Here is a 57,671-nt window from a genome sequence, read left to right as displayed (position 1 = left end):
TGGCGCCAGCGTGAGCGGAACCGGCGGCCGGGCCGGGGACGGCGGCGTCGGCGGTGCGGGCGGCGCCGGGGGCGCCGACACCGGCGGCGGCGGGACGGTTGCCCCCGGTGGCGGTGGGGGCGGCACCGGCGGCGACGCAGGATCACCGGGTAGCGGCGTGGTGGCGGGCAGCGGCGGGGTCGGCGGAATGGGTGGCGGCGGCGGCGCCGGCAGCGAAGGCGTGGCCGGCGACGTCGGCGGCACGGGCGGCACGGGCGGTCGCGGCGGCAACGCCACCGGTGCCGCCAGTGTCGGCGGCCATGGCGGCAGCGGCGGCAGGGGCGGCGTCGGCGGTCACGGCGGCACCGGCGGCACCGGCGGTGTCGCGGAGAACTACGGAACCGGAAATGTCACCGGCGGAGACGGCGGTGCTGGCGGGGACGCGGCTGACGGCACCGGCGGCGCCGGTGGCGACGCCGGTTACGCGAACATCTATAACGGCGCCTCTAACAGCACTGCTGCCGGTGGCAACGGTGGGGACGGCGGCGACGGCGGCACCGGCGGGCGCGGCGGCAACGGTGCTAATGCGTTCACGCGAGGATTTGGACACCTCACCGCCGGCACCGGCGGAGACGGCGGCACCGGCACCGTCGGCTACGGCGGCAGTGGTGGTGGCGGCGGCGGCGCGGAAATCCAGAACAACGCCTCTACGGTCACCCTCGTCGGCGGTTCCGGTGGGCACGGCGGCGATGCCACCGGCCCCACCGGAACCGGCGGGTACGGCGGGGCCGGCGGCTTCGCGGACACCTCCGGAACCGGTGACGCCATCGGCGGCACCCCCGGTGCCGGCGGCACCGGTTTCAACGGCGGCGGCGGCGGCCGTGGCGGTGAAGCGGTTGTCGCGGGAACCGGACACGCGTACGGCGCCAACGGCGCGAACGGCAGCAACGGCAACGGCGGGGTTGGCGGGGCCGGCGGCCCCGGCGGCGACAGCGTCAGCGTCTCGGCGGGTTCAGCCACTGGCGGAAATGGCGGGGCCGGCGGCGACGGCACCACCGGCGGCGACGGCGGGTGGGGCGGAGAGGCGTACTCACCGGGAACCGGACATGTCACCCCCGGCGCCGGCGGGGCGGGCGGTGACGGGACGACCGGTAACGGCGGTACCGGCGGTGACGGCGGTCGCGCGTACATCGAGAGCACCACCTCTACGGCTGACGCCGTAGGCGGGCTCGGCGGCGCCGGCGGCAGCGCCACAAGCGGCACTGGCGGTTCGGGCGGGTGGGGCGGTCACGCGGTCAACTACGGCACCGGAGACGCCATCGGCGGCACCCCCGGAGCCGGCGGCACCGGCCATAACGGCGGCGCCGGTGGCCGCGGCGGTAACGCCTTCAACTACGGAACCGGAGACGCCATCGGTGGCGACGGCGTGCACGGCACGGACGGCGCCGGCGGAACCGGTGGCATTGGCGGCAGCGGTGGCGCCGGGTGGGTCCGGAACAGCACCTCTGCGGCCACCGCCGCCGGCGGCGATGCCGGGACCGGCGGTGGCGGCACCAACGGCGGGGAAGGCGGCAGCGGTGGCTATGCGTTCACCGCTGGAACCGGAAACGCCATCGCCGGAACCGGAGGAGCCGGCGGCGACGGCACCACCGGTTACGGCGGCGACGGCGGGTGGGGCGGTACCGCGGAGATCGAGAACACCGCATCGACGGCGGGCGCCACCGGGGGCTTCGGCGGCCGGGGCGGCAACGCCACCGGCACCGGCACCGGCGGAAATGGCGGGCTCGGCGGCACGGCCTACAACTACGGGACCGGAGCCTCAATCGGCGGCGACGGCGGCGACGGCGGCACCGACGGCGCAGCCGGCGGCTTCGGCGGCAATGGCGGTGACGCGCTCGCAGCTGTTCTGGCCCATGCCGTCGCCGGGGGCGGCGGGATACCCGGAGGGCTGCCCGGCACCACCGGACAGCTGTGACCGGCCAGATCGACCTCACTGAGGTGACGAGCCAGTCCATGCGGTAGCAAGCCGGTAGCCTCAGCCCAGTGGCACACCTGCTCGGAGCCGAGGCCGTACACCTGGCATACCCGACCCAGGTGGTCTTCGAATCGGTCACCCTGGGCGTCAACGACGGCGCGCGCATCGGAATCGTCGGCCGAAACGGCGACGGCAAGTCCAGCCTGCTGGGCCTGCTCACCGGCCAGCTCACGCCGGACTCGGGACGGGTCACCCAGCGCAGCGGGCTGCGGGTGAGCGCACTGGCCCAGGCGGACACCCTGGATCCCGAACACACCGTCGGCTGGTCGCTGGTCGGTGACCAACCCGAGCATCAGTGGGCCGGCGACGGCCGGGTGCGTGACGTGGTGGCCGGACTGGTCTCCGATATCCCCTGGGATGCAATGGTTTCCACGCTCAGCGGAGGCCAGCGCCGGCGGGTGCAGCTGGCCCAGTTGCTGATCGGCGAGTGGGACGTGATCGCCCTCGACGAACCCACCAACCACCTCGACATCGAGGGGATCACCTGGCTGGCGGGTCATCTCAAGCAGCGCTGGGCCCGCAGCAGCGGCGGTCTGCTGGTGGTCACCCACGACCGCTGGTTCCTGGACGAGGTGGCGACCACGACGTGGGAAGTGCATGACGGCGTCGTCGAACCCTTCGAAGGCGGCTATGCCGCGTATGTGCTGCAGCGGGTGGAGCGGGACCGCCAGGCCGCGGCGTCGGAGGCCAAGCGGCAGAACCTGATGCGCAAGGAGCTGGCCTGGTTACGCCGCGGCGCCCCGGCGCGAACCTCCAAACCCAAGTTCCGCATCGAGGCCGCCAACCAATTGATCGCCGACGTCCCGCCGCTGCGCAACACCGTCGAGCTGGCCAAGCTCGCGACCGCCCGGCTGGGCAAGGACGTGATCGACCTGTTGGACGTCTCGGTCTGTTACGACGGGCGCCCGGTGCTCCGCGATGTCGAGTGGCGCATCGCCCCGGGCGAACGCACCGGGATCGTCGGAGCCAACGGCGCCGGCAAATCCACCCTGCTGGGGTTGCTGGCCGGCACCGTGCAACCCGACAGCGGGCGCGTCAAGCGCGGCAAGACCGTCCGCCTTGCGGTGCTGGATCAGCAGGGTGACGAGCTGACCTCGATGGCCGGCGAGCGCATCGCCGACGTGCTCGGTAGGTTGCAGAGCGGCTATGAGGTCGAGGGCCGCGAGATGACCCCGACGCAGTTGCTGGAGCGGCTGGGCTTCGGCTCCGGGCAGCTCTCGGCGCGCGTCGGGGAGCTGTCCGGCGGTCAGCGCCGACGCCTGCAGTTGATGCTCACGCTGCTCTCGCAACCGAACGTGCTGCTGCTCGACGAGCCCACCAACGATGTCGACACCGACATGCTGACGGCCACCGAGGACCTGCTGGATTCCTGGGCGGGCACCCTGATCGTCGTCTCGCACGACCGCTACCTGCTCGAACGCGTCACCGATCAGCAGTACGCGATCGTGGACGGCCGGTTGCGGCACCTCCCGGGCGGCATCGACGAGTACCTGGCCCTGGCTCGTCAGTCGCCCGCCAAGCCTCCCCGGCCGTCACCGCAGCCGTCCGGGGCGGCACCGGTCGCGCACCAGTCGATGTCGGGGGGACAACGCCGGGCCGCCGAGAAGGAACTGGCCTCCGTCGACCGCCAATTGGCCCGCCTCGCCGCCCGGATCGAAGCCAAGCACATCGAGCTGGCCGAACACGATCAATCCGATCATGTCGGAATCACGCTCCTGACAAGGGAATTGCGCGGTCTGGAGGACGAAGTCGGCACCCTCGAGGCGCAGTGGCTGGAATTGTCGGAGGCGCTGGAATGAAGCCGGTGTCCTACCCACCCGGTGAGGCGCTGTTGGCGGCGTACCGACGCCGTGGCCCGGTCATCAATGCCGGGATCGGAAGCCGCGGATTCGTCTATCTGCTTGGGCCGGAGGCGAACAAGTTCGTCTTCGCCAACGCCGATGCGTTCAGCTGGCGGGAGACCTTCGAGACGCTGGCGCCGGTGGACGGCCCGACCGCACTGATCGTCAGCGACGGCGACGACCACCGCCGCCGGCGCAGCGTGGTGGCACCGGGACTGCGCCACCGCCAGGTTCAGGAGTACGTGCAGACCATGGTGCGCTCCGTCGACACGATGATCGACGACTGGCGCCCCGGCCAGCGGGTGGATATCTATCAGGGTTTTCGTTCGGCTATTCGGCGCAGTACCGCGGAAAGCCTGTTCGGTTCCCGGATGGCCGCGCATTCGGATTTCCTTGGCGCACAGCTGCAGCCGCTGCTGGACCTGACCCACCACCTACCCCAGGTGATGGCGATGCAACGGAGGCTCAACTCCCCCGGCTGGCGGCGCGCGATGACCGCCCGGGCGCGCATCGACGAATTGATGGACACCGAGATCGCCGATGCCCGGGCCCGGCCCAGACCCGACGACCATATGCTGACAACGCTGCTCAACGGGCGATCCGACGAAGGACAGACCCTGAGTGACAACGAGATTCGCGACCAGATCGTCTCGATGATCACCGCGGGGTTCGAAACCACCAGCGGCGCGCTCGCCTGGGCCGCCCACCTGCTTTTGACGATGCCCGGCGCCTGGGATACCGCGGCTGCCGAGGTAGGGCGGGTATTGGGCGGCGCGCCACCCGCCGCCGCGGATCTGCCCGCCCTGACTTACCTCAACGGCGTTGTGCACGAGACACTTCGGCTTTACCCGCCGGGTGTGATCTCGGCCCGGCGGGTGATGCGGGACCTGCGCTTCGAGGGCCGTCACATCCCGGCGGGCCGGATGATCGTGTTCAGCGCCTACGTCACCCACCGGCTGCCCGAGATATGGCCGGAGCCAACGCAATTCCGCCCGCAGCGCTGGGACCCCGACGCCCCGGACTACCGCAAACCCGCTCCATACGAGTTCATTCCGTTCAGCGGCGGCTTGCACCGGTGCATCGGTTCGGTGATGGCCATCACCGAGATGACGGTGATGCTGGCCCGGCTGGTCGCGCGGACCACCCTGGACCTACCGGCTCAGCGCCTCCGGGCGGCGAACTTCGCGTCGCTCAGTCCCAAGCCGGGTCTGACAGTGCACGTGCGCGAGTCAGTGCCAGCGCAGTAGCACCAGTTCGGCGCAGAACCCGGGACCCATCGCAAGCATCAAACCGGGACTCCCGCTGGGCGGCCGTTTCTCGATGGTGTCGCGCAGGATATGCAGCACCGAGGACGAGGACAGGTTGCCGATCTCGCCGAGGGAGCGCCAGGTCAGCTCGAGCGCCTCGGGCGCGAGCTCCAGGCAACTGGTGATCGCGTCGATCACCTTCGGCCCACCGGGGTGGCTCACCCAGGTGCCGATGTCGTCGCGGTTCAGGTCATGCAGGGCGAGGAACCCGTCGACGTCGGCCGGCAGGTGCGCTTCGATCAGGCCGGTCAGGTCCGGGGACAGCCGCAGCTGCAGGCCGTGCGATCCGACGTCCCAGCCCATGATGTCCAGCGACTCCGGGTACAGGCGGCTGCGGGAATCGACGATGGTGGGTCCGGTGGCCCGGATCTGCTCGGCGCGGCGGTCACCGACGGCGACGACGGCGGCCGCGCCATCGCCGAACAGAGCCGTTCCGATCAGACCCGAGACCGTCGGTTTGACCGCCGGGTAGGTCAGCGAGCACAGCTCGACGGAGATCAGCACCGCGACGCCGTCGGGAGCCCCACGCAGGTAGTCGTGCAGCCGCGCCACGCCCGCCGCGCCGGCCACGCATCCCAGGCCGAACAGCGGCATCCGGCGGACGTCGGGTCGCAGTCCGAGCCGTCCGGCGATCCGCGCGTCCAGCGACGGAACCGCGACGCCGGTGACGGTGGTGGTGACGATCAGGTCGATGTCCTGCGGCTGCAGGCCCGCCTCGTCGAGAGCGCCCATCAGGGCCTCGATGCCGAGGTCGACCGCCTTGTCGATAAAGATCTCGTTGGCATCGCCGAAGTCGTTCAGGGACGGGTAGCGCTCCAGCGGCAGCACGAAGTGGCGATTGTTCACCTTGGCGGACTTGTGCAGCCGCCGAACGATCTCTTCGTGCTCCTTCAGCCCCGGGAACTCGACGAACAGATCGGTGATCTCACTCTGGCTGTATCGGTGTGGTGGCAATGCACCGAAGACTCCGGCGATGACGCTCATTGACCCTGCCTCATTCAGTTACTCGTCGGACAGCCCACCCCGAAAAGACTTGTTAAAAACCAGAGTTTAGTTCGCATTTCGCAACCTGGCAAAGACGGTGATATTCAACACCTGTCTTATTGTGTGAGAAATATTTGTCAGTGATACCTGGCGTCAGCCATTATCATCCTCGCCGTCGAGCGTCATCGCGATTAGCGCGTCCGGGCTCAGGGAGTCGATTACATCTTCGCGGTTTACCGCGTCTGACATGGCCTTTTCCGGTCTACCCGCCAGCAGCAGCAGTTTGTCGAGTAAACCGGTCCGCCGCAGCTCGCTGATTGGAATCGTGTGTAGTAACGACCAAATCCCGACGTCACCGGATTCGCTGCCGGGATCACCCGACAGTAGCTGTGCGAGATGTTCGGCCAGGACGATTGGCGTGGGATAGTCGAAAATCAGGGTGCGCGATAGTGGCAATCCCGACAAAGCGCTCTCCGTTTTCAGGCGATTACGCAGTTCAACCCCGCTCATCGAGGTGAAGCCGAGATCCTGGAAGGCCCGTTCGGCTTCGATGTCGCCGCCACCGGGGTGCCCAAGCACGACGGCGGCGTGGTGGCATACCAACTCGGCGAGCCGGCGGCGTTGCTCACCGGGATCGAGGTCTTGCAGCGATTCCGCGGGTGGGGTGGCAACCGGGGTGTCGTCACCGGTTCCCACCCAGAAGCGTCGCCGCGCGAAGCCGTACGTCGGTAATTCCACCCGCCGTGGCGCCAGTCCGTCGAACGTGGCGGCCCAGTCGACGTCCACTCCCCTGGTGAACATCGTCCCCGCAGCGGTCAGCACGGCATCGACCTCGGCGCGGCCGTCCGTCATCGTCAGGACCGAGACGTGCCGGTCCGCGGTCAAACCGGCGGCCGGGCCCATTTCGACGAACACCCCGCCGCCCAGGCCGGCTGCCGCCGTGATCCCATCGGCGAACCGCACCGGTTTGCGCACATGATCGAGCCAGTACTGCGCCGACCCATATCCGGCGCCGGCCGGCTCACCAGTGACGTTGGAAATCAGGCTGATTCGCGGCGTCGAGGCGTTGAGGCCGGCGAGGGCCGTCCGGAACTCCTCGAGCATCGGCTCCATCAACGCGGAATGGAACGCATGCGACACCGCGAGCCGCTGCACTCGACGGCCCTGAGCCGCCAGACTCTCGGCCAGAGCGCCGACGGCGACCTCCGGTCCGGACAGCACCACCGCATCCGGCGCGTTGACGGCCGCCAGGCTGACGCCGTGCGCCAGCAGCGGCGCCACCTCCGCTTCGCCGACGGCGGCCGCGATCATCGCACCGCCCGTGGGTAATTCGGCCATCAACCGACCGCGCACCGCCACCAGGCGCGCGGCATCCGGCAGCGTCAGCACCCCGGCCAGCTGGGCGGCGGCGATCTCGCCCACCGAGTGGCCCAGCACCACGTCGGGTGTCACCCCCCAGGACCGCAGCAGCGCGGACATGGCTATCTGTACCGCGAACAACCCCGCTTGAGCGAATTCGGTGCTTTGCAGCAGAGCCCGGTCGTGACCCCAGATCACTTGTCGCAGGGGCGATGTCAGATGTGAGTCGAGCGCGGCGAGGACCTCGTCGAATACGGCCGCGAAGGCCGGGAACCGGTCGTATAGCTGCCGGCCCATACCCAGGTACTGCGAGCCCTGTCCGGGAAACACGAAGACCGTGCTGCCGGGCGTCCCGGCCCGGCCGACCACCGCGCCCGACCCCGGTTCACCCACACCCGTCAGCGCGGACGCCAGCTGCTCGCGGTCCGAGCCGACCAGGACCGCCCGATGCTGGAACTGCGAGCGCGTGGTCACCAACGACCAACCCACATCGGCAATGCCGCTCCCGCCGACCCGGCGGGCGAGGCGACCCGCCTGATTGGCCAGCGCTTCGGCCGACCGCGCGCTGAGCACCCAGGGCACGGTCACGTCGTCAGGGGGTGCCGTCCCGCCCGGTTCCGCGACGGGAGCCTGCTCGACGATCACATGGGCGTTGGTGCCGCCCATGCCGAACGACGAGACGCCGGCCCGGCGGGGCGCGGCATCCCACTGTGTCAGCGCGGCGTTGACGCGCAGACCCAGCGCTGCCAGGTCGATACTCGCGGTGGCGAAGTTGAGACTTGCTGGAATGAAGCCGTTTTGGATGGACAACACCGTCTTGATCAGGCCGGCCACTCCTGCGGCGGCGCCGGTGTGACCGATGTTCGTCTTGACGGACCCGATGGCCACCGGGCGGCCCCCGCCGAAAACAGCGCCGAGCGCCTGGGCCTCGGCCGGGTCGCCGACCTGGGTCCCGGTTCCGTGGGCTTCGACGTAGCCGATGTCGTCGCGGCCCAGGCCGGCGCTGCTCAGCGCCCGCTGTATGACGTCGGCCTGCGCAGTGACCGAGGGCACGGTCAGGCCGGCACCGCCGTGGCCGGCATTGCCGACCGCGCTGCCGGAAATTACGGCGTGGATGCGGTTGCCGTCCCGCACGGCGGCGTCGAGCGGTTTCAGCAGGACCAGGCCGGCGCCCTCGCCGCGCACGTATCCGTCAGCCCGCTGGTCGAAGGCGTACGTGCGTCCGGATGGTGACAAGGCACCGAATTCCCGCTCCAGTGAAGCGGATTCGGGTGCCAGGTTGAGATGGATCCCGCCGGCGACCGCCATGGTGAAATCGCCGGCCCGCAGGCCGGCACCGGCTTCGTGCACCGCGACCAGAGACGACGATTGCCCGGAGTCGACGGTCATGCTCGGCCCGCGCAGGCCGAAGACATAGGAGACCCGGTTGGCGATCATCGCCCGGCTCAGGCCGGCGAACGCATGGTGGTCCACCTGATCTGCGCCCTCGCGCATGGTGAGCAGCGTGTAGTCGTCACTCATTGCCCCGAGGTACACGGCGATCTGTTCACCGCGCAGCGTGCCGGGCAGGAGGAACGCGTCTTCGAACAGCTCCCAGGTCAGCTCCAGGGCCAGCCGTTGCCGCGGGTCCATCGCACTGGCCTCACGGGGCGACAGGTTGAAGAAGTCGGCATCGAAATTGGCTGCGTCCGAGAGGGGTTCGAGAACCTCACGGCCTTCGCGTATTAGGTTCCAGAATTCCAGAGGGCCGGCGGCGCCCGGGAATCTGCACGCAACACCGATGATGGCGATGTCAGTCGGTTGCACGGCCGGCCTATGGGGTGAAGTCGTCGTCGAGGAGGGCCTGAAGCTCACTCTTGTCGATGGTGGTGTCGTCGTCGGGAGTGGCGGTCAGATCGGCGATCAGGGCGCGGAGTTTGGCGGTGATCTGGGTCTTCTCGTCGGCGGTCAAGCCGGGTTGGTGAACCAGTGCGTCGAGTTCACCGCTGATGTCGCCGAAACGGGTCAACGGGTTCGGTTGTTCGGTGGGTGCCGGCGCCGTGTTCGCCAGTTGGTCCGCGAGGTAGTCGGCCAGGGCGGCGGGGGTCGGGTAGTCGAAAATCAGGGTGGGCGACAGCGTGAGCCCGGTCGCGGCTTTGAGGCGGTTTCGCAGCTCGACAGCGGTCAGCGAGTCGAACCCGAGTTCTTGGAAAGCCTTGTGGCCGTCGATTTCGATAGCGCTGCTGTGGCCCAAAACCGTTGCGGCGCTTGTTGAAATCAACTCAGTCAGGGCACGCTGACGCTGGTCGGGGGCCAGCGCATGCAGCCGTTCCACCATGCCGGTGACCGCCGCGGAGCTGTCGGCGGCGTCGATGACGCGCCGGCTCGGGCGGGTGACCAGCTCATGCCATAGCGGCGGCAGGTCGGCCTCGCTGGTCAAAGCAGTCGTATTCAGCCGAGCGGCAACGGCCACCGGATGATCGGCAAGCAGGGCGGTATCGAGCAGCGCGAGCGCCTGCTCGGTGGGCAGGGGCGACAGTCCGACCTGCTTCATCCGGGCGAGGTCGCGCTCGCCCAGGTGGCGGGTCAGCGTACTGACCTCCTCCCACAGGCCCCAGGCGATCGAGTTGGCCGGCAGACCTTGGTCGCGGCGATATCTCGCCAGCCCGTCCAGGAAGGCGTTGGCCGCCGCGTAGTTGCCCTGGCCCGGACTGCCGACGATCCCGGCGAGCGACGAAAACGTCACAAAGGCAGCCAGATTCGCCCCGCGCGTGAGCTCATGAAGATTCCACGCACCGTCCACCTTGACCCGGAGCACCGCGTCGAGCCGCTCGGCTGTCAACGAGGTGATGACCGTGTCGTCGGTGACGCCGGCGGCGTGGAACACGCCCTTCAGGGGGAACTCCGCGGGGATCTGCTCGAGCATCGCGGCGGTGGCGGCGCGGTCGGTGACATCGCAGTCCGCGACCGTCACCCGTGCCCCGGCCTGTTCCAGGCCGGCCACCAGTTCGTCCGCTCCTTCGGCCCGTCGACCGGATCGGCTGACCAGCACCACATGCGCTACTCCGTAGTGGTCCACCAGGTGTCGGGCCACGGCCGCACCGGCCATCCCGGTCCCGCCGGTGATCACCACGGAGGCGCCGGTCAACGGCGACTGCGCACCGGCCGGCCCGTTCGGCACCGTGAGTACCACCTTGCCGATGTGGCGGGCCTGGCTGACGAAGCGGTACGCCTGCTGCACGCGCCGCATATCGAAAACGGTGATCGGCAGCGGTTTCACCGCTCCGTCGCGCATCAGTCCCAGTATCTCGCCGTACATGCGCGCCATCAGGTCGGGCCCGGCCTCGAACAGGTCGAACGCCTGGTAGCGAACCCCGCGATGCTGCTCGGCGACGGCTTGCGCGTCGCGGACATCGGTCTTGCCCATCTCGAGGAAACGCCCGCCCGGGGCCGTCAGCCGCAATGACGCGTCCAGGAACTCGCCGGCCAACGAGTTGAGTACGACGTCCATTCCTTCGCCGTCGGTGACCGCCCGGAACTTCTCCTCGAATTCCAGTGTCCGGGAATCGCCGAGGTGGTCGTCGTCGAAACCCATGGCCCGCAACGTATCCCACTTGCCCCGGCTGGCCGTGGCGAAGACCTCACAGCCCCAGTGCCGTGCCAGCTGGATCGCGGCCATGCCCACCCCGCCGGCACCGGCATGGATCAGCACCCGCTCGCCGGCCCGCAGTCCACCCAGCACCGACAAGCCGTAGAGCGCGGTTAAGAACACCACCGGCACGCTGGCGGCGGTGGCCAACGACCAGCCCGCCGGTACCGCCGTCACGATGCGCTGATCCACGACCGCTTCGGAGGCCGCTGCGCCCAGTTGGCCCATCACCGCGTCGCCGACCGACAACTCGGTCACACCGGCACCCACCTCCACGACAACCCCGGCACCTTCGACGCCCAGATCCCCGGAGCCGGGATACATACCCAGCGCCAGCATCACATCGCGGAAATTGACCCCTACCGCCCCAACGGCGACGCGAACCTGTCCCGGGCCCAATTCCGCACGCTCGCAACGCCGGGCGGTCAGCTCCTCCAGCGTCCCCCCGGCACCGGCGGTCAGCCGCCACATCCCCTCCGGCAGTTCCAGCAGCGACGACGATGCGCGCACCAGTCGAGCCCCGTAGACCGTGCCCGACCGCACGAGCAGCTGCGGCTCCCCATGCCGTAGCGCCTCCTCGACCGGTATCGAGCCGTCGGAATCGATCAGCACGATCCGGCCCGGATGCTCGGCCTGCGCGGAACGCACCAGGCCCCACACCGCCGCGCCCGCCAGGTCCGACACGGCTTCGCTGCCCAGCGCCACCGAACCACGCGTCACCACGGCCAGCACTCCGTCCGAGCTCAGATGCTCCTGCAACACCCGCAGTGCCCGGTCGGCGGCATCCGATACCGCCCCCGGCAGCTGCCCATCCGACTGCAACGCCCAGACCGACTGCACCCCGACGGCTCCAGCACCGTTGTGCTGCAACGGTGTCCACACCACCTCGAGTAACCCGCCGCCCGGTTTCGCCCCCGCCGGCGCTCCCGCCAGCAGTGCCTGCTCGGAGACCGCGCGCACCACCAGCTCTCGCACCGACAACACCGGCAGTCCCGCGGAATCGGCCAGCTCCACCGACACCGAACCGGCGCCGGTGGGCGCCAACCGGACTCGCAGCCGTGACGAGCCCGCGGCGTGCAGCGTCACCCCCTGCCAGGAGAACGGCAACGCCAACTGCTCGCCGCCCTCCACGAAACCCCAGGCATGCAGCGCGGCGTCCAGCACCGCGGGGTGAATTCCGAAGCGCCGCACGTTAACCCCTTCGGGCGCGGCGACCTCGGCGAAAACCTCACGCCCGCGCCGCCACACCGCCCGCATACCCTGGAACGCCCGCCCATAGCCGTAACCGCGCGCAGCCAGTTGCTCGTACACGCCCGAAACGTCAACCGCCTTGGCGCCGACCGGAGGCCAGGCCGACAAATCCGCTCCACCCCGGATGCTGTCGGGTCCGAGCATTCCCTCGGCGTGCAATACCCACGAATCACCGCCCCTGGCGGCCGAATACACCCAGACGCCGTGGCGTCCGCTGTCATCTCCGGCAGCGACGACCACCTGCACCGGCACCGCGCCACCGGGCGGCAATACGAGCGGGGCCAACAGCGTCAGCTCCTCGATGACCGGGGCGCCGGCCTCGTCGCCGGCCCGCAACACCAGTTCCACGAATCCGGCGCCCGGGAAGAGCACCACCCCGCCGACGACGTGGTCGGCCAACCACCCTTGTACCGCCGGTGAGAGTGAACCGCTCAACACCACACCACCGACGTCCGGCCGCTCCACCACCACGCCCAGCAGCGGATGGCCACCAGCGGCCAGGCCGACGGTGGCCAACTGGGTCGGCCCGACCCCCAGCTCCGCCAACCAGAAGTGCTGGCGGGCAAAGCCGTACGTCGGCAGTGCCACCCGCTGAGCCCCGAGGCCGGCGAACACCTCGCGCCACTGCACGCCGACGCCGGCGGTGAACAACCGGCCGAGCGCGATCAGCAGCGATTCGACTTCGGGACGGTCCTTGGTCAGCAAGGTGGCCGCTACCGGCTCCGTCGCAAGGGACTGCTCGGCCAACGGCATCAGCCCGCCGCTGGGTCCCACCTCTACGAAGACCTTGGCTCCCAACGATTCCGCTTGCCGCACGCTGTCGGCGAATCGCACCGGGCGGCGCACATGCTCAACCCAGTAGTCGGCGGATCCGTACCCGGGCCCGGCCAGTCGACCGGTGACATTCGACAGCAGGCTGATTCGCGGTTCGGACACGGTCAGTCCGGCCAGCGCCGCCACGAAGTCACCGACGATGGGCTCCATCAACGCCGAATGGAACGCGTGGGAGACGGCCAGTCGGTGCACCCGTCGACCGCGCGCGGCCAGGGTCTGCACGGCCGCGTCCACCGCGGCCGCCTCCCCCGAAATCACCACCGCGTCAGGCGCGTTCACGGCCGCGATGCCGGCACCGGGTCCCAGTTCGGCGACCGCCTCGGCTTCGGTGGCCGCCACCGCCACCATCACACCGCCGGCCGGCAACGCCGCCATCAGGCGGCCGCGGGCCGCGACCAGCCGTGCCGCATCCTCGAGTGAGAACACCCCCGCCACGTGTGCGGCCGCGATCTCCCCGACCGAGTGTCCGAGCACCAGGTCCGGGACCACGCCCCAGGATTGCAGCAGCGCCGCCAACGCCACCTCGACGGCGAACAGCGCCGGCTGCGCAAACTCCGTGCTCTCCAGCACGGCCGCGTCAGTACCCCAGATCACCTGCTGCAGCGGCAGCCTGAGGTGACCGTTCAACGCGTCGGCCGCCGCGTCGAAGGCCTTGGCGAATACCGGGAACCGCTCATGCAGCGCACGACCCATGTCCAGGTATTGCGCGCCCTGGCCGGGGAACACGAACACCGTCTGACCTAACGGGCGGGTGCGGCCCACTGCGACATCCCGGGACGGCGTGCCGGCGGCCAGACCCGCCAGAGCCTCCTGGAACTGCGCACCTTCGGTGCCCACCACCACGGCACGGTGTTCGAACAGTGACCGGGTGCTCACCAGCGACCAGCCCACGTCCACCGGCCGGTCATCGGAGCGCGCTTTCCCCGACAGCCGCCGGGCCTGATTGGCCAGGGCGGCGGGCGAACGTGCCGACAGCACCCAGGGCACGGGACCGGTAAACGGTTCCGGGACAACGGCTTCAGGCTCCGGAGCCTGTTCCAGGATGACGTGAGCGTTGGTGCCGCTGATCCCGAAGGACGACACACCCGCGCGCCGCGGCCGGCCCGGCGCCGGCCACGGGCGCGCCTCGGTCAGCAATGACACCGCGCCCGCCGACCAATCCACGTGCGGGGTAGGCGCGTCCACGTGCAGCGTTTTCGGCATCATGCCGTGCTGCATGGCCAACACCATCTTGATCACCCCGGCCACCCCGGCCGCCGCCGACGAGTGACCGAGGTTCGATTTGATCGATCCCAGCCAGAGGGGTTCTGGCCGATCCTGGCCGTAAGTCGCCAAAATCGCCTGCGCCTCAATCGGATCGCCCAACGTGGTCCCGGTCCCGTGGCCTTCGACCACGTCGACGTCGGCTACGCCGAGACCGGCGTTGGCCAGTGCTGCCCGGATCACCCGCTGCTGTGACGGGCCGTTCGGCGCGGTGAGGCCGTTGGAGGCGCCGTCCTGGTTGACCGCCGAACCCCGCACCACCGCCAGCACGTCGTGGCCCAGCCGCTGCGCATCGGCCAGCCGCTCGACCACCAGCACGCCGGCACCCTCGGCCCACGAGGTGCCGTCCGCCGCGGCCGCATACGCCTTGCAGCGACCGTCCGCGGCCAGCGCCCGCTGCCTGCTGAATTCCACGAACCCGCCGGGCGTGGCCATCACGGTCACGCCTCCCACCAGTGCCAGATCACACTCGCCGGAACGCAGTGACTGCGCGGCCAGGTGCAGCGCCACCAGCGACGACGAACACGCCGTGTCCACCGATACCGCCGGGCCCTCCAGCCCCAGCACGTAGGCCACCCGGCCCGAGGCCACACTCAGCGTGGAGCCGGTGAGACCGTAACCCTCCAGCTCGCCTTTGACCTCGCCGCCGTAGCCGGCGTGGATCACCCCGGCGAACACCCCGGTGGCGCTGCCCCGCAACGACGTCGGATCGATGCCGGCACGCTCGAGCGCCTCCCATGACACTTCGAGCAGTACCCGCTGCTGGGGGTCCATCGCCAGGGCTTCGTTGGGCCCGATGCCGAAGAATCCGGCGTCGAAATCGCCGGCGTCGTTGAGGAAACTGCCCCGCCGCGTGTAGCTCTTGCCGAGCGCATCCGGGTCGGGGTCATACATTCCCTCGACGTCCCAGCCGCGGTCCGCGGGAAAGTCCGCGACGCCGTCGCGGCCCTCGATCAGCAACTGCCACAATGCTTCCGGTGAATCCGCACCACCGGGGTAACGGCAACTCATGCCCACCACGGCGACCGGCTCCGAGAGCCGGTCCTCCAGCTCGGCCAGCCGCCGCCGGGTGCGCCGCAGGTCCGCGGTGAGGCGTTTCAGGTAGTCAACCTGTTTGGTGGCGTCCACTGATGTCCCTTGGCCTGTCAGGATTCGAGTTCTTCGTCGAGAATGGCGAACAGTTCGCTTTCACTGGCGGCGGCGAGGTCGTCATCGAGGGCCAGATCGGCCAGCACGTCGTGCAGCCGGTGGGCCAGCTTCGCCCTGTCTTCTTCGCTCCAATCACTCTGACGGACAAGCTGTTCCAACTCGCGGGCGATGTCTTCGAAGCGCGCCGACGGGTCGGCTTGTTTCGCGGGACCGGACAACCGGATGTGGAGGTGTTCGGCCAGCGCGCTGGGACTGGGGTAATCGAAGATCAGCGTGGGCGACAGCGTGAGGCCGGTGGCGGTCTTGAGTCGGTTGCGCAGTTCGACGGCCGTCAGCGAGTCGAAACCCAGCTCCTGGAAGGCGCGCTGGGCGCTGATGTCGGCGGTGCCGGAGCGGCCCAGCACCGTGGCCGCGTTGCTGCACACCACGTCGACGAGTTCGCGGTGGCGCTGTTCGGAGGTGAGACCGGAAAGGCGGGCGGCCAGGCCGGTCGTCGAAACGTCTGCTGCCGCAACGGTCCTCCGAACGGGGCGGCGGACCAGGTCGCCGAGCAGCGCGGGCGCGTCGTCACTCAGCGCGGCGGTGTCCAAGCGGGTGGCGACCACGACGGCGGGATCGGCGAGCAGTGCGGCGTCGAACAATGCCATCGCCTGATCGGTGGAGAGCGTCGCCAGACCGACCCGGCTCATCCTGGCCTTGTCGCGGTCCCCGAGGTGCCGCGTCATCGCGCTGGCCTGTTCCCACAGCCCCCACGCCACCGCGGTGGCGGGTAATCCCAGCCCTTGACGGTGTTCGGCCAGCCCGTCGAGGAAGCTGTTGGCCGCCGCATAATTGCCCTGTCCGGCGGTACCCAGGATGCCCGCCATCGACGAGAACATCACGAACGCGGACAGATCTAGGTCGCGGGTGAGTTCGTGCAGATGCCACGCTCCGTCGACCTTGGCCCGCAACACCGCATCCAGCCGCTCGGGAGTCAGCGTCGCGATCAACCCGTCATCGAGAATGCCGGCGGCGTGGATCACCGCCCGCAGGGGGAACTGTTGCGGTATCTGCGCCAGCAACCCGGCAACGGCGTCCCGATCGGCCACATCGGCGGACACCACCGACACCTGGGCACCGGCCGCGCGCAATTCCTCCACCAACTCGGAGGTGTCCGGAGCCTGGGCACCGGAACGGCTCACCAGCACGATGTTGGGCACCCGGTACCGGGAAACCAGGTGGCGCGCCAGCGCCGCACCCGCCATTCCGGTGCCGCCGGTGATCAGCGCGGTGCCGGTGGCGAGCGGGTCGAGGGTCAACACCACCTTGCCGGTGTGCCGGGCCTGGCTGACGAACCGGTACGCCTGGCGAACCCGCCGCACGTCAAAGGTCTTGAACGGCAGGGTCTTCAGCTGGCCGCTGTCGAACAGCGCCATCAGGTCGGCCAGCATCCGGGAGGTGAGTTCTGGTCCCGCTTCGATCAGATCGAATGCGCGGTAAACGATTCCGCGTTGTGCCGCGTCGTGCGGATCACGAAGATCCGTCTTTCCCATTTCGATGAAACGGCCGCCCGGGGCCAGCAGCCGCAGCGAGGCGTCGACGAACTCACCGGCGAGGGAGTTGAGCACCAGGTCGACGCCGGCTCCTCCGGTGGCGACCCGGAACTTCTCCTCGAAGTCCAGCGTCCGCGAGTCGCCGATGTGTTCGTCGTCGAAACCCATGGCGCGCAGCGTGTCCCACTTACCGCGGCTCGCGGTGGCAAAGACCTCTAGTCCCCAGTACCGGGCGAGCTGCACCGCGGCCATCCCCACCCCACCGGTGGCCGCGTGCACCAGGACCCGCTCGCCGGCGTTGGCTGCCCCCAGCACCGACAATCCGTACCACGCGGTCAGGAACACCACCGGAACCCCCGCGGCCTGCGGCAAGGACCAGCCCGCCGGTACCGCCGTCACCAGTCGCCGGTCGACCACCGCTTCCGGCCCCACCACACCCAATAGACCGAGCACCGCATCACCGACGGCGAGGTCCCGAACACCGGGCCCCACTTCCACCACCACTCCGGCGCCCTCGACCCCCAGCTCACCGCCGCCGGGATACATGCCCAGTGCCACCAGCACATCCCGGAAGTTCACCCCCACCGCGGCCACCGCGACCTGCACCTGCCCGGGGGCCAGCTCCGCCCGCTCGCTCGGGCCCACCCGCACGTCGTCCAGCGTGCCCCCGCCCCCGGTGACCAAACGCCAACCCTCCTGCTGCGGCGGCAGTTTCAGCGCCGATGATGCAGCCGGCCGCAGCCGCGCTTGGTACGCCACCCCGCGGCGCACCACCAACTGCGGCTCGTCGCAACCGATCAGCTCGCTCGGGTCCAGCGAACCGTCGGAGTCCAGCAGGAGCAGCCGTCCGGGGTGCTCTGCCTGAGCCGAACGCACCAAGCCCCGCACCGCCGCACCCGCCAGATCCGAAACTGTTTCACCGGGCAACCCGACGGCATCGTGAGTCTGGACCACCAGCACCCCGTCTTCGTTGCCGGCCAGCCAGGACTGCAGCCGGCCCAGCGCCGCGTGGGTGGCGGGGTACACCGCATCCGGTGGGTCACCCTCGGATGTCACCTGCCACAGCGTCATTGACGTACCAACGGATTCCGCCGGAGCGACGGGCGTCCACCCGATCTCGAACAATCCGGCGTCCCCGCGGCCGGCCGGCGCAAGCGCACGGGCGGCGAGCGGACGGAAGGTCAATTCGCGCACTGAAAGCACCGGCAGGCCCCACGAATCTGCCAACTCCAGCGCCACCGAGTCGGGGCTCACGCGGGTGATGCGAACTCGCAACCGAGCGGCGTCCGAGGCGTGCAGCGACACCCCCTGCCAGGAGAACGGCAGCACGGTGCCGTTCTGCTCGCCGGCCACACCCAGAGCATGCAGCGCCGCGTCCAGTAACGCCGGGTGGATGCCGAACCCGGTGGTGGTCAGGCACTCCGGCAGCGCGATTTCGGCGAAGATGTGGTCCGGCGACTGCCACATCGCCTGCAGGCCCTGAAAAGCCGGTCCGTATTGGTAGCCCCGGTCGGCCAGTCGCCGGTAGGCGTCCGTGACATCGACAGCCGCCGCGCCGGCAGGCGGCCACCCGGACAGATCCGTTTGGGGGGCGGGTGGGTTCGTTGCCAGAACGCCGACGGCGTGCTGCGTCCACTCCGACTCAGTGCCAAGGGAATACACCGAGATTTCCCGTTGTCCCGCATCATCGGCCGGTCCTACCACGACCTGCACGCGCACCGACCCCTCAGCGGGCAGCATCAGCGGCGTCGACAGGGTCAACTCCTGCACCTGCGGGCAGCCGGCCTCGTCACCGGCCCGCAGGGCCAGCTCCACGAATCCCGCGCCGGGAAACAACACGGCGCCGGTCACGGCGTGATCGGCCAACCACGGCTGTGCCGACAGCGACAACCGGCCCGTCAACACCACCCCACCGGAATCGGGCCGTTCCACGACAGCACCCAGCAGGTCGTGCCCGGCACCCACCAAACCGGCGCGGCGCACATCGTGATCACCCGACTCGGTCAGCCAGAACCGGCGCCGCACAAAGCCGTACGTGGGCAGGGCGATCCGCCGTGCTCCCTCGAACACCGCGGACCAGTCCACCACCACGCCCGCTACCTGAGCCTGTGCCGCCGACAGCCAGAACCGGTGCAGCCCTCCGTCGTTGCGGCCCAACGACGGAACGATCACCGATTGCTCCGGCCCCAGCGTCTCCTCGATCCCGGCGATCAATACCGGGTGCGGACTCGACTCGATGAAGACCTGGTGGCCGGCGGTAGCGGCTGCGCGCACAGCCTGCTCGAATTGGACTGTCTGCCGCAGGCTTTGGTACCAGTAGTCGCAGTCCAATGCGGCCGTGTCCAGCGGTGCGCCGGTGACCGTCGAGTAGAACGCGACCGGCGACGAGCGGGGCGCGATGTCTTTGAGCGCGGCGCTCAGGTCGGCGCGAATGGCATCGACGTGGAAGGAGTGCGACGCGTAGTCGACGTCGATACGGCGGGCGCGGATTCCCTCGCTGTCGCATCGGCTGATCAGTTCGGTGACGGCGTCCACCTCACCGGAGACGACGACCGACGAAACCCCGTTCACCGCAGCGATATTCAATCGGCCGGCCCAGGGTGCCAGCAGTTCCTCGACCCGGTCCAGGCCGAGCGCCAGTGACGCCATGCCCCCGGCGCCGGACAGTTGCGACAGCAGCCGGCTGCGCAGCGCCACCACCTTGGCGGCATCCTCCAGCGAGAGCGCGCCGGCCACATAGGCGGCCGCGATCTCACCCTGCGAGTGGCCGATCACCGCGTCCGCGGTGACACCGAGCGACCGCCACAGTTCGGCGAGCGACACCATGATCGCCCACAACGCCGGTTGCACCACATCCACCCGGTCCAGGCCGGGAGCGCCCGGCGCGCCACGGATCACGTCGATCAGCGACCAGTCCACGTATTCCCGAAGCGCCTTGTCGCAGCGCTGCAGGTGATCGGCGAACACCGGCGAACTGTCCAGTAATTCAAGCCCCATGCCGACCCACTGCGAGCCCTGCCCCGGAAATACGAACACTGTCTTGCCGACCGATCGGGCCCGGCCGACCGCCACGCCGGGACCCGCGTCACCGTCCGCCAAATGGCTGAGGCCGTCCAGGAACTCGGCGGTCTCGCTGCCCACCAGCACCGCGCGGTGGTCGAACAGCGATCGGGTGCTGACCAGTGACCAGCCCACGTCGACCGGGCGCGCCCCGGTGGCTGATACGTGCGCCGCCAGCCGGCGGGCCTGGTTGGCCAGCGCCTCGGGGGAACGCGCGGACAACACCCAGGGCACCACCCGGTTGTCGGGCTCGGGATTATCGGCGGTGACCGAGGGCGGCTGTTCCAGGATCACATGGGCGTTGGTCCCACTGATCCCGAACGATGACACGGCGGCCCGGCGCGGCCGATCCCGCTGCGGCCAGGGCTGCTGTTCGGTCAACAACGACACCGCGCCGGCGGACCAATCCACGTGCGGCGTCGGCACATCGACGTGCAAAGTCCGCGGCAGCACCGCGTGCTGCATGGCCATGGTCATTTTCATGACGCCCGCGACACCCGCTGCCGCCGACGTGTGACCCATGTTCGACTTGATCGACCCCAGCCACAGCGGCTCGTCGCGATCCTGGCCGTAGGTCGCCAAGATGGCTTGTGCCTCAATGGGATCCCCGAGCGTGGTTCCCGTGCCGTGGCCTTCGACGACGTCCACGTCCGCCGTGCTGAGGCGGGCGCCGGCCAGGGCGGCACGAATGACCCGTTGCTGGGACGGGCCGTTCGGCGTGGCCAGACCATTGGAGGCGCCGTCCTGGTTGACCGCGGACCCGCGCACCACCGCCAGCACCGGGTGGCCCAGCCGCTGGGCATCGGCCAACCGCTCCACGACGAGAGCGCCGGCGCCCTCGGAGAACGCGGTCCCGTCGGCGGCCCCAGCGTAGGCCTTGCACCGGCCGTCGGCGGAAAGCGCTCGCTGGCGGCTGAATTCGATGAACATGGCCGGGGTGGCCATCACCGTCACGCCACCCACCAGGGCCACGTCACACTCCCCCGCCCGCAACGACTGCACCGCCAGATGCAGCGCCACCAAAGACGACGAACACGCCGTGTCCACCGACACGGCCGGACCTTCCAGGCCCAGCACGTACGCCACCCGGCCGGACGCCACACTCAGCGTCGAACCCCTCAACCCGTACCGCTCCAACTCGCCGGGGACGCGACCCTGACCGCCGTACGAGCCGTGGAAGATCCCGGCGAACACACCCGTCGACGATCCGCGCAGGGTCAGCGGATCAATACCGCTGCGCTCCAACGCCTCCCACGACACCTCGAGCAGCAACCGCTGCTGGGGATCCATCGCCAGCACCTCGCTGGGCGCGATCCCGAAGAACTGCGCATCGAAACCCGCGACGTCCGTGAGGAAACCGCCGGAGCGGGTGTAGGACTTGCCGACCGCGTCCGGATCGGGATCGAACAATCCGGCCAGATCCCAGCCCCGATCGCCGGGGAAATCCGTGACCACGTCGCGGCCGGCGGCCACCATCTCCCACAGCGCCTCCGGGGTATCCACTCCGCCCGGATAACGACAGGCCATGCCCACCAACGCAATCGGCTCGGTGGCCCGGGTCAGGTAGTCGCGGTTCTCACGCTTGAGCCGCTCGTTTTCCTTGAGCGATCTTCGGAGGGCGGCAACGAGCTCGTCTTGAGTGCTCACGGCATTCAGTGCCAGCGCAACAGGACCAGCTCGGAACAGAAGCCGGGGCCCATTGCGATCATCAGTCCGGGGCTGCCACTAGGCGGTGGCTTGGCGAGGGTGTCACGAAGCACGTGCAGCACCGACGCCGAGGAGAGGTTGCCGATCTCGCCCAGTGAGCGCCAGGTGAGTTCCAGCGCTTCCGGCGGCAGGTTGAGGGTTTCGGTGATCGCTTCGATAATCTTGGGGCCGCCGGGATGGGTCACCCAGGCGCCGATGTCGGCGGTGGTCAGGCCGTGCTCAGCCAGGAAGCCGGTGACGTCGGTGCGCAGATACTGTTCGACCACGGCGGCCACATCCTTGGACAGGACGAGCTCGAAACCTCCGGCGCCGACATCGAATCCCATGGTGCGCAATGAATCTGGATACAGGTGGCCGCGCGAGTCGATGACGCTGGGTCCCCCGGCGCCCACCTCCGCGGCACGACGCTCCCCCACCGCGATGACCGCGCCGGCACCATCGGCGAACAGTGCACTGCCCACCAGTCCGGCCACCGACGGCTTGTAGCCGGGAAAGGTCAGCGAACACAGCTCGACCGAAATGAGAGCCGCGATGCCGTCCGGAGCTCCCCGCAGGTAATCGTGCAACCGGGCCACCCCGGACGCCCCCGCCACACAGCCCAGTCCGAACAACGGCACCCGTCGCACGTCGGGGCGCAGCCCCACCCGTGCGGCGATCCGGGCGTCCAGCGACGGCACCGCCAGACCGGTGACGGTGGTGGTGATGAGCACGTCGAGATCCTCGGAGCGCAGTCCGGCCTCGTCGAGCGCCCCCATCAGGGCCTCGACGCCCAGGTCCACCGCCTTGTCGATGAAGATGTCGTTCGCTTCGCCGAAGTCGTTCAGCCGCGGGTACTGCTCCAGCGGTAACACGAGGTGGCGGCTGTTGACTTTCCCGTTGGCATGCAGCTGCCGGACGATGTCCTCGTATTCCGAGAATTCGGGAATGCTGACGAACATGTCGGTGAGTTCCTGCTGCGAATAGCGATGGGGCGGCAGGGCACCGAAGACACCGGCGATGACACTCATTGGTCCCACCCCTTTTGCACGAACATCGAGGCCACATCGTTCAGTCGGAAGTTCAACAGAATCGCTTAGAGCAGGAAGTTTAGTCGCGGCAAAGCTGCCCGGCAAAAAGGGCAGCGTGCCGCTCAGCCGCGCAGCTGCTGTCGCAGCCGGCCCGCCGCTTCGGTGACGGCGAGTAGTTGATCGGCGACCCGGCTCGGTGCGGTGCCGCCTCGTGCGTCACGGGACGACACCGATCCCTCGATGGTCAGCACGTCGCGGACGCTGGGTGTGAGCTCGGGGCTGATCGCGGCCAGTTCGTCGTCGGTCAGCTCCTGCAGCCCGACGCCGCGCTGCTCGGCGGCCTTGACCGCGGCGCCGGCGGCTTCGTGCGCGGACCGGAACGCCACACCTTGGCGCACCAGCCATTCGGCGATGTCGGTGGCCAACGTGTAGCCGGCCGGCGCCAGCGCGGCCATCCGGTCGACATGAAACGTCAGGCTGCCGACCAGGCCGGCCATCGCCGGCAGCACCAGTTCCAACTGGGCGACCGAGTCGAATACCGGCTCTTTGTCTTCCTGCAGGTCGCGGTTGTAGGCCAGCGGCTGGGCCTTCAGCGTGGCCAGCAGCCCGGTCAGGTTGCCGATCAGGCGCCCGGACTTGCCGCGGGCCAGCTCGGCGATGTCGGGGTTCTTCTTCTGCGGCATGATCGAGCTGCCGGTGGACCAGGAGTCGTGCAGCGTCACGTAGCCGAACTCCGTCGAACTCCACAGGATGATGTCCTCGGCCAGCCGGGACAGGTCAACGGCGATCATGGCGAACACGAACGCCGCCTCGGCGGCGAAGTCCCGGGCCGCGGTGGCGTCCACGGAATTGTCGGCGGCGGCCGCGAAGCCCAGCTCAGCCGCGATCGCGTCGGGATCCAGGCCCAGCGAGGAGCCGGCCAGCGCCCCGGAACCGTACGGGGAGATGGCGGCGCGCTTGTCGAAGTCGACGATGCGGTCCACGTCGCGCAGTAGCGGATGCGCATGGGCCAGCAGGTGGTGTGCCAGCAGGATCGGCTGGGCGGACTGCAGGTGGGTCTTGCCCGGCATGATCGCGGTGGGGTGGGTGCCGGCCTGTTCGGCCAGTGCCGCGACCACCTCGAGCACCTCGTCGGCGACCCGGCGGACAGCGTCGCGCAGCCACATCCGGAACAGGGTGGCCACCTGGTCGTTGCGCGAGCGCCCGGCCCGCAGCCGGCCGCCCAGGTCTGCCCCCACCCGGTCGATCAGGCCGCGTTCCAGGGCGGCGTGCACGTCCTCGTCGGTGACCACGGGTCCGAAGCTGCCGTCGGCCACGTCCTCGGCGAGGCTGTCCAGGCCGGCCAGCAGACCGTCGCGCTGGTCGTCGGTGAGCAGCCCGGCGCGGTGCAGTACTACCGCGTGCGCCCGGGATGCGGTGATGTCATAGGGCGCCAGCACCCAGTCGAAGTGGGTGGATTTGCTCAGCGCGGCGAGTGCCTCGGACGGGCCGCCGGCGAACCGGCCGCCCCACAGCGAACCCTCATTGGTGCTCATTTTCTCGGGCCGAGCAGACACAAACTCGCACTCTGAGCGGCGAAATCGTGCGAGTTTGTGACTGCTCGCGACAGGAGGGTCACCGCATGTCCCGGCGGGACGCGATCTTCGACGACAGCCCGTGCACGTACACGAAGCCCTTGGCCATCGACTGGTCGAAGGTGTCGCCCTCGTCGTAGGTAGCCAGGTTGAAGTCGTACAGCGATTCGGCGCTGCGGCGGCCGTTGACCGCGATGTGGCCGCCGTGCAGAACCAGCCGGATCTCGCCGGTGACGTGTTCCTGGGTAGTGGTCACGAAACTTTCCAGAGCAACCTTCAGCGGCGAGTACCACAACCCGTCATAGACCAGCTCGGCCCAGCGCTGATCGGTGTGGCGCTTGAACCGGCCCAGTTCGCGTTCCAGGGTGACGTGTTCGAGTTCGGCGTGCGCGGTGATGAGCACCATCGCACCGGGGGCCTCGTAGATCTCCCGGCTCTTGATGCCCACCAGCCGGTCCTCGACGACGTCGAGGCGCCCGACGCCCTGGGCGCCGGCCCGGCGGTTGAGTTCCTCGATGGCCTGCAGCACGGTCACCCGTCTGCCGTCGATGGTGACCGGCACGCCCTGTTCGAAGCCGATGATGACCTCGTCGGGGGTGTTCCAGTTGACCGTGGGGTCTTCGGTATAGGAGTAGACGTCCTTGGTGGGGGCGTTCCACAGGTGCTCGAGAAAGCCGGTCTCGACGGCGCGGCCCCACACGTTCTGGTCGATGGAGAACGGCGAGCGCTTGGTGACGTTGATCGGGATGGCGTTCTCTTCGGCGAACGCGATCGCCTTCTCCCGCGTCCACGCGTAGTCGCGCACCGGTGCGAGCACTTCGAGATCCGGTGCCAGCGAAGCGAATCCGACTTCGAATCGCACCTGGTCGTTGCCTTTGCCGGTACAGCCGTGCGCAACGATGCTGCCGCCGTGTTCGCGTGCCGCGGCCACCAGATGCTTGGCGATCAGCGGCCGGCTGATCGCCGAGACCAGCGGATAGCGGTCCATGTACAGCGCGTTGTTGAGGATGGTGGGCAGGCAGTAACCCTCGGCGAACTCGTCGCGGGCGTCGACGACGACCGCCTCCACGGCGCCGCAGTCCATCGCCCGCTGGCGCACCACCTCCATGTCCTCGCCGCCCTGGCCGAGGTCGATGGCCACCGCGACGACCTCACGGCCGGTCTCCTTGCCTATCCAGCTGATGGCCACCGAGGTGTCCAGACCGCCGGAGTACGCGAGGATGACGCGCTCTGACATGAAGAGTTCTCCTTTTGCTTGGGCAAAGTCTGCAGCAGTGTATTTGAGTTCTACTTAAGTTCTTCCAGCGCTGAAGCCAGCTCCGTGCCGGTCATCGGTTCGCGGGCCACGACGAACACCGTGTCGTCACCGGCGATGGTGCCGACGACGTACGGTAACGCCGCCCGGTCGATCGCGCTGGCCAGATAGTGGGCGCCGCCGGGCGGCGTGCGCAGCACCGCCAGGTTCGCGCTGGCATCCGTGGAGACCAGCAGCTCACCGAGCAGTCGCGACAGCCGCCCGGTGCCGCCGGCGACCCCACGCACCGGACTGCCGTCTTCGGGTACGACGTAGACCCCGACGCCACCGTCCGCGCCGCGCAGTTTGATCGCGCCGAGTTCCTCCAGATCCCGCGACAGGGTGGCCTGGGTGACCTCGATGCCTTCGGCGGCCAGCCGGGCGGCCAGTTCGCTCTGGCTGCGCACCTCGGCGGTGGACAGGATCGCGACGATGCGGGCCTGACGGCCGGCGCGGTTGCCGCTGACCTCGGGTGCCGCCTTGGCTGTCATCGCGACCGCTCCAGCAGCCAGACCAGCAGCGCCTTCTGCGCGTGCAGTCGGTTTTCGGCCTCATCCCAGACCGCGCTGGCCGGACCGTCGATCACCTCGTCGGTGATCTCGTCACCGCGGTGCGCCGGAAGGCAGTGCAGCACAAGGGCATCGGGGTTGGCCAGGGCGAGTAGTCGCTGGTTGACCTGGAACGGGCGGAACGGCTTGACGCGGTCCAGGCCGTCGCCTTCCTGGCCCATCGACACCCAGGTGTCGGTCACCAGGACGTCGGCGCTGGAAGCACCCGCATCGGCGTCGGCCGTCACCGTCACCGTGCCCCCGGTCTCATCGCCCCGGGCGCGGGCCGCCGTCACCACGTCCGGCTCGGGGGTGAAGCCTTCCGGGGCGGCGACGGTGACGTGCATGCCGGCAGTGACTCCGCCCAGCATCAGCGAGTGCGCCATGTTGTTGGCGCCGTCACCGAGGTACGTCATCTTCAGGCCGTGCAGTGCGCCCTTGCGTTCGGCGATGGTCTGCAGGTCGGCCAGTACCTGGCAGGGGTGGAATTCGTCGGAGAGCGCGTTGACGACGGGCACTGAGGCGGTCGAGGCCATGGCCTCCAACCGCTCCTGCCCGAAGGTGCGCCACACGATGGCATCGACGAACCGGGACAACACCCGTGCGGTGTCCTCCAGGGTCTCGTCCCGCCCCAGTTGAGTGTTGCGCCCGTCGACCACCACGGCGTGCCCGCCGAGCTGGGCGATGCCCATCTCGAAGGAGAACCGGGTGCGGGTGGAGTTCTTGTCGAAGATGACCGCGACGCCGCGCGGTCCCTCCAGAGGGCGGCGGCTGAACGGGTCCTTCTTCAACGTGGCGGCCAGTTCGAGGACCTCGGCCTGTTCGTGCGGCGTGAGGTCGTCGTCGCGCAGAAAGTGCCTAACCATGTGCGGCTCCGGCGGTGTCGAGAATGCTCGGGAGAGCGGCGACGAATCCGTCGAGTTGGGATTCGGTGACGATCAGCGGAGGCGCCAACCGAATGACGTTGGGGGCGGCCGCGTTCACCAGGTAGCCGGCGTCGCGGGCCGCCGCTTCGGCGTCCTTGGCGTGTGCGGCGGTCAGCACGATGCCCTGCAGCAACCCCCTGCCCCGGACATGGTCGATCAGCGGATGGCCCAGCGATTCGATGCCGTGGCGTAACGCTTTGCCCTTGGTTTCGGCGCCGCGCACCAGGTCCTCGTCGGCCAGCACCTGCAGGACAGCCAGGGCCGCGGCGGTGCACACCGGGTTGCCGCCGAAGGTGCTGCCGTGCAGCCCGGGAGTCAGCAGGTCGGCGGCCCGCCCGATTGCGATGCACGCCCCGATCGGCAGCCCGCCGCCCAGACCCTTGGCGAGGGTGATCACATCCGGAGTGATGCCGTCGTGTTGGTGGGCGTAAAACGTTCCGGTGCGGCCGATTCCGGTCTGGACTTCGTCGAGCACCAGCAGTGCCCGGTGCCGGGCGGTGATGTCCCGCGCCGCCGCCAGGTAGCCCTCGGGCGGCACGACGACGCCGCTCTCCCCCATGATCGGTTCCAGAAAGACTGCGGCCGTGTCGTCGTCGACCGCCGCCGCTAATGCCTCGACGTCGCCGTAGGGGACGTGGGTGACGTAACCCGGTAGCGGCTCGAACGGCGCCTGCTTACTGGGTTGTCCGGTGAGCGCCAGCGAGCCCATCGTGCGGCCGTGGAAGGCTTCTTGTGCGGCAACGATTTTCGTGCGTCCGGTCAGGCGGGTCAGCTTGAAGGCAACCTCGTTGGCCTCGGTCCCGGAGTTGCAGAAGAACACTCGCGCTTGGGTTTCCGCGCCCAACAGGGCGACGAGGTGCTCGGCCAGGGCGATTCCCGGCTCGGTGGCGTAGAGGTTGGAGGTGTGGCCGAGCGTCGAAAGTTGTTGGGTGACAGCATCGATGATGGCCGGATGCCGGTGACCCAGCACGTTGACCGCGATACCGCCGAGCAGGTCGACATAGGTCTTACCGTCGACGTCGGTGACGACGGCACCGTCGCCGCTGGCCAGCGCCATCGCCGGGGTTCCGTAATTGTTCATCATCACGGCCTGCCAGCGTTGCTGCACCGCTTGTGTGGTGGTCATGCGGAAACCACCTTGGTGCCGGTGCCGGCGTCGGTGAAAAGCTCAACCAGGACGCAGTGTTCGACACGTCCATCGATGACGTGCGCGCTGGGCACGCCGGCGGTGACCGCCCGCAGGCATGCCTCTATTTTGGGAATCATGCCTGCCTCCAAGCTGGGGAGCAGTTGTGCCAGTGTGGCGGTATCGATCTGGCTGACCAGTGAGGTGCGATCGGGCCAGCCGGTGTACAGGCCCTCAACGTCGGTGAGCATCAACAGCTTTTCGGCGCCCAGCGCCTCGGCCAGGGCCGCCGCAGCGGTGTCGGCGTTGATGTTGTGCACCACCCCCTCGGCATCCGGCGCCAGTGTGGACACCACCGGAATGCGTTTGGCAGCAATGAGATCCAGTACAGCCGCGGTGTTGACCAGTTCCACGTCGCCGACCAGGCCGATGTCGGTGTCCACACCGTCGACGGTGACGCGGCGCCGCACGGCGGTGAACAGTTGCGCGTCCTCGCCGGTGATGCCGACGGCGTACGGGCCGTGCACGTTGATCAGGTTGACCAGTTCGCGGCCGACCTGCCCGAACAACACCATCCGCGCGACGTCGAGCACTTCCGGTGTGGTGACCCGGAATCCGCCTTTGAAGTCACCCTCGATGCCGAGTCGGCGCAGCATCGCGGTGATCTGCGGCCCCCCGCCGTGCACGACCACGGGATGCACCCCACAGTTGCGCAGAAACGCCATATCTGCGGCAAACGCCCGGCGCAGTGACTCATCGGTCATCGCGTTGCCGCCGTATTTGATGACGACGATCTTGCCGTTCAGTTGTTTGAGCCAGGGCAGGGCTTCGGCCAGTACCTGTGCCTTGACCTGCGTGGGTAGATCGCCGCTGTTCATCGTCATGAGCTGTACGCCGAATTCTCTTCGACGTAGGCGTGGGACAGATCGGTGGTGCGGATGTCGGCGTGGCCGGTACCGATCGCGAGGTCGACCACGATGTGGATGTCGGCTCCCGACAGATCCACCTCACGAGCACCGGGAGTACCGGTGCCCTCGCGGTACACCACAGACCCGTTGAACGACACCGTGATCCGCTCGGGATCCAGGACCACCGGGGCCATCCCGACGGCCGCCACCACCCGCCCCCAGTTGGGGTCGGAGCCGAATACCGCGGTCTTGACCAGGCTGTCGCGGGCGATGACCCGCGCGGCGGTCAGGGCGTCGTCTTCGGTGTCGGCCCCGGTCACCGTCACCGTGACACGCTTGGTGACGCCTTCGGCGTCCGCCTGCAACTGAGCACACAGATCGTCACAGACCCTGAGCACGGCGTCGTCGAGATCGTCTTGGGTGGGGGCGATTTCGCTGGCCCCCGACGCCAAGAGCAAGACGGTGTCGTTGGTGGAGCAACTGCCGTCGATGTCGAGCCGGTCGAATGTGCGCGCCGTGGCCCGCCGCAACGCTTGTTCGAGCGCGGCTGAATCGGCGATGGCGTCGGTGGTGATCACACACAGCATGGTGGCCAGTGACGGCGCCAGCATCCCGGCGCCTTTAGCCATTCCGCCAACCGTCCACTTGTTCTGGTGATGCAGCGCAACCTGTTTGGGCACGGTATCGGTGGTCATGATGGCGTGGGCGGCGTCGTCGCCACCGGTGAGCCCGCCGTGCATCTCGTGCACGATGTCGGTCACTCCGGCGAGCACCTTGTCCATGGGCAACCGATCGCCGATCAGGCCGGTGGAACAGACGGCGACCTCGATGGCACCTGTCTCGGTGCCCCAGTCCGACAACGCGGCCGCGACGGCTTCGGCGGTGGCGTGGGTGTCCTGAAAGCCGCCCGGGCCCGTACATGCGTTCGCCCCACCGGAATTGAGAATCACCGCACGCAGGCGCCCCGTGGTGAGCACCTGCTGAGTCCAGAGCACCGGCGCGGCCTTCACCTTGTTCCGGGTGAACACTCCGGCTGCCGCGTAGTCCGGGCCCTCGTTGAAGACCATCGCCAGATCGAGGGCGCCGGACGCTTTGATACCGGCAGCGATGCCGGCGGCCCGGAACCCGGCCGGGGCCGTGACCCCTTGTGCGCGCAGCAACCGTGTCTGGCCGGCGGCATCGGTGACCGGGTCGGTCAGGGGCTCGGTCACGGGGCCACCCCGACCACCGAAAGTCCCTCAGCCTCAGGCCAACCGAGCGCCAGATTCATCGACTGCACCGCGGCGCCTCCCGTTCCCTTGACCAAGTTGTCGATTGCGGCGATCGCCACGAAGGTCGCCGCGTCCTCGTCGACGGCGACCGCGATGTGCGCCGCATTGCTGCCGATCACGGAGCCGGTGCGGGGCAACTGTCCCTCGGGCATCAGGTGAATGAAAGGCTCTCCATCGTAGGCCTTTTCGTAGGCGTCGCGGAGCTGCGAGATCGGTGCGCGGGTGGGCGCTGTGCAGGTGGCCAGGATGCCACGCGAAGTGGGTATCAGCACCGGCGTGAAGGAAACGGTCACGTCGCGGTCGGTGACCGACCGTAGCCCCTGCACAATTTCGGGGGTGTGACGGTGGGCGCCGCCGATGTTGTACGCGCGCGCCGAGCCGATGACCTCAGAACCGAGCAGATCGGTCTTGGCCGCCCGGCCCGCGCCGGAGGTGCCGCTGACCGCGACGACGGTAACGGCCGGCTCGATGAGGCCTTCCGCCACTGCGGGCATCAGGGCGAGCAGCGCTGCCGTCGGATAACAGCCTGGCACCGCGATGCGGCGCGTTCCTCTCAATTTGTCCCGCCCGCCAGGCAACTCGGGCAACCCGTACGGCCAGTTGCCGGCGTGCGGAGAGCCGTAGAAGCGTTCCCACGCTTTCGCGTCGCTGAGCCGGAAGTCCGCTCCGCAATCGACGACCAGTGTTTCTGGACCGAGTTGTTCGGCCAGGACCGCCGAATGACCATGGGGCAAGCCAAGAAAGACCACGTCGTGGCCGCTCAGTACCGCGAGCTCAGTCGGCTCGACGACTCGCTGGGCCAGCGGCACCAGGTGCGGATGGTGCTCGCCGAGCAGGCTGCCGGCGCTGCTGGCCGCCGTCACTGCCCCTATCGTCAGACGACCGTCGACGTATGCCGGGTGCCCGAGAAGCAGGCGGAGGATCTCGCCCCCCGCATAACCGCTGGCACCGGCGACCGCCACCCGTACTGTGTCGACCATTCGACGATTTTGCATGGTTATGCAGCGGTTTGCAAATTCATTCGAAACTGCCCGGGTGGTACTCACGCTCCGCGGTCGCGGCGAGTCCCGAGCCGATCACTGTCAACACGACACGCCGAAGTGCCCCTTCACATTCTCGGAAACCACTGCTATACACGAGGGAGCAGTTGCTCTCTGGCACAGTTGATTTCGGGCAAAAGGTAGGACCGCAAGGTCAATCGCAGACTATAAGATTCTGCCCGAAAATTCTTAGAAATAACGGGTTTAACCTGCCCTCCGTACGGGGATCTATTGCCCACGTGTTGCCACTGTGACGATCGGGCGTCGGCGGGGCCACGGCTGTTCCATTGGGGTCATCTGGGGAGATGGACATGTCTTTTGTCATTGCTGTGCCCGAATTCGTCGAGGCTGCTGCTGAGCAGTTGGCCGGTATCGGTTCGTCGTTGGGTGAAATCACCTCATCAGCCGCTGGTGCTACGACCGCGTTAGCGCCTGCTGCGGCCGACGAGGTGTCGACTGCCATAGCGCGGTTGTTCGGCACCCTCGGCAGCGACTATCAGGCCGTCAGCGCACAAGCTGCCGCGTACCACGAAGAGTTCGTGGCAGCACTGAGTCGCGGCGCCACGGCCTACGCAGCGGCGGAAGCCGTCAACATCTCCGCGTTGTTCAACCTGAACAACATCGTCGCGAACATCGAGATCGGCCTGGGCAACATCGCCGCCGGTTTCCAAGGCGGCCTCTCCGGTTCACTACCCGGCCTCGGTGGCTCAATCAGTGGGTCGGGATCGCTTGGGCTCAACGCCGCTAACGCACTACGTGCCGTCGCCGCCCTCCCCAGCCTCGGCGCGGGTCTGGCCCTGCAGACCGGCGGGGCGCTCGCGTCCGGGTTCGGCGCTGGACTTGCTCAGACAGGCCAAGTCATCACGAACCTCGGCGTCGGATTGGGCGGCGCGGGAGCTTCGTTGTCGGCAGCGGGTGCCGCGCTCACAGGCCAAGGTAACGCTGCCCTCGCCGCGCTGTTGAACGGAACCCTGGGCGCAAATCTCAGCGCAAACCTGAGCGCCAACTTCACCGGCGCGCTTCCGTCCCTGGCGGTGCTCGCTCAAACCGGTGGGCAAATTATTGGCAACTTCTCGGCTGCTTTGTCCCAGGCGGTTCAGACTGGTGTCAACCTTGCCGGCAACCTCGGCGTCGGTCTGCCCGCTTTGGGCGCTCAGCTCAGCGCGGCACTTTCGGCGGGTCTCGGGGGCCTCCCCTCGTTGGCAGCAACATTCAATGGCGCCCTGACCGGTGGGCTGAACACGCTGGTCAACCTGGCCGGCAACCTGACCCTGCCGCCGCTGCCCGGGTTCCCCGGCTTCCAGCTCCCGCCGCTGAACTTCGGCCTGCCCCCGCTGAACATCCCGGGCTTCCCGGGCCTGGTGCTGCCTAACTTCGGCGCCGCCCTGACCGGTGGCCTGAACACGCTGGCCAACCTGGCCGGCAACCTCACCCTGCCCCCGCTGCCTGGGTTCCCCGGCTTCCAGCTGCCCCCGCTGAACTTCGGGCTGCCCCCGCTGAACATCCCGGGCTTCCCCGGGCTGGTGCTGCCTAACTTCGGCGCCGCCCTGAACGGTGGCCTGAACACGCTGGTCAACCTGGCCGGCAACCTCACCCTGCCCCCGCTGCCTGGGTTCCCCGGCTTCCAACTGCCGCCGTTGAACTTCGGGCTCCCGCCGCTGAACATCCCGGGCTTCCCCGGGCTGGTGCTGCCCAACTTCGGCGCCGCCCTGACCGGTGGACTGAACACGCTGGTCAACCTGGCGGGCAACCTCACCCTGCCCCCGCTGCCCGGCTTCCCCGGCTTCCAGCTGCCCCCGCTGAACTTCGGCCTGCCGCCGCTCAACATCCCGGGCTTCCCCGGCCTGGTGCTGCCCAACTTCGGCGCCGCGCTCACCGGCGGGCTCAACACGCTGGCCAACCTGGCCGGCAACCTCACCCTGCCGCCGCTGCCTGGGTTCCCCGGCTTCCAGCTCCCGCCGCTGAACTTCGGGCTCCCGCCGCTCAACGTGCCGGGCTTCCCCGGCCTGGTGCTGCCCAACTTCGGCGCCGCCCTGACCGGTGGCCTGAACACGCTGGCCAACCTGGCCGGCAACCTGACCCTGCCGCCGTTGCCTGGGTTCCCCGGATTCCAGCTCCCGCCGCTGAACTTCGGGCTCCCGCCGCTCAACGTGCCGGGCTTCCCCGGCCTGGTGCTGCCCGACCTCGGGGCGGCCCTCAGTGCAAACCTGGGCGCCAGCCTCAATGGTCTGTCGGCCAGCTTGAATGCCGCGTTGAGTGGCAACCTTGCCCTGCCGCCGCTGCCTGGGTTCCCCGGCTTCCAGCTGCCGCCGTTGAACTTCGGGCTCCCGCCGCTCAATGTGCCGGGCTTCCCCGGGCTGGTGCTGCCCAACTTCGGCGCCGCCCTGACCGGCGGGCTCAACACGCTGGCCAACCTGGCCGGCAACCTGACCCTGCCCCCGCTGCCCGGCTTCCCCGGCTTCCAGCTGCCCCCGTTGAACTTCGGCCTGCCGCCGCTGAACATCCCGGGCTTCCCCGGGCTGGTGCTGCCCAACTTCGGCGCCGCGCTCACCGGTGGCCTGAACACCCTGGTCAACCTGGCGGGCAACCTGACCCTGCCGCCGCTGCCTGGGTTCCCCGGCTTCCAGCTGCCGCCGTTGAACTTCGGCCTGCCGCCGCTCAATGTGCCGGGCTTCCCGGGCCTGGTGCTGCCCAACTTCGGCGCCGCCCTGACCGGCGGGCTCAACACGCTGGCCAACCTGGCGGGCAACCTGACCCTGCCGCCGCTGCCTGGGTTCCCCGGCTTCCAGCTGCCGCCGTTGAACTTCGGCCTGCCCCCGCTCAACGTGCCGGGCTTCCCGGGCCTGGTGCTGCCCAACTTCGGCGCCGCGCTCACCGGTGGCCTGAACACCCTGGTCAACCTGGCCGGCAACCTCACCCTGCCGCCGCTGCCCGGCTTCCCCGGCTTCCAACTGCCCCCGTTGAACTTCGGCCTGCCCCCGCTCAACGTGCCGGGCTTCCCCGGGCTGGTGCTGCCCAACTTCGGCGCCGCCCTGACCGGTGGCCTGAACACGCTGGCCAACCTGGCCGGCAACCTGACCCTGCCCCCGCTGCCCGGGTTCCCCGGCTTCCAGCTCCCGCCGCTGAACTTCGGGCTCCCGCCGCTCAACGTGCCGGGCTTCCCGGGCCTGGTGCTGCCCGACCTCGGGGCGGCCCTCAGTGCAAACCTGGGCGCCAGCCTCAATGGTCTGTCGGCCAGCTTGAATGCCGCGTTGAGTGGCAACCTTGCCCTGCCGCCGTTGCCTGGGTTCCCCGGCTTCCAGCTGCCCCCGCTGAACTTCGGGCTCCCGCCGCTCAACGTGCCGGGCTTCCCGGGTCTGGTGCTGCCTAACTTCGGCGCCGCCCTGACCGGTGGCCTGAACACGCTGGCCAACCTGGCCGGCAACCTGACCCTGCCGCCGCTGCCCGGGTTCCCCGGCTTCCAGCTGCCCCCGCTGAACTTCGGCCTGCCGCCGCTCAACATCCCCGGCTTCCCCGGGCTGGTGCTGCCCAACTTCGGCGCCGCCCTCACCGGCGGGCTGAACACGCTGGCCAACCTGGCGGGCAACCTCACCCTGCCCCCGCTGCCCGGCTTCCCCGGCTTCCAACTGCCCCCGCTGAACTTCGGCCTGCCGCCGCTGAACATCCCCGGCTTCCCCGGGCTGGTGCTGCCCAACTTCGGCGCCGCCCTGACCGGCGGGCTGAACACGCTGGCCAACCTGGCGGGCAACCTGACCCTGCCGCCGCTGCCCGGGTTCCCCGGCTTCCAGCTCCCGCCGCTGAACTTCGGGCTCCCGCCGCTCAACGTGCCGGGCTTCCCCGGCCTGGTGCTGCCCAACTTCGGCGCCGCCCTCACCGGTGGACTGAACACCCTGGTCAACCTGGCCGGCAACCTGACCCTGCCGCCGCTGCCCGGGTTCCCCGGCTTCCAGCTCCCGCCGCTGAACTTCGGCCTGCCGCCGCTCAACGTGCCGGGCTTCCCCGGGCTGGTGCTGCCCAACTTCGGCGCCGCCCTGACCGGTGGCCTGAACACGCTGGCCAACCTGGCCGGCAACCTGACCCTGCCCCCGCTGCCCGGGTTCCCCGGCTTCCAGCTCCCGCCGCTGAACTTCGGCCTGCCGCCGCTGAACATCCCGGGCTTCCCGGGCCTGGTGCTGCCCGACCTCGGGGCGGCCCTCAGTGCAAACCTGGGCGCCAGCCTCAATGGTCTGTCGGCCAGCTTGAATGCCGCGTTGAGTGGCAACCTTGCCCTGCCGCCGTTGCCTGGGTTCCCCGGCTTCCAGCTGCCCCCGCTGAACTTCGGGCTCCCGCCGCTCAACGTGCCGGGCTTCCCGGGCCTGGTGCTGCCCAACTTCGGCGCCGCGCTGACCGGTGGTCTGAACACGTTGGTCAACCTGGCGGGCAACCTGACCCTGCCGCCGCTGCCCGGATTCCCCGGCTTCCAGCTCCCGCCGCTGAACTTCGGCCTGCCCCCGCTCAACGTGCCGGGCTTCCCCGGGCTGGTGCTGCCCAACTTCGGCGCCGCCCTCACCGGTGGCCTCAACACCCTGGTCAACCTGGCCGGCAACCTCACCCTGCCCCCGCTGCCCGGATTCCCCGGCTTCCAACTGCCGCCGCTGAACTTCGGCCTGCCGCCGCTGAACATCCCGGGCTTCCCGGGCCTGGTGCTGCCCAACTTCGGCGCCGCCCTCACCGGCGGCCTGAACACCCTGGTCAACCTGGCCGGCAACCTCACCCTGCCGCCGCTGCCCGGATTCCCCGGCTTCCAACTGCCCCCGTTGAACTTCGGCCTGCCCCCGCTCAACGTGCCGGGCTTCCCCGGGCTGGTGCTGCCCAACTTCGGCGCCGCCCTCACCGGCGGACTCAACACCCTGTCCAACTTGGCCGGCAACCTGACCCTGCCCCCGCTGCCCGGCTTCCCCGGCTTCCAGCTCCCGCCGCTGAACTTCGGCCTGCCCCCGCTCAACGTGCCGGGCTTCCCCGGCCTGGTGCTGCCCAACCTGGGTGCCGCACTCACGGCGAACCTCGGCGCTAACCTCAATGGCCTGTCGGCCGCCTTGAATGCCGCGTTGAGTGGCAACCTTGCCCTGCCGCCGTTGCCTGGGTTCCCCGGCTTCCAGCTGCCCCCGCTGAACTTCGGGCTCCCGCCGCTCAACGTGCCGGGCTTCCCGGGTCTGGTGCTGCCCAACTTCGGCGCCGCCCTGACCGGTGGGCTCAACACGCTGGCCAACCTGGCCGGCAACCTGACCCTGCCCCCGCTGCCTGGGTTCCCCGGCTTCCAGCTGCCGCCGCTGAACTTCGGCCTGCCGCCGCTGAACATCCCGGGCTTCCCCGGGCTGGTGCTGCCCAACTTCGGCGCCGCCCTGACCGGCGGGCTGAACACGCTGGCCAACCTGGCGGGCAACCTCACCCTGCCGCCGCTGCCCGGCTTCCCCGGCTTCCAGCTCCCGCCGCTGAACTTCGGGCTCCCGCCGCTCAACGTGCCGGGCTTCCCCGGCCTGGTGCTGCCCAACTTCGGCGCCGCCCTCACCGGTGGACTGAACACCCTGGTCAACCTGGCCGGCAACCTGACCCTGCCGCCGCTGCCCGGCTTCCCCGGCTTCCAGCTCCCGCCGCTGAACTTCGGCCTGCCGCCGCTCAACGTGCCGGGCTTCCCCGGGCTGGTGCTGCCCAACTTCGGCGCCGCCCTCACCGGTGGACTGAACACCCTGGTCAACCTGGCCGGCAACCTGACCCTGCCCCCGCTGCCCGGCTTCCCCGGCTTCCAGCTCCCGCCGCTGAACTTCGGCCTGCCGCCGCTCAACGTGCCGGGCTTCCCGGGCCTGGTGCTGCCCAACTTCGGCGCCGCCCTGACCGGTGGCCTGAACACGCTGGTCAACCTGGCCGGCAACCTGACCCTGCCCCCGCTGCCCGGCTTCCCCGGCTTCCAGCTCCCGCCGCTGAACTTCGGGCTCCCGCCGCTGAACATCCCCGGCTTCCCCGGCCTGGTGCTGCCCAACTTCGGCGCCGCCCTGAACGCGATGCTCACCGGCAACCTCGGTGCCAACCTCAACGGCCTCTCCGCGGCCCTCAACGCTGCGATCAACGCCGGCCAGAACCTCGCAGCGACCTTCAGTGCGAGCCTGCCGGCGCTAGCGGCGCAGCTCTCCGGATCGTTCAGCGCCACGCTGCCGGCCCTGTCTGCAGCGTTCACCGGGGCCCTCAATGCCGCGCTGTCGGGCAGCTTGCCGTCGTTCCAGGTCAGCCTCGGCGCGCTGAACACGGCCTTCAACGCTGCACTGAACGCCGCGTTCGCCGGGGCCCCGGCTCTGCAAGCCGGCCTGAACGCTTTCGTCACCGCCGGGCAGAACCTGGCGGCTACCTTAAGCGGCGCGTTCCCGGCCCTGGCCGCCCAGTTCTCGGCCACCCTGGGCGGTACCCTGCCGACCCTCTCGGCAGCATTCACCGGGGCCATCAACGCCGCCCTCACGGGCGGTCTGCCGGCCTTCCAGGCCAGCCTGAACGCCCTCAGCGGCGCGTTCAACGCAGCCCTGAATGCCGCCCTGGCCGGCGCCCCGGCGTTCCAGGCCGGCGTCAATGCCCTGATCAACGCCGGGGCGAACCTGGCCGCGACCTTCAGCGGTGCCCTGCCGGCCCTTGCGGCCAGCTTCAGCGCCTCCCTTCCCGCCCTCAACGCTGCTCTGTCGGGTGCCCTGACCGCAGCGTTCTCGGGTAGCCTGCCTGCCTTCCAGGCGAGTCTGGGCGCCCTTTCGGGAGCGTTCAACGCCGCGCTATCCGCCGCTTTGAACGGAGCACCGGCCCTGCAAGCCGGCCTCAACGCCCTCCTCAACGCCGGCGCCAACCTGGCGGCCAACCTCACGGCGGCCTTACCCAACCTCTCATTAGCACTCAACGCCAACCTGAACCTGAACCTGGCTGGCCTGTCCGCAGCCCTCAACGCCGGGATCAACGGCCTGTTGAACGCGGGTGGGAGCCTAACCGCCGGGCTCGGCGGGGGCCTGTCCGGGCTGGCACAGACCGGCGCGGCGATCGCCGCCAACCTCGTCGCAGCATTGGCAGGAAGCGGTCAAACCGGTATGGCGCTGGCCAACATCTGGGTGAATGCGGTTACCCAGGTGACGAACGTCTTCAGCAACGCGCTGGGTGCAAGCCTCGGTGCCGGTCTGTCGGGATTCGGGCAAACGGGCGGCGCACTGGTGACTAGCCTCCAGACGGGTCTGGCTGGTCTCACCCAAACCGGCGGCTCGTTGTTGGCCTCGCTCAACAACGCCGGCCTGGGCCTGAGCGCTTCGATCAGCAACATTTTGCTCAACCTGCAGTTGGCCTTGCAGGCCGCGTTCAGCGGAAGCGCAGGCGTCCAGGTCGGCTGAGCACCAGCCCCCGACGACGCGGCACCGGACGCGCGGCAGCAGCTGACGTTCGGTGCCGCGTCCTTGGGTAGAGCGCCCGGCTACACCGAGGCGGTGCGCTGGGCATAGCGCTGCAGCGCCGAACGCGCCCGAGCCACTACCTCGGCCCCGTCGGCATCCGCGTCGCCGTGGGCAGCGAAACGTGCCGCACCCAAACTCTCCTGCAGCGCCGACAGCTGGTCGGCGTGTAACGGGGATCCCTTCCCCGCTTTGAGCTGCGCCCAGTGCAGGAATGCAACATCGTCCTCAGCGCCGAGTCGAGCCAGCAACCGCGTCACATAGCGCAGGCTGATCCACAGTTCGGTCCAGTCGCCTACCCGGTCCCAATGGTCCAGCACGTCGTCGAACAATTGCGCTGCCGCGACCGGGTCACCGTGCACTGCGCGAGTGGCGGCAGCTTCCATCAACGCGATGCCGTACCACCAGAAGTTCTGCACGTCGCCGGCCAGGCTCGCGGCCTCGTCGAACAGCGCCAGCGCTCGGCCTGGCTCGGACCTCTTGAGCAGGAAAGCCAGCCCGAAATAGGCGGTGGACCGGGCCGTCGGATTGCCGGTCGTTTCGGCGATTTCCACGCCTTCGCGCGCAGCCGGCAAGTACGGGTCGAAATCGCCTCCCAGCACCCCGTGCAGGACGGCGCCGGTGGAAAGTGTCTGCCCCAGCCGGATCGGATTGCTGCCCTGCCGGGCCACCGCGACCTGTTCGTCCCAGTAGTTGAGAACCTGCTCGGCCTTGTCTTCGAAGAGATCCAGATCAGCGAGCACATCTCCGGGATATGCGATCCGCGACGTACCCGGTCCGGGCACCCGCCCCCCGGCCAGCTCCGCCAGGCTTCGTGCTGTCGCATACTCGCCGCGGGCCCAGGCTCCCCTGGCGGCCGTGCCGACCACGGCCGGATACAGCGGATGATCGGAATCGGCGGCCGCGGCGACGCGTTCGGCCCACCGGAAAACCTCATAACCGACGCGGATACCGAATATCTCCGCGCAGGCGGCGACCAACCGCAACGCCAGGTCGATGTTGTGGTCGGACATCGCCCGCTCGAACGCCGTGCGCAGGTTGTCGTAGTCGGGCAGAACCCGCTCGATCCATTCGCGTTCCTCGGCGGTCTCCACGCCGGCTCCCGCCCGCTCGGCCAGATCGGTGAAGTACTCCGCGTGGCGAATCATCAATTGTTGTTCGGTCCCTGATTCCTGCAGGCGTTCTCGTCCGTAGGCGCGCAGGGTTTCCAGCACGGCATAGCGGGTGCGGTCGGTGACGTTGCGCACCACCACCATCGACTTGTCGACTAAACCCGCCAGCACATCCAGCGTGTCGTCCTCGTCGCCCCCGGCACACACGACGTGAGCGGCCGCCAAATCAAACGACCCCGCGAACACCGACAACTGCGCAAAGAATGCCTGCTCAGCCTCGGTCAGCAACCGGTACGACCAGTCGATGGTGGCCACCAGACTCTGCTGACGCGGCAACGCCCCCCGCATGGCACCCCGCAGAAACCCCAGCCGATCCAACCGGCGCACCACATCAGCCGCACTCATCACCCGCATCCGCGCCGCCGCCAGTTCGACGCCCAAGGGCAGACAATCCACTCGCCGGCAGATTTCAGCCACCACCCCGGCGGACTGGCCCTCCGCCCCGAACCCCGGGACCCCCGCCCGCGCCCGATCCACAAATAACCGCGTCGCATCCTCCACCGACAGCGGCGCAATCGCCACCATCTGCTCGCCCTCGACCCCCAACCCCTGCCGACTCGTGGCCAGCACCGACACCCCCGGACACTGACCCACAATCCGCTCGGCCAACCCCGCCGCCGCTTCCACCACGTGCTCGCAGTTATCCAAGACCAGCAACGCCGACCGCGACCGCAGGTACTCGATCACCGACTCCTCGACGCCCATCCCGTGCTGCTGACGCAATCGCAACGCCGCCGCCACCGCATGCCCCACCGCCTCGCCGTGCTCCAAGGGCCCGAGCTCGCACAGCCATACCCCGTCGGCAAATCGCTGCTGGTCACGGCGCGCCACCTCCCATGCCAGCCGCGTCTTACCCACACCCCCAACCCCGACCAGCGTCACCAGCGGTCCGACCCGCAACGCCGCCACTGTCTGCGCCAACTCCCGCTCGTGACCGACGAAACTCGTCGCACGCCGCAGCAACCCCGAATGCGGTCGATCACACACCACCGGACGCACCGGCACGACGTCCACAGCGACCGCCGGCTCCGTGCGATGGCGCGCTTCACCGGCAAGGATCTGCTGGTGAACGCGGGCCAGCGCGGGGCTGGGCTCGACGCCGAGTTCCTCGACGAGCCGGAGTCTGGTGCGGCGATAGGTCTCCAGCGCATCGGCCTGCCGCCCACACCGGTACTGCGCCAGCATCACCTGCCCCGCCAGCCGCTCATCGAGGGGATGCGCAGCCTGCGATGCGGTCAACTCCACCAGCAACTCACCATGACGACCCGCCCGCAAACCCACATCGTTGCGATCGAGCTCTACCGCGAACCGCTCCGCACGCACCGCACTGCGCACTTCGTTCACCCACGGCGTGTCGAGGAACATGAACGGCTCACCGGACCAGACCCCCAGCGCCTGATCGAACAACGCCGTCGCCTCCACCGGGTCAGCGCTCGCTCGCGCCCGCGCCGCCAGATCCCGGAACCGGTGCAGATCCACCGACAACGAATCCGCACCCAGCACGTAGCCCGAGGGTCCCCGGGAGATCGTCACGCCGTCGATGTCGGCCAGCAGACTCCGCAGGCGAGACACGTAGCCCGCCAACGAATTTCGGGCCCGACGCGGCGGCCGATCCGACCACACCCGATCCACCAACTGCTCCGGTGACACCGCGTGATTGACGTCGACCAGCAACGCGACCAGGACACACTGCCGTCGCGCATGCCCGATATCCAGCCGCTGCCCGTCCACACACACCTCGACGTCGCCGAGCAGGCGGAACTCGACCGTCATTCGGCCCTCTCTACCAGGCGACAGCAAACTAAACGTATTGGGTAAAGCAGAGCATACGTCGAGTCTTAACAGGCACCGCGGAAATCCCAGACCAATATGCCTTGGAGCCGCTCTATTAGCCGGCAATCGACCTTGACATCAGTCGCTCGTACAGGCGCCGATCCGATCAGACTGGCGCCCGGCCAACGCTTTTAGAGTTTTCGGCAGTTACGCCGCAGTGTTCGTGTATGCCATGGATTGGGCGATCTGCTGCGGCAGCGTGTTCAGCAGGAACGGGAAGATTCCGCCGAATTCTGTGCCGCCGAGAGGCACATTGAGGTTCGGAAGACCAGGAATGCCTAGTGCCTGGCTTAGCGGCACCGTAGCCGAAATCGGGTGTGGCGGAACCAGTAGACCGGTTAGCGGCAGGTGGGCAATCGTCGGAATGGTGATCGGGAGCGGCAGCAGAGGCACGGGGATGGTCACAGTCACCGGCAGCGGCTGATCGATCACCACTTCGCCGTTCAGGAATCCGTCGAGGATGAAGGCCGGTGTGTTGCCTATGGCGTTTGCCGCGCCCCACAGGTTGCCGGTAGCCATGGAGGCGGAAAACGCCGAGGCGCCCTGTGCCAGACCATTCAGGCCGGCGAAGGGCGGGCCCAATATGGCGAAGCCCAGTTGCAGCGGCAAACCAAAGATCGCCTCTCCGGCGAGACCGCTGGCCGCCGGGTTCAACAGATCGAGAGTCACGGCGAAATCTGCCGAAACGCCTGCGTTAGTAAGCGTGTTGACTCCATTGGCGAAGTTCTGCGCCATCATTCCTGGTATCGAGTTCGCCGGAATCAGGCTGGCGGCACCCTGCACCTGCTGACCCACGGCGGTCAGAATCGGCAGCAACGCTCCTGCCGGACCCTCCACCCCGATCGGCCCCGAGATCACGAGCTCAGGCTTCAGCAAATTCGAAACATCGACAGAAATCCCGAGACCGCTGGTGTCGAACCCGGTGATGAAGAGGTCCACAAGTGAGTGCGCTCCGTACTGCACCGCTTGGGGATACTGGCCTTGCTGGATCGCCATACCAGCGAGGTTCAAGTCCCGCTGAAATGTGGGGAACGTCTGCTGGATGCCTTCGCCGAACTTGGCCAGCTGCGTTCCCAGCGTGCCGTAGAAGCCGGTCGTCCCGTTGATGAACGCCTGAGCTCCCACTGCCGGGTTGAAGTGCGCCGCTTCCTGCAAGCCCAGTTGGATATTCGCCGGCACATTGCCCGGGAAGCCCTGCAGATTGAGCGCCAGCGCATTCCCCGCGAGTTGCGCGTAGTGAGCCTGGTTTACGGCGACCTGGCTCAAGATCGGGAACGGCCGGTAGTTGGCACCGAGATCGCTGAGGTTCCGGACGGTGTTCTCGAACAGGACTTGGTACGGGTTGGGCGCGGCAGCGACACCGGGTGCGGCGACGAGCTGGGGGAACAGGAGATTCTGCACGGAGGTCCCGATGCCCCCAAGGATCGGACCCAATTGTCCGGTAGCCCCGCTCAGACTGCCGAGTGCCGAATTCAGGGTGTTCGGGGACAGTAGCGACGGAAGCGACGGAAGGACGAAGTTGACTCCGCCCAGGTTGAGTCCACCGGTGCCGCCGGTGAGAGGGCCGAGGAGGCCGCCGCCGCTGGTGGTTCCGCCGCCGAGCAGCCCGCCGAGCAGGCCTCCGAGCGGGTCGGTTGGCGCAGCCGTTGGGAAACCCGTGGCGCCGCTCAGAAGAGTCTGTTCAGCGTTGGCGATGTCGGCGGACAGATAGGCGGCTGCGCTGCCGTTCAGCAGCCGCACGAACTCGGCGTGGAATGCCGCGGCCTGAGAGTTGACTGCCTGGAAGTCCTGTCCGTACGCGCCGAACAGACGGGAGATCGCTGCGGAGATTTCGTCGGCTGCAGCCTCTGCGATGCCGGTCGTTGGAGCTGCGGCAGCCTCGGCGGCCGCTGTGATCGAAGACCGAATATCAGCCAGTTGTCCGGCTGCCGCGGTAACGAAATCCGGCTCTGCGATCACAAATGACACGGTCGCCCCCCTCGTTGTACACCCGATGTACACGCGCAGGTACCCACTGCCGACGGTTTTCAAACGTGGGATTAGCGGGTGTTACTGCGGGACGCATCACGTCGCGCGGTCGAGACCGCTTGCACGCTGACGCACGGCGCGTTCGCGTCGATAACCGACGCTCAGCGCCGCCCGGCAGCTACGCGATGGCGTTGGCGAGCTGCCCGGGTGCGTAACTCAGCAGGGCGGGAACGATACCTCCGGCGGGCGTCCCACCGAGTGTGACGGAGACCGGGCCGATCACAGGGGCGACCACGTTAGCCACCAACGGCCTGAGCGGCGAGAGGATCCCTCCAACGGGTATATCGAGCGTCACCGGGACGCCCGCCGTGGCCGACAGCGGCAGTTCCAGCGGCAGCACAGCCTCGCCATTGAGGAAGCCGTCGGCGATATTCGCCGGCGCACCGATCAGTGCGGTCGCTGCCGCCGGGATATTTCCGGCCTGCAGAGCACTCGTTACCGCAGTTGCGCTGTCTGCAAACGCCAGCGCTGTGGTGATCGGCGAACCAACAGCGTTGAGCGTCATCGCCAGCGGCAAACCAACGGTCGCCGCCCCAGTCAAGGTTGTGGTGTCAAGCGTGAAGGCGATGTTCGTGTCCAGGACCGTCCGAAGCACGTTCGTGAAGTTCTGCGAAATGTCGCCGGGGATGGTCAGCGGGGGGAACAGGTCTCCCACGGTGCCGAGCAGTTGAATATTGGCGAAGTCACTTGCGTTGATGCCGCTGACGAAGAGTCCGACCAAAGCGCCGGCCACGTCGCCGGCTCGCAGGCTCGCAGGCACATTGGCCAGCCCGATAGTGAAGTCCCGGGTGGCACTGGTAAGCGCCGTGAAGGTCAGCGAAGCGTAGTTGAACTGGTTGGTGAGGAACTGGTTCAGGAATGGCACCGGATCGGCCAGCCATGTATTGCTGATGCTCTGCAGGTTGGCGCGCGTGTTGTTCAGCAGGTCTTCATAGGGCCCAAGCGGCGAAGCGGTGCTCGCAGCTGAAAACGACATCGCAGCGGCGACTGGTGAACCGCCCGTCCCGAGCAGCCCATTGGTGCCGGCATTGCCCGGAACTCCTGCGGCGCCTCCGCCGGGGGTTCCCCCCGCCCCGGCTGCGCCGCCGGCGCCGCCGGTACCGAACAACGTGGCATTGCCGCCATCGCCGCCGTTCGCGCCGTTTCCGGCTGACCCGAGAGCGTTCGCGCGGGGCCCGCCGGCCCCGCCGGCCCCGCCGTCCCCGCCGTTCCCGTACAGCAGTCCGCCGTTGCCGCCGACGCCGGCAGCGCCGCCGTGCCCGCCCCTTCCGCCGGTAGTGCCGCCAACGCCGCCGGCTCCGCCGGCCCCACCGGCACCACCGTTGCCGATCAGCACCCCGGCGCTACCCCCGTTACCGGCGGCGCCGCCGTCACCGCCAGCGAAGAGCAAACTGCCTGCGCCGCCTGTGCCGGCGGCCCCACCGGCCCCACCGTTACCAAAGAAGCTGGCGTTCCCGCCGGCCCCACCGTTACCACCCGCGCCGCCGCCGAGGGTAGTGCCGTCCCCACCGGTGCCGCCGGCCCCACCGGCCCCACCGTTACCGCCCAGCAGTCCTCCGGTGCCGCCGTTCCCGCCGAAGCCGCCAGAAAGGCCGAGGAGGCCGGGAACCACAACGCCGCCGCCGCCGTTCGCGCCGTTCCCGCCGTTGCCGAGGATCCCGACGCTGCCGCCGGTGCCGCCTGCCGCGCTCACGGCGCCGCCAGCGGCGCCGCCGGTGCCGCCATTCCCGATCATGGTATTTCCGCCGGCACCACCCGCACCGGCGAGGCTCGAGCCGCCGTCTCCGCCGTCGCCGAAGAAGGCATTACCGCCGGCACCGCCCGCCGCCGTGTCGCTGGACGCGCCATTGCCGCCGTTGCCGAACAGACCACCGGCCGCACCGGCCTGCCCAGACCCGGCGCCGGCGTCGCCGCCGTTACCGTAGAAAACTCCCGCGCGACCGGCGGTACCGCCCGTCGGGCCGCCGCCGCCGTTCCCACCGTCGCCGAACAGCACGGCGTTCCCGCCGGCGCCGCCGGCTCCGGTCCCGGTCGCTCCGACGCCACCAGCACCGCCGGCACCGCCGTTGCCGGACAACAGGCCACCAGCACCACCGGCGCCACCGGCCCCGCCGACTGCCGCGCCAGCACCGCCGGCACCGCCCATCCCGCCGTTGCCGATCAAACCGGCCGCCCCGCCGGCACCGCCCGCGCCGCCGCTCGGTCCACCGGCCCCACCTTTGCCCCCGTCGCCGTACAAGATTCCGCCCGGCGCACCGTTGGTCCCGGGGTTCGACCCGGTCCCGTCCTGGCCATTGGCGCCGTTGCCGATCAAGGGGCGTCCCAGCAGTGTCTGGGTGGGCGCGTTCACCGCGTCGAGCACGGCCTGTAACGGCGACGCATTGGCCGCCTCGGCCGCGGCGTACGCCGCCGCTCCGCCGTTCAGCAAACTCACGAATTCGGCGTGAAACGCCGTCGCCCGGCTGCTGAGCGCTTGGAACTGCTCGCCGTAGCTGCCGAACAACTGCGAGATGGCCGCCGATATCTCATCGCCCGCAGCAACCGCGAGACCCGTCGTCGGACCCGCCGCGGCCGAGGCTGCCGACCCCAGAGCCGTGCGTATGCCCGCTAAATTGTCCGCCGCAGCAGTGACCAGATCCGGCGTAGCAACCAAGTACGACATCTGCGGGCTCCCTCGCTCCGTTGCGGAGTTCACCTGACGTTCATCAGGGCATGAGGGAGCCTAAGGCGGAGTTGTGTCCGCACGCGGCAAAACCGGCCAAATAGAGAATTCGGACGGCGGGCAAGTGGGCCCCGCCCAATCGCTACCCGAACACCAGGGGCGGAATTACCGGCGCCGGCGCACCCAGAGCGGCCGCGAGGCTCTGCGGCAGGAAGTCCAACAGGCCCGGAATCAAGCCGCCGATCGGAGTACCGGTAACGGTCGAATTGAAGGTCAGTCCCGGGACACCGAGTAGCTCAGCCGCATCCACAACTGCGGTGTACGGAGCGGCGGGCACGAGAAGCCCACTCAGCGGCAGGTTGAGGGTGGTGGGCGCGCCGAGGGCCTCGATGGTGATGGGCAAGCTCATTTGACCATTCAGGAAGCCGTCCGCGAAGGCTGCGGGTGCACCGAGGACAGTGCTCGCAGCCCCCAACACATCTCCGCTCTGAACTGCACCGGCGAACGTCGTAGCGCTGACCCCCAGGGCATTGAGGCCGTTGGCGGGCGCTCCTAAAGCCTCGATGGCCAGCGTCAGTGGCAACCCCATGTGAGCATCGATCGTCACCCCGAGGCCGAACGGTCCATTGGGGTCGACGATCAGTCCAACCGTTGAGGTGACGCCGGTGTCGGTCAGCGTGTTCACCAGATTGGTGAAGTGCTGCGCCACCTGAGCCGGGACGGAGCCCACTGGCAGCAGATCGGTGAAGTTCTGTGCCATCTGCCCGGGGATTGCCACGATGGGGAACAGATCGCCCAACGCACCGGTGGGCGTCACCGTGATGACTCCGTCAGCCCCGGTGACCGTGTTGAAACCGGAGAAGAATGGGTTGAGGAAGCCGCCGCCGATCAGCTCCAGACCACCGGTGACATCACCCGCAGCAAAAGCCTGCGAGGCAGCCTGGAAACTCGAGGGCAGCGCGCTGAAACCGGCGACAAGGTCGTTCCCGGCGTGCTGCAGCGAACTGGCGACCACCTGCCCGAACCCGATCTGCTGGTTGACGATCCCCTGCAACGCGGCCAACGGATTGGCCGTCGAAAGCGCGTTCAGCCCGGCCTCGATACTGGCCGGCGCGTTCGCGAAGCCCGTGGCAATCTGCGGACCGTAGCCGGACAGGTTGCTGGCCAACTGGGTCAACACCGGCGCCGGATGGGCGGCCAGTGCGCCGCTCAGGGCCTGCAGATTAGCGGCCGTGTTGGCAGCCAGTGCCTGGTAAGGCGCGGCTACCGCATCGGCGAAGCCCACGAGGCCCGTTCCAGACAGCGTCTGCGCACCGGCAGCCTCGGCACTCGCATAGGCGCCCGCCCCTGCGTTCAGCAGTCCGACGAACTCGTCGTGAAACGCCGCGGCCTGTGCACTGATGGCCTGGAATTCCTGGCCGTGCGCACCGAACAGCTGAGCAATCGCTGCCGAGACCTCGTCGGCACCGGCAGCCAGCACCGCGGTGGTCGGAACTGCGGCTGCCGTCGTCGCCTGGCCCAACGCCGAGCTGATCCCGGTCAGATTCTGGGCGGCCGCCTCGACTAACTCCGGTGCCGCAAACACGAACGACATATCTTCTCCTCCACTACCCCGATAGTGACCGGCGGTCATCTGCCGCCGCAGAGATGAATTCAAACTGATATCGGACGCATGTGCAAAAGGCTCAGCCGACTCGCAGCGTTCTCGAACTCAGCAGGCAGAAAGCCCGCAGTGCCGACCAGGCATGATCACGAGACGCGATTGTTTGCATCTAAATTTGTCATAGCTCTGAGCGGCCAATGACCCGCCTCCACGCATGGTGGCCAGCAGCCCGCCTGCCGTCAGGAGACCGCCATCAGCGGCGCAGCGAACGCACCTCGGCGAGGAATTCGCGGCGCAGATCGGCGTCCGCGAACTCGCCGCGCCAGACCGTCGTCGTGGTGCGTGAGTGTTCCGCGACTCCCCGAACGTGAGTGCACAGGTGTGCGGCTTCCAGGTGCACCGCAACGCCGCGCGGTTCGATCAGGGCAGTCAGCCCGTCGGCGACCTGCTCGCCGAGTCGCTCCTGAACAGTGAACCGGCGCGCGAAGAGCCGGACCAGCCGCGTCAGCTTCGAGATACCGATGATCTGGTCGCCGGCGATGTAGCCGATGAACGCGGTTCCGAAGAACGGCAGCGCGTGATGTTCGCAGAGGCAGTTGAAGTCGATCGGCCCCTCGATCACTTGCGAGGGCGCGGCTTCCAGGGTGCCGCCGCGCTCGGCGGGGAAGCTCGTCGCGAGCTTGGGATCACCGTCATATCCAGCAGTGATGTCGTAAAGCGCCTTCAGGAAGCGCTTCGGGGTTTCCCGGGTGCCCGGTGTCTGCAGGTCCAGCCCGAATGCGCTGAAGATCTCGGCGATCGACGCCTCGAACCGGTCCCATTGCGCCGGAGAAACAGCTCGCGACGGAGTTTCGAACCAGCGGCCGGTCAGGTCCGGAAGCACCCCCGCAGCGGTCATCTCGATGACGTTGTCCGGTTGATCGGCCAAGCTCGTCATGCAGGCTCCTCGCCGACGGCGCCGGGAAGCGGGGGTGTGTCAGCAAACTGACACGATAAATTTACGCAGGTGGTGAGCTCGGGCACAACCCCGGAACTTACGCGCCGGCAAGCGATGCCCAGCTACGGAGCTCAGCTACGTAGTTCAGCCCCGAGCCGCTCGGCGGCGCAGCGCACCGCGGCATCGCGGGCGGCGGTGGCGTCGTCTTCGGTGAGGGTGCGATCCGGCGCCCGGAACCGCAGTGCGAACGTCAACGATTTGCGTTCCTTGCCGATCTGCGGGCCGGCGAAGACGTCGAACAACTGCAGGTGCTCGAGTAGTTCGCCGGCCCCTTCGCGCACCGCGTCCTCGACGGCCTGTGCGGGGACGTCGTCCGCGACCACCAGGCTGACGTCCTGAAAAACGGCCGGGAATGGCGACACCCGGGGCGCGGGCGGCACTCCGCCGACGGGAATGGCGTCCAGGTTCAACTCGATCGCGCAGGTCCCCTTGGGCAACCCGGCGCGCTCGATGACGGCCGGGTGCAGCTGCCCCGCATGCCCGACGACGGTGCCCGCGGCCAGAACTTCGGCACACCGGCCGGGATGCCACGGCAGGTACTGAGCGGCGCGGAACGTGACGTCGACACCGCTGGCGCGCGCGATGATCCGCACCGCCTCGAACGCATCCGCGGCTTCCACGGGTCGGCCCGGCCCCCAGGGCCCGCGGGGTTCACGCAACCCCGCCAACACCGCGGCGACGTGCTGGGGTTGCCGCGGCAGCGATGCATCCAGGGTGGCGATCTCGGCGTCGGTGGGCCGACGGTGGACCGGGATGAGATCGACGGCACGGGTCTGCTCGGTGGGTTGCACCACCTGTGCGACGGCGAACAGTGCGACGTCCGCCAGGCCGCGGGAGACGTTGCGGTGCAGGGCTTCCAGCAGGGCCGGCAACAATGTGGTGGCCAGGTGCGGGCGGTCGGCTTCCAGCGGATTGATCACATGGGTGGTGCTGCGCCGCGGATCCTCGGCGGGCAGTCCCCACAGATCGAACACACCGGCCGGCAGGAACGGCGTCGGGAGGATCTCGACGTAGCCGGACAAGGCCAGCGATTTGCCGATGGCTCGGCGTCGCTGTTGGGTGGCGGTCAGTCCCCGCCCCGAGGGCGCCGACGGCAGCACCGACGGGATCGCCTCGAGACCCTCGAGCCGGAGCACCTCTTCGACCAGATCGGCGGGCTGCCGCAGGTCCGGACGCCAGCTTGGCGGCGTGACGGTCAGCATGCCGCCGTCTTGCTGGACCCGGGCGCCGACCTGCGTCAGGCGCCGTGCGGTGGTGCCCGGCGGGTACGCCACGCCGGCGATGCGGTCCGGCAGGTCGGCCGGGATCTCGACCGAGGGCGGCGACCAGTCCGCACGCGGCGGGTCGCCCCGCCAGTCGGTCAGGGCGGGTTCGGCGACTCCCCCGGCGATGTCGACGAGCAACCTGGCACACCGGTCCAGCACGGCTACCGAGATGGCCGGGTCGACGGCGCGCTCGTACCGGCGCGCCGCCTCGCTGGGCAGGTGCAGCCGTCGCTGCGTTCGCGATATCGCCGCCGGATCCCAGACCGCGGCCTCGATCAGCACGTCGGCCGAGTCGGCGCGGACCTCGGTGCTGTCGGCGCCCATCACGCCGCCGATCGCCGCGGTCGCGACGTCGTCGACGATCAGCACATCGACCGGCTCCAGCTTGCGTTCAATGTCATCGAGGGTGACGACCGTTTCCCCGGGCCGCGCAAAGCGCACCCGGAAGCCGCCGGTGATGCGGGCGCGGTCGTGGGCGTGCATGGGGTGACCGAGTTCGAGCATCACGTAATTGGTGACGTCGACCGCGGGCGAGGTGGCGCGGATGCCGCACAGCAGCAGCCGGCGCTGCAGCCACCACGGTGACACCGCCGCCGGATCGATCCCGGTGACCGGGCGCAGCGCGAACCGGCGCACGCCGGTTGCGGGGTCCACCGTCAACGGCCACGCCTCACCCTGAGCCGGCAAGGGCTCCACAGCAGCGGGATCGACGAAGTGCAGGTCGTAGGCGCATGCGATCTCGCGCGCCAACCCGCGCACCGACAGGCCGTAGCCGCGATCGGGGGTGATGGCCAGGTGGAACACCACGTCGTCCAGCCCCAGCACCGCGGCGCCGTCGGCGCCCGGTTCCGCAGTACCCGGCGGCAGCACCAGAATCCCGGAATGGTCCGCCCCCAGGCCGAGCTCGGCCGCAGAGCAGATCATCCCGTTGGAGTTGCGGCCGTAGGTCTTGCGCGCGGCGATCGTGAAATCTCCGGGCAGGGTGGCTCCGGGTAATGCCACCACCACCAGATCGCCAACAACGAAATTTGTTGCGCCACAGACGATTTCCTGCGGCTCGGGGTTGCCGACATCGACCAGGCACGCCCGGATCGGTTTCTTGAAACCGCTGAGTTCCTCGATCTCGGACACCCGGCCGACGGCCAGCGGGCCCTCCACCGGACCAAGCCTGGCGACGTCTTCCACCTCGTGACCGATGCGCACCAGGGCTTGCTCGAGCTCACCGGGGCCGACATCCCATCCCGGCGCCCCGGCCGAAACGACCTCACGCAGCCAGCTGTACGGAATACGCATCAGGCCCCCACCCCGAACGGCAGCGAGAACCGGATGTCGCCTTCGACCATGTCGCGCATGTCGGGTATCCCGTTGCGAAACTGCAGGGTTCGCTCCAGTCCCATGCCGAAGGCGAAGCCGGAGTAGACCTCCGGGTCGATGCCGGCGGCCCGCAGGACGTTGGGATGCACCATGCCGCAGCCACCCCACTCGACCCAGTCGGCACCGCCCTTCTTGCCCTCGAACCAGACGTCCACCTCGGCGGACGGTTCGGTGAACGGAAAGAAGTGCGGGCGCATCCGGGTGCGCGCCAACGGCCCGAATTCGGAGCGGGCGAACGCGTCGAGGGTGCCACGCAGGTGAGCCATGGTCAGCCCGCGGTCCACGGCCAAGCCCTCGACCTGGTGGAAGACGGGGGTGTGGGTGGCGTCGAGTTCGTCGGTGCGGAACGTCCGGCCGATGGAGATGATGTAGACGGGCAGGTCGCGCTCGAGCAGGGTGCGTACCTGCACCGGGGAGGTGTGGGTGCGGAGAAGCTGCCGGGAGTCCTCCGGCGCGATGTAGAAGGTGTCCTGTTCGCTGCGCGCCGGGTGATCGGGCGGGAAGTTGAGGGCGTCGAAGTTGAACTGCTCGGTTTCGACCTCGGGCCCCTCGGCGAGTTCCCACCCCATGGCGACGAATGTGTCGGCGATGTGCTCGGCCAGCATGGTGATCGGGTGCCGCGCGCCCGTCGGCTGCCGGGTCGAGGGCAGCGTCACGTCGATGCGCTCCGCTACCAGCACTGCCGCGTCGCGCTCGGCCCGCAGAGTGGCCAGGCGCTCGTCGTAGCTGCGTTGGGCGTCGGTGCGGGCCACATTGACGCGTTTGCCCGCGTCGGCGCGCTGATCCTTGGGCAGGCTGCCCAGGGCCTGCCGGGCCAGGGCCAGCGGGGAGCGGTCGCCGAGGTAGTCGGTCTTGGTTTGCGCGAGCGCATCCAGACTGCCGGCGGCCGCGATGGCCTGCTGGGCGGCCTCGACCGCCTTGGCAAGAGCTTCCGGCGACAGGTCGACGGGTTGATCACCCACGCGGCGGCACTCTCCTTGCTGAGGCTGGTCGGGCGCCCGGCCTCTACCCCGCGCGATGGGCTCGAGCGCGGCCCGCACGGTCGGCGGGAGGGTCACGGCACGGGTGTGACGCAACTGCCGATCATAAGTCATGGTCGGTTGTGTTCCGGATCACGGAAAGCTCAGGAGTCGAATTGCTCGAAGGTCTGGGAGAACTCCCACGGGTTCTGCGCCACTCCGCTGCTGGTGTTCGACAGCATCCCCAGTGGGCCCGGGAAGTCGCGGTTTGCCGACCACATGTGCAGTCCGCCGAGGTTGTTCTGTTCGGCGAAGGTAGTGAGCTTCTGGGCGTCGGCCAGGCTGAAGATCTCGGCCGGGTCGTCGTTGACGCCGATCATCGGGGTCACGTCGATCATCGACCAGATCTGCGCGCTGGTTTTCGTCGGATACAGCGGCACCAATTGGTCGTGGACGGCGGTGGCCGCCTGGATCGCGTAGTCGCCCATCTTCCCGCCGTACGGCAGGGACGGGTCGTAGTAATCCATCGCCATGATGTTCACGTGGCTGATCTGCACGTTGCTGTCGACGGCAATCTGAACGGCCCGCAGACCGTCGGCGGTCAGGCCCGTCGGCATCACCGGGAGCGTGAATGAGACATCCACCGGCTTGCCGGCGGCGATGCCACTGGTCTGCAGTGCCGCGATCGCCTGCGAGCGCAGCTTGAGCGAGGCCGTGTCCCCCAGGGCCGCACCTTCGATGTCGAAATCCAGCTTGTGAATCCCGTAGGCGTTCATCACCGAGGTGTACTTGGCGGCCAACTGAGCCGCTGTTCCGCCGGTCAGCGCGAGTTCCTGGTTGGCCGCGCCGCCGAAGGAGATGGTGGCATTGATGCCGGCGGCGCGCATGGCGTCCATCTGGCCGTTGATCTGGTAGAGCAGGTTGCCGTTTGCGACGGTGCCGCCGTTTCCGATCGTGTACTCGGTGAAGCCGCCCCAGGCCGGCTGTCCGGCGGCATTGGCGGTGATGAAGCCCAGCGTGACGTCTTCGATGCTGCCGATCCGGCTGGCTCCGGTGAAGTCGAATTGGGGCCACAGCGTCATGTCGACGTAGGGAGAGAACACACCCGTGCCGACGGGTGGCGGCGGCGTGACGCTGCCGGCAAGCCCGGCGATCCCGGGGCGACCCAACAGCAGCCCGGCCCGCCCACCGGCGCCGCCGGGCGCTCCGGTGCCGCCGTTGCCGCCGGCACCGCCGTTGCCGAACAATCCGGCGTCCCCACCGGCACCGCCGGCCTGTCCGCTGGCGCCGGCCGCGCCCCTGCCGCCGTTTCCGACCAGCAGCCCGCCGTCGCCGCCGCGGCCGCCGGCCACCGAGGCGTCGGCACCGTCGCCGATCAACGGCCGGCCCAACAGCAACTGGGTGGGCGCGTTGACAACTCTGAGCAGCTGCTCCTCAATGGTCTGCAGGATCGAGGCGTTCGCTGCCTCGGCGGTGGCGAACGAATTCGCACTCGCGGCCAGGGCCTGCACGAATCGGGCGTGATAAGCCTCCAGCTGGGCGCTGAGCGCGCGGTATTCCTGGCCGTAGGCGCCGAACATCCCTGCTATCGCCGTGGACACCTCGTCGGCGGCGGCCGGCGCAAGCCTCGTCGTCAGTCCCGCGCCTGCATCGGCGGCCCTCACGGTGGAGTGGATATCTTCCAGGTCCGTCGCGGCACTGAGCAGCGACTCCGGATCGGCGATCACAAAGCTCATGGCATCCTCCGGTCGGTTCGACGCGCCCGGGTTACGTTGCCACGCGCCTGCACAATTTTCAATCGTCACGTGCCGGTCGAAAGTGGCGGCAGGAGACACTCGGCGCGCTGAACTGTGGGTTCATTCGGGTTGACGTCAACCTGGCGGCATTTCGGCGCCGGATTGAGCCGCCATATCCGAAGCGGATTCTAGTTTGCTGTCCCGCTTTTTCAGACCGTTGCGGGCTGCGCGCCGATGACCGTCTCGTCTGAGACGGCGTCCGCCGGCGTGCGAAGCGCGAGTCGGGCGCTGACGAAGTGGGCAATCAGCGCCCCTGACAGGCCGAACGCGATGCCGGCCGCCATGCCCCACATGCTGTGCGCCAGCATCAGGAAGCCGAAACCGGCGGATCCCAGCAGCATGAAGCACCGCACCGGCGTCCAGTGGATCGGAGCGCGGAACCGCAGCGAGACCAGCACACCGAGGGTGACCGCGACGGCGTGACCGGCGTTGGTGAATTCACCGCCGATGACCGCGGCCGTCACGCTCACCGTGATCCACCAGGTAATCCAGGCCGATCGGAACGGCCGCGGGATGGTGGCGGTCAGCGCACCGAGCGCCGCCAGCGCGCCGTAGCTCATCCCGACATCGCTGGCGTGCGTGATCGACCACGGCATCCAGCCCATCTGCACCGCCGTCGCCAACGCCGCCGCGACCACCAGCGTGGCACCGATGTGGCCGACCATGAACGCCACCAGCAGCCGGAGGGTGCGCAGGTGCAGTTCGGCCAGGACCAGCAGACAGGTCAGAAACGGCAGCCAGAACCACAACGGGCCGGCCTCGACGACGAAGGCACTACCGACCAGGGTGCCGAGCCGTCCGTGCGACAGGTTGTGCAGGTTCGTGCTGGCGTGACGGATCACGCGGTCGTGGGCCTGCGGGCTCAACATCAGCATCGTGGTGCTGACCGCGAACAGGGCCGCCACGTAGCCCACCGTGAAGCGGACGCGCGACAGCCGGGCGACAAGACTAGAAATCATCACCTTCCACTATGCATGGACGTTTGTCTCATTTGTGTTATCGCTGGTTGACAACTCTTTGTGAGTTTTCAGCCGGTAGATCGCCAAATCGGGCGGGATGCCGGTGAGTTTGCTGGCGAACATCGGCCGGCGCGCCCGCTTGGCCGTGACGCCCATCGCGTCCAGGTCACTCTGCGGAATGAGGTCCAGCGTCGGGCTGGAGATCATCACGCCGCCCTTGGTGGCGCGCTCCATGACCCGGGCCGCGATGTTCACGTCGACGCCCAGCCAGTCCGCGCCCAGCCGCTGTGGTCGGCCGGTGTGGATGCCCACCCGCATCCGGGGCCGATAACCCTCCACCTCAACGGACTTGATGGCCTCCTGGGCGGCGAGGACGGCCTTGACAGCAACTCCGGGACGACGGAAGACGGCCATGATGCCGTCACCCATCCGCTTGACGATATGCCCGCCGGCGTCCAACAGTGGGGACTCGACCGCCCGGGCGACCTGACGCAGCAACGTCAGGGCGGCGTCGTCCCCGGCCTGCAGCGACCACGTCGAGAAACCCACCAGATCGGTGAACACGAGCGTCACCTCAGGGTTTGCCGGTTTGCGCGAAACGGCCTCGGTCATCGCCTGCCAGACCTGTAGAACACCCAGGCTGACCTCGCGCGATGCCGCATCGCGATCGCCCAGAAGCCGGTCGGCGGCGCGTGCGGCGGCCCGCGGACCGCCGTCTCCCGCCGTCGACAACGGATCGCCGAACTCGGGATCGCCCGGCAGCAAGCGTCGCGCCCGCTTCACGAATGCCACCACGCCCGGACTGCGGTTGGTGTTGCTGAACCATTTGGCCGGAGAACGCCGGGGCCCGGCATCAGGAGAGGCATCGTCTTGCACCACCGCTGTCGCGGTCTCATCGGTCACGCCGGACTCCGCTTCGCCAGACCCGACCTCCACTCGGCAAGGGTAGGTGCTCTCGACGGAACCCGGCAACGAGGCCCACGCCACTTCTGTCACAAGTCGCGGTAAACCTGCTGATCACGCGCGTGCGGCGGTGCTGTGGAGAGTCCGTAACACAGATACGACGCATATGTCGATGTGCTAGACAACGCACGTTGTCACCATTATCGTGAGCCCAAAATGAGGCGCTTTGGAGGCCGTGATGACTGTTACCTCGACGACAGCGGCTGACCCCCTCGGGCCCGACTCGCTGACCTGGAAATATTTCGGGGATCTGCGCACCGGGATGATGGGTGTCTGGATCGGCGCAATACAGAACATGTATCCGGAGCTCGGCGCGGGGGTTGAGGAGCACTCCATCCTGCTGCGCGAGCCGCTGCAGCGAGTGGCCAGGTCCGTCTACCCGATCATGGGCGTGGTCTATGACGGTGACCGGGCGGCCCAAACCGGCCAGCAGATCAAGAGCTACCACCGCACCATCAAAGGAACCGACGGCGCGGGCCGGCGCTATCACGCGCTGAACCCCGAGACGTTCTACTGGGCGCACGCGACGTTCTTCATGCTCGTCATCAAGGTCGCGGAGTACTTCTGCGGCGGACTGACCGAAGCCGAGAAGCGTCAGTTGTTCGACGAGCATGTGCAGTGGTACCGGATGTACGGCATGAGCATGCGGCCGGTGCCCAACTCGTGGGAGGAATTTCAGGAGTACTGGGAGCGGGTCGGGCGCGAGGAGCTGGAGATCAACCAGGCGGTCCTGGACATCTTCCAGATCCGGATCCCCAAACCGAAGTTCGTGCTGATCCCTACTCCGATCTGGGACCAGATGTTCAAGCCCATGGTCGCGGGTCAGCGCTGGATCGCGGCGGGGCTCTTTGAGCCCGCGGTCCGGGAAAAGGCGGGCATGCGCTGGACCCCGGGCGATGAGGTGCTGCTGCGGGCATTCGGCAAGCTGGTTGAACTGGCGTTCCTGGCGGTGCCCGACGAGATCCGGCTGCACCCTCGGGCGTTGGCCGCCT

Annotated in this window: 28 protein-coding genes (2 of these 28 cut by a window edge); 5 read left to right on the top strand and 23 right to left on the bottom strand. The window is 68.7% G+C overall.

Translation table 11 applies throughout. The features are described 5' to 3' along the window. The 3 genes from C0J29_RS34395 to C0J29_RS14125 form a co-directional block, all read left to right on the top strand. Positions 1–1,954, top strand: the 3' portion of a protein-coding gene (locus tag C0J29_RS34395) for a PE family protein (RefSeq protein WP_120792709.1). It extends 1,196 nt beyond the left edge of the window; the window shows 1,954 of its 3,150 coding nt (coding positions 1,197–3,150); its start codon lies beyond the left edge, outside the window; its stop codon occupies positions 1,952–1,954. A gap of 68 nt (positions 1,955–2,022) precedes the next feature. Beyond that, on the top strand, positions 2,023–3,813 hold the full coding sequence (locus C0J29_RS14130) for an ABC-F family ATP-binding cassette domain-containing protein (RefSeq protein ID WP_120792708.1): 1,791 nt from the start codon (positions 2,023–2,025) through the stop codon (positions 3,811–3,813). 5 nt (positions 3,814–3,818) lie between these two features. Next, a complete protein-coding gene (locus tag C0J29_RS14125) occupies positions 3,819–5,102 on the top strand; it encodes a cytochrome P450 (RefSeq protein WP_120794721.1) in 1,284 nt (427 codons plus the stop codon). On the opposite strand, the gene C0J29_RS14120 is transcribed toward C0J29_RS14125, so the two are convergent. From C0J29_RS14120 to argC, 13 genes are all read right to left on the bottom strand, one after another. After that, a complete protein-coding gene (locus C0J29_RS14120) occupies positions 5,085–6,146 on the bottom strand; it encodes a type III polyketide synthase (protein ID WP_120792707.1) in 1,062 nt (353 codons plus the stop codon). The two genes, C0J29_RS14125 and C0J29_RS14120, sit on opposite strands and share 18 nt — an antisense overlap. Before the next feature lie 153 nt (positions 6,147–6,299). After that, the gene (locus C0J29_RS14115; RefSeq protein ID WP_120792706.1) at positions 6,300–9,311 is read right to left on the bottom strand and encodes a type I polyketide synthase; all 3,012 of its coding nucleotides are present in this window, start codon (positions 9,309–9,311) and stop codon (positions 6,300–6,302) included. A gap of 7 nt (positions 9,312–9,318) precedes the next feature. Beyond that, positions 9,319–15,609, bottom strand: coding sequence for a type I polyketide synthase (locus tag C0J29_RS14110; RefSeq protein ID WP_120792705.1), 6,291 nt, complete (start codon positions 15,607–15,609; stop codon positions 9,319–9,321). Positions 15,610–15,626: 17 nt separating this feature from the next. Beyond that, positions 15,627–21,869 carry a type I polyketide synthase gene (locus tag C0J29_RS14105; RefSeq protein ID WP_120792704.1) on the bottom strand — a complete coding sequence of 2,081 codons (6,243 nt, stop codon included), beginning with the start codon at positions 21,867–21,869 and terminating at the stop codon, positions 15,627–15,629. 5 nt (positions 21,870–21,874) lie between these two features. Further along, positions 21,875–22,936 (bottom strand): type III polyketide synthase, encoded by a 1,062-nt coding sequence (locus C0J29_RS14100; protein ID WP_120792703.1) that lies wholly within the window; start codon positions 22,934–22,936, stop codon positions 21,875–21,877. 122 nt (positions 22,937–23,058) lie between these two features. Next, entirely contained in the window at positions 23,059–24,471 is a 1,413-nt protein-coding gene (gene argH / locus C0J29_RS14095) for an argininosuccinate lyase (protein WP_120792702.1), read from the bottom strand. Between the two features lie 79 nt (positions 24,472–24,550). Beyond that, positions 24,551–25,747: an argininosuccinate synthase gene (locus C0J29_RS14090; protein WP_065043358.1), complete on the bottom strand. Its 1,197-nt coding sequence runs from the start codon at positions 25,745–25,747 to the stop codon at positions 24,551–24,553. A gap of 50 nt (positions 25,748–25,797) precedes the next feature. After that, positions 25,798–26,295, bottom strand: coding sequence for an arginine repressor (locus C0J29_RS14085; protein ID WP_065043357.1), 498 nt, complete (start codon positions 26,293–26,295; stop codon positions 25,798–25,800). Further along, entirely contained in the window at positions 26,292–27,218 is a 927-nt protein-coding gene (argF, locus tag C0J29_RS14080) for an ornithine carbamoyltransferase (RefSeq protein WP_120792701.1), read from the bottom strand. Before argF ends, C0J29_RS14085 begins: the two co-directional genes overlap by 4 nt. Further along, a complete protein-coding gene (locus tag C0J29_RS14075; RefSeq protein ID WP_120792700.1) occupies positions 27,211–28,404 on the bottom strand; it encodes an acetylornithine transaminase in 1,194 nt (397 codons plus the stop codon). Before C0J29_RS14075 ends, argF begins: the two co-directional genes overlap by 8 nt. After that, positions 28,401–29,282, bottom strand: coding sequence for an acetylglutamate kinase (argB, locus tag C0J29_RS14070; RefSeq protein ID WP_174814897.1), 882 nt, complete (start codon positions 29,280–29,282; stop codon positions 28,401–28,403). The genes C0J29_RS14075 and argB overlap by 4 nt, the downstream gene beginning before the upstream one ends. Positions 29,283–29,284: 2 nt before the next feature. Further along, the gene (gene argJ, locus C0J29_RS14065; RefSeq protein WP_120794720.1) at positions 29,285–30,511 is read right to left on the bottom strand and encodes a bifunctional glutamate N-acetyltransferase/amino-acid acetyltransferase ArgJ; all 1,227 of its coding nucleotides are present in this window, start codon (positions 30,509–30,511) and stop codon (positions 29,285–29,287) included. An 8-nt stretch (positions 30,512–30,519) separates the two neighbouring features. Beyond that, on the bottom strand, positions 30,520–31,563 hold the full coding sequence (argC, locus tag C0J29_RS14060) for an N-acetyl-gamma-glutamyl-phosphate reductase (protein WP_371872389.1): 1,044 nt from the start codon (positions 31,561–31,563) through the stop codon (positions 30,520–30,522). 371 nt (positions 31,564–31,934) lie between these two features. Between argC and C0J29_RS14055 the strand changes: the two genes are divergently transcribed. Next, on the top strand, positions 31,935–39,011 hold the full coding sequence (locus C0J29_RS14055; protein ID WP_162951351.1) for a PE domain-containing protein: 7,077 nt from the start codon (positions 31,935–31,937) through the stop codon (positions 39,009–39,011). Between the two features lie 80 nt (positions 39,012–39,091). On the opposite strand, the gene C0J29_RS14050 is transcribed toward C0J29_RS14055, so the two are convergent. The 10 genes from C0J29_RS14050 to C0J29_RS14005 form a co-directional block, all read right to left on the bottom strand. After that, positions 39,092–42,013 carry an AfsR/SARP family transcriptional regulator gene (locus tag C0J29_RS14050; protein WP_120792696.1) on the bottom strand — a complete coding sequence of 974 codons (2,922 nt, stop codon included), beginning with the start codon at positions 42,011–42,013 and terminating at the stop codon, positions 39,092–39,094. A gap of 207 nt (positions 42,014–42,220) precedes the next feature. Beyond that, positions 42,221–44,041 (bottom strand): PE family protein, encoded by a 1,821-nt coding sequence (locus tag C0J29_RS14045; RefSeq protein ID WP_120792695.1) that lies wholly within the window; start codon positions 44,039–44,041, stop codon positions 42,221–42,223. 178 nt (positions 44,042–44,219) lie between these two features. After that, positions 44,220–46,763, bottom strand: coding sequence for a PE family protein (locus C0J29_RS14040; RefSeq protein ID WP_120792694.1), 2,544 nt, complete (start codon positions 46,761–46,763; stop codon positions 44,220–44,222). Between the two features lie 142 nt (positions 46,764–46,905). Continuing rightward, a complete protein-coding gene (locus C0J29_RS34390; protein ID WP_120792693.1) occupies positions 46,906–48,357 on the bottom strand; it encodes a PE family protein in 1,452 nt (483 codons plus the stop codon). Between the two features lie 262 nt (positions 48,358–48,619). Further along, a complete protein-coding gene (gene folE, locus C0J29_RS14030; protein ID WP_120792692.1) occupies positions 48,620–49,303 on the bottom strand; it encodes a GTP cyclohydrolase I in 684 nt (227 codons plus the stop codon). 131 nt (positions 49,304–49,434) lie between these two features. Continuing rightward, positions 49,435–51,921: a phenylalanine--tRNA ligase subunit beta gene (pheT, locus tag C0J29_RS14025; protein ID WP_120792691.1), complete on the bottom strand. Its 2,487-nt coding sequence runs from the start codon at positions 51,919–51,921 to the stop codon at positions 49,435–49,437. Beyond that, a complete protein-coding gene (pheS, locus tag C0J29_RS14020; protein WP_197748204.1) occupies positions 51,921–52,964 on the bottom strand; it encodes a phenylalanine--tRNA ligase subunit alpha in 1,044 nt (347 codons plus the stop codon). Before pheS ends, pheT begins: the two co-directional genes overlap by 1 nt. A gap of 161 nt (positions 52,965–53,125) precedes the next feature. Then, on the bottom strand, positions 53,126–54,697 hold the full coding sequence (locus C0J29_RS14015; protein WP_120792689.1) for a PE domain-containing protein: 1,572 nt from the start codon (positions 54,695–54,697) through the stop codon (positions 53,126–53,128). Between the two features lie 209 nt (positions 54,698–54,906). Continuing rightward, a complete protein-coding gene (locus C0J29_RS14010; RefSeq protein ID WP_240743902.1) occupies positions 54,907–55,716 on the bottom strand; it encodes a rhomboid-like protein in 810 nt (269 codons plus the stop codon). 9 nt (positions 55,717–55,725) lie between these two features. Continuing rightward, positions 55,726–56,511 carry an adenylate/guanylate cyclase domain-containing protein gene (locus C0J29_RS14005; RefSeq protein WP_269456455.1) on the bottom strand — a complete coding sequence of 262 codons (786 nt, stop codon included), beginning with the start codon at positions 56,509–56,511 and terminating at the stop codon, positions 55,726–55,728. A 346-nt stretch (positions 56,512–56,857) separates the two neighbouring features. On the opposite strand from C0J29_RS14005, the gene C0J29_RS14000 reads away from it, so the two are divergent. Then, positions 56,858–57,671, top strand: the 5' portion of a protein-coding gene (locus C0J29_RS14000; RefSeq protein ID WP_065049054.1) for an oxygenase MpaB family protein. The gene runs 230 nt beyond the window's last position; only the first 814 of its 1,044 coding nucleotides appear in the window; the start codon lies at positions 56,858–56,860; the stop codon falls past the right edge of the window.

It is taken from the genome of Mycobacterium paragordonae, assembly GCF_003614435.1.
Classification (GTDB): domain Bacteria; phylum Actinomycetota; class Actinomycetes; order Mycobacteriales; family Mycobacteriaceae; genus Mycobacterium; species Mycobacterium paragordonae.
The sequence above is the reverse complement of the archived record's forward strand: the minus strand, read 5'-3'. Positions and strand labels throughout refer to the sequence as shown.

What these genes read in the sequence shown, in the direction of transcription:
- C0J29_RS14120 (WP_120792707.1), bottom strand. Translation starts at nt 6,146, where the DNA reads ATGAGCGTCATCGCCGGAGTCTTCGGTGCATTGCCACCACACCGATAC.
- C0J29_RS14100 (WP_120792703.1), bottom strand. Translation starts at nt 22,936, where the DNA reads ATGAGTGTCATCGCCGGTGTCTTCGGTGCCCTGCCGCCCCATCGCTAT.
- argH (WP_120792702.1), bottom strand. Translation starts at nt 24,471, where the DNA reads ATGAGCACCAATGAGGGTTCGCTGTGGGGCGGCCGGTTCGCCGGCGGC.
- C0J29_RS14090 (WP_065043358.1), bottom strand. Translation starts at nt 25,747, where the DNA reads ATGTCAGAGCGCGTCATCCTCGCGTACTCCGGCGGTCTGGACACCTCG.
- C0J29_RS14085 (WP_065043357.1), bottom strand. Translation starts at nt 26,295, where the DNA reads ATGACAGCCAAGGCGGCACCCGAGGTCAGCGGCAACCGCGCCGGCCGT.
- argF (WP_120792701.1), bottom strand. Translation starts at nt 27,218, where the DNA reads ATGGTTAGGCACTTTCTGCGCGACGACGACCTCACGCCGCACGAACAG.
- C0J29_RS14075 (WP_120792700.1), bottom strand. Translation starts at nt 28,404, where the DNA reads ATGACCACCACACAAGCGGTGCAGCAACGCTGGCAGGCCGTGATGATG.
- argB (WP_174814897.1), bottom strand. Translation starts at nt 29,282, where the DNA reads ATGAACAGCGGCGATCTACCCACGCAGGTCAAGGCACAGGTACTGGCC.
- argC (WP_371872389.1), bottom strand. Translation starts at nt 31,563, where the DNA reads ATGGTCGACACAGTACGGGTGGCGGTCGCCGGTGCCAGCGGTTATGCG.
- C0J29_RS14055 (WP_162951351.1), top strand. Translation starts at nt 31,935, where the DNA reads ATGTCTTTTGTCATTGCTGTGCCCGAATTCGTCGAGGCTGCTGCTGAG.
- C0J29_RS14050 (WP_120792696.1), bottom strand. Translation starts at nt 42,013, where the DNA reads ATGACGGTCGAGTTCCGCCTGCTCGGCGACGTCGAGGTGTGTGTGGAC.
- C0J29_RS14040 (WP_120792694.1), bottom strand. Translation starts at nt 46,763, where the DNA reads ATGTCGTACTTGGTTGCTACGCCGGATCTGGTCACTGCTGCGGCGGAC.
- C0J29_RS34390 (WP_120792693.1), bottom strand. Translation starts at nt 48,357, where the DNA reads ATGTCGTTCGTGTTTGCGGCACCGGAGTTAGTCGAGGCGGCCGCCCAG.
- folE (WP_120792692.1), bottom strand. Translation starts at nt 49,303, where the DNA reads ATGACGAGCTTGGCCGATCAACCGGACAACGTCATCGAGATGACCGCT.
- pheT (WP_120792691.1), bottom strand. Translation starts at nt 51,921, where the DNA reads ATGCGTATTCCGTACAGCTGGCTGCGTGAGGTCGTTTCGGCCGGGGCG.
- C0J29_RS14015 (WP_120792689.1), bottom strand. Translation starts at nt 54,697, where the DNA reads ATGAGCTTTGTGATCGCCGATCCGGAGTCGCTGCTCAGTGCCGCGACG.
- C0J29_RS14010 (WP_240743902.1), bottom strand. Translation starts at nt 55,716, where the DNA reads ATGATTTCTAGTCTTGTCGCCCGGCTGTCGCGCGTCCGCTTCACGGTG.